The sequence below is a fragment of the Gilliamella sp. ESL0232 genome (assembly GCF_013346885.1).
Classification (GTDB): Bacteria; Pseudomonadota; Gammaproteobacteria; order Enterobacterales; family Orbaceae; genus Gilliamella; species Gilliamella bombi.
The window spans coordinates 57,672-115,342 of record NZ_JAAEDW010000008.1; the positions used below are offsets into that span (position 1 = coordinate 57,672).

Here is a 57,671-nt window from a genome sequence, read left to right on the forward strand (position 1 = left end):
AAGTTGTTTATCCATTTTCGTTCTTCCGGTAAAAATGAACATTTTCCTGTACGAAGCCATCGTTTACGGCTATCTTCGGAAATGCCTATATCTAAATCGGTTGGGCAAATATTCATATCGCCCATGACTAAAGTTAGTTGATTATTTAATTGACGATCTTGTAAATACTGTATTAAATCATTATAAAATTTACGTTTAGCAGGGTATTTAATTTCATGATGTAAACTTTCACCTTGAGGAAAATAACCATTAATTATTGTTAAATTACCTTGACTAGTAGGTAACTCAATTATGATCAAACGACATTGAGCATCATCACTATCGTTTGGAAAGCCACATTGCACAGACAAAGGTTGTTGCTTGGTTAACAACGCTACTCCATAATGCCCCTTTTGTCCGTGATAATGTAAGTGATAACCAAACTGTGCTAATTCATCAATGGGAAACTGATCGTTATGAACTTTAGTTTCTTGTAAACCAATAATATCTGGTTGGTGTGTCTCAATAATTGCTGATAATTGATGAATTCGAGCGCGAAGGCTATTAATATTAAACGAGATAACTTTCATAATAAATTTATTATATTTAATTCCATGTTATAAACTAAATACGCATCGTAACAAAAATACGTTATACTGTTAAGCTATTACAATAAAAACCACCATTTGTGATAAAGGGAATCACTAAATATGTCTACGGAATTACTTGCCTTGCGCGATAAAATCGATGAAGTTGATAAATCCATTTTATCTTTAATTACAAAGCGATTAGCATTAGTTGCCGAAGTTGGCGAAGTAAAAAGCAAACATGGCATTCCGATTTATGATCCCAATCGTGAAGCGGATATGTTAGCTAAAAGGCGACATGAAGCTGAAAAAGTAGGTATATCCCCCAATTTAATAGAAGATATTTTACGTCGTTTAATGCGTGAGTCTTATATTAGCGAAAATGATAAAGGTTTTAAAAAAGTCTATAGTGGTCAAGGATCAATAGTGATTGTTGGTGGTAATGGGCAAATGGGACGATTGTTTGCTCGTTTATTTACCCTATCTGGCTATCAGGTTAAAACATTAGGCTCCAAAACTATGCATCAAGCAGCCGAAGTGGTTACTGATGCAGTGGCTGTTATCGTGACAGTACCTATTAACAAAACCTGTGAAGTCATTAAACAACTACCACCATTACCCAAAGATTGTATTTTAACGGATTTTACATCCATAAAAGCCAAGCCTCTCCAGGCAATGCTTGATAAACATCAAGGGCCTGTAGTCGGTTTACACCCAATGTTTGGTCCAGATGTACCAAATTTAGCCAAACAAATTATTGTTTATTGTGAAGGGCGATATCCAGATAAATACCAATGGCTAATTGAACAAATGCGTATTTGGGGTGCCAATTTATGTGCGATTAATGCCAAGGAGCATGACAAATGCATGTCATTCATCCAAGCATTACGCCATTTCACTTCGTTCTCATATGGTGTCAATTTGCAACGAGAACAGGCCGATTTAGAGCAATTGATCGCACTTTCTTCACCAATTTATCGCCTTGAATTGATGATGGTTGGGCGATTATTTGCTCAAGATCCTGAGCTTTATGCCGATATCATCATGGCGTCAGATGATAATATTGAATTAATCAAACGCTACTATGAACGCTTTGGGCAAATGGTCAAACTTATTGAACTACGTGACAAAACTAAATTTATTAAAAGTTTTAACGAAGTAACTCAATGGTTTGGTAGTTATGCCGAACGTTTTATTAAAGAGAGCCAAGGATTATTAAAATTTGCCAATGATAATCGAGAGTAGTTTTATATTAAAAAGTATACTTTCCTGAAAGTTTTTCACAAATTAAAATATACTTTTTATCAAAAGATAGTTGTTAGAAATAATAAATGTTAGTGTGAGGGAATATCATGTCTAATCGAAAATATTTTGGTACAGATGGGATTCGCGGTAAAGTTGGCCAGTATCCTATTACACCAGATTTTGCGCTTAAATTAGGCTGGGCTGCTGGGCGAGTGCTAGCCAAAGATGGCGTTAAAAAAGTATTAATCGGTAAAGATACCCGCATTTCAGGCTACATGCTTGAATCAGCACTAGAAGCGGGATTTGCTTCTGCTGGTGTTGCCGCTGCGTTTACAGGACCAATGCCAACCCCGGCAATTGCCTATTTAACCCGCACTTTTCGTGCTGATGCCGGCGTTGTCATTTCTGCCTCGCACAATCCTTTTTATGACAATGGTATTAAATTCTTTTCAACCGAAGGGAAAAAGCTTGATGATACAATCGAACTAGAAATTGAAGCCGAACTTGAAAAAGAGATCGATTGCGTTGAATCCAAACAACTTGGTCGAGCTAGCCGTATTACCGACGCTGCAGGGCGTTATATTGAATTTTGTAAAAGCACATTTGACCATGATTTAAGTTTGTCTGGATTAAAAATTGTTGTCGATTGCGCTAATGGTGCCACCTATCACATAGCACCAAAAGTATTACGAGAACTAGGAGCACAAGTAATAAAAATTGGTTGTGAGCCAGATGGTGTTAACATCAATGAAAACTGTGGCGCAACTGACATAAAAGCGCTTGCTAAACGAGTTATTGATGAAAAAGCCAATTTAGGTTTTGCCTTAGATGGCGATGGTGACCGCATTATCATGGTTGATCACGAAGGTCGAAAAATTGACGGCGATTTAATTATCTATATCATTGCCCGTGAAGCATTAAGACAAGGTCAACTAAAAGGTGGCGTTGTCGGTACATTAATGAGCAATATGGGGCTTGAAATTGCCCTTAAAAATCTCGGTATCCCATTTGCTCGTGCTAAAGTTGGTGATCGTTATGTACTTGAAAAACTAATCGAAAAAAATTGGCGCTTAGGTGCCGAAAATTCGGGACATGTTTTATTGTTAGATAAAACCACCACTGGTGATGGTATTATTGCAGGTTTACAAGTATTAGCCGCAATGATTCGTAATGATATGTCATTAGCTGACTTGTGCAGTGGTATGACAATGTTACCACAAGTATTAATTAATGTTCGGTTTTCAGGTGAAAACGACCCCTTAAATAGTGATGAAGTAAAAGCGGCAATTAAACATGCAGAAAAACAGCTTGGTCATAATGGTCGAGTTTTGATCCGTAAATCAGGAACCGAACCGCTAATTCGTGTTATGGTAGAAGGAAGCAATGAAAACGAAGTGCAAAAGTTGGCAGAAACTATCGCTACAGCAGTTAAAGCCTAAAAATACCCCCAATTATGCCCATTAATTAAGCCATTAATTGAGCTATATTGAAGTTAGAATAGTAAAAGAAGTTGCGAGCATTTACGTAAAATTAGTAAAAAGTGTCTAAAATTTTAATTTTGTTAATCAAAGGTTGACTTGTTATAGGCAATTAGGTTTAAAATAGTAACTTCAGATTATTACAGCAATTGCTTATATCTTTCAACTGAAAACATGAGCAATATTTTTTATTTTTTAAAAATAGGTTAAGAGGGTTATATGTCGGTTTCCTCTCCAGCTTCACCACAAGCTTATATCAAGCATCATCTTGAGAACTTGCAAGTAGGTTCTGGTTTTTGGACCTTAAATCTTGACTCATTGTTCTTTTCGATCTTACTTGGTGTTATTTTTTTGTGGATATTCCATCGTGTAGCAAGAAAAGCCACCAGTGGTGTCCCAAGTAAACTGCAATGTGCAATAGAAATGATCTTCGAATTTGTCAATAATACTGTTAAGGACATGTTTACTGGTCAAAATAAACTCATTGCGCCGTTAGCATTAACTGTGTTTATTTGGGTTTTCTTGATGAATTTAATGGATCTTATCCCTGTTGATTTTCTACCTTATGCAGGTCAGTACCTAGGTCTGTCACACTTGAGAGTTGTACCAACCGCAGATGTAAGCATTACTATGTCGATGTCCTTAGGTGTGTTTGCACTTATCATCATTTACTCGATCAAGTACAAAGGGATTTCAGGATTTGTTAAAGAATATACCTTGCATCCATTTAATCACTGGGCGTTTGCACCTATTAATTTAGTACTTGAATTAGTTAGCCTATTAGCAAAACCTGTTTCTTTAGGGCTTCGACTTTTCGGAAATATGTATGCAGGTGAACTTATCTTCATCCTAATTGCTGCATTATTACCTTGGTGGTCACAGTGGGTATTATCGTTACCATGGGCCATTTTTCATATTTTAATAATTACGTTACAAGCTTTTATTTTTATGGTGTTGACGATCGTCTATTTAGCTATGGCGTCGGCAACAGAAGATCATTAATTTTAATATTTTTTTGTTAATAAACTGGAGTATATAATGGAAATGTTATTTGTAGCCGCAGGCATTATGATGGGATTAGCTGCAATTGGTGGTGCAGTTGGTATAGGTTTATTAGGCGGTAAATTTTTAGAAGGTGCTGCTCGTCAACCAGAATTAATGCCTATGTTACGTACTCAATTCTTTATCGTTATGGGTCTAGTTGATGCAATCCCAATGATCTGTGTAGGTATTGCGCTTTACGTTATTTTTGCTGTTGCAGGTTAATAAAAATTTAAGAGGAATCGTGTCATGAATATGAACGCAACTCTCCTCGGCCAAGCAATTACATTTGTATTGTTTGTTTGGTTCTGTATGAAGTTTGTTTGGCCCCCTGTTATTGGCGCGATTGAAAAGCGTCAAAAAGAGATAGCCGAAGGACTTGCTTCAGCAGAAACAGCAAAAAAAGATTTGGAATTAGCCAAAGCAAATACATCTGACATAATGCAACAGGCTAAGGTTGAGGCTAATGCAATTATTGAGCAAGCGAATAAACGCAAAGCAATCATTCTTGAAGAAGCAAAGCAAGAAGCTTCTCGCGAAAAAGAACGAATTGTTGCTCAAGGACTTGCCGAAGTAGAAGCTGAACGCAAACGAGCAAGAGAAGAGCTTAAACAACAAGTCGCTACACTCGCTATTGCTGGTGCAGAAAAAATTATTGAACGTTCTGTTAATGAAGCCGCAAATAGCGACATCATTGATAAACTCGTAGCTGAACTATAAGGAGAATAGAGCAATGGCTGACTTAATTACGATTGCTCGCCCTTATGCTAAAGCCGCTTTCGAATTTGCGATAGAAAATAACAGCATCGAATCATGGCATAAAATGTTAGTGCTAACATCTGAAGTGAGTAAAGATACTCAAATAAGAAGTGTATTAACATCTGATATGAAAACTGATTCGGTGGCTAATTTACTCATCAACATTTGTAAAGATGTGTTAGATGAGTTTGGTACTAATTTTATTAAGATTATGGCTGAAAACAAACGATTATCACTTCTTCCTGAAGTGTTAACCTTGTTTGAACAATATTGTTTAGATAGAGAATTGCAAGCAGATGTTGATGTAATTTCTGCTAGTGAACTAACTAATGAGCAACTTAATAAAATTTCTGTCGCTGTCGAAAAACGTTTATCACGAAAAGTAAAACTAAAATGTCATATAGATAAATCGCTCATTTCTGGTTTTATTATTCGTACGGGCGATATGGTTATTGATAGTAGTATCAGAGGGCGTTTAAATCGTTTAAATAACGCTCTACAGTCTTAAGGGGACTGACAATGCAGCTAAATTCAACTGAAATAAGTGAACTAATTAAAGAGCGGATAGCTCAGTTCAATATTGTGAGTGATGCTCACAATGAAGGAACTATCATATCTGTAAGTGATGGTATCCTTCGAATCCACGGATTAACTGATGTAATGCAAGGCGAAATGATTGCATTACCAGGCGGCCGATATGCAATGGCATTAAACCTTGAAAGAGACTCCGTTGGTGCGGTAGTCATGGGACCATACGAAGACTTGTCTGAAGGTATGAAAGTACAATGTACTGGACGTATTTTACAAGTACCAGTTGGTGAAGGTTTATTAGGTCGCGTTATTAACACACTAGGTGAACCAATTGATGGTAAAGGCTCACTTCAACATGACGGTTTTTCACCAGTAGAAGTAGTTGCACCTGGTGTTATCGATCGTAAATCCGTTGACCAAGCATTACAAACTGGTTATAAAGCCGTTGACTCAATGATTCCAATTGGACGTGGTCAACGTGAACTTATCATCGGTGACCGTCAAACAGGTAAAACAGCACTTGCTGTCGATGCAATCATCAACCAACGCGACTCAGGTGTAAAATGTATTTATGTTGCCATTGGTCAAAAACAATCAACTATTGCCAATGTTGTACGTAAACTTGAAGAGCATGGTGCACTTAAAAACACAATTGTGGTTGTGGCATCAGCGTCTGAATCAGCTGCGTTACAATACTTAGCGCCATATGCTGGTTGTGCAATGGGAGAATACTTCCGCGATCGTGGGCAAGATGCATTAATTGTTTATGATGATTTATCTAAACAAGCTGTTGCTTATCGTCAAATTTCGTTATTACTTCGTCGTCCGCCTGGACGTGAAGCTTATCCTGGTGATGTATTTTATCTTCATTCTCGCTTACTTGAACGCGCAGCGCGAGTCAACGAAGCCTATGTTGAAGAGTACACCAAAGGCGAAGTAAAAGGAAAAACAGGCTCATTAACAGCATTACCAATTATTGAAACTCAGGCTGGTGACGTTTCAGCATTCGTACCAACTAACGTAATTTCGATTACTGATGGTCAGATTTTCCTTGAAACTAGCCTATTTAACTCAGGTATCCGCCCTGCGGTTAACCCTGGTATTTCGGTTTCACGTGTGGGTGGTGCCGCACAAACTAAGATAATGAAAAAATTATCAGGTGGTATTCGTACTGCGCTTGCACAGTATCGTGAATTAGCTGCGTTCTCTCAATTTGCATCAGACTTAGATGAAGCAACAAGAAACCAATTAAGTCACGGTGAAAAAGTAACAGAATTGTTAAAACAAAAGCAATACTCGCCAATGACTGTTGCTGAACAATCAATAGTACTTTACGCCGCTGAACGTGGTTATCTTGAAGATGTAGAATTAGCTAAAGTATTACCATTTGAAACAGCACTACTTGCTTATGCCCATAGTCAATATGCCGATTTTGTTAAATCAATTGATGAAACAGGTAATTACAATGATGAGATTGAAACTAAGCTAAAAGAATTACTTGAAAGCTTTAAATCAACTCAAACATGGTAAGGGTGAGGTAAAAAATGGCTAATGCAAAAGAGATTAGAACAAAAATTGCCAGTATCCAAAGTACGCAAAAAATCACTAAAGCGATGGAAATGGTTGCCAATTCTAAAATGCGTAAAACGCAAGATAGAATGGCTGCTAGTCGACCATATGCCGAAATGATTCGTGAAGTAATTGGACATTTAGCGTTAGCTCAGATAGGCGCCAAACATCCTTATTTAGAAGAAAGAGATGTAAAGCGAGTTGGCTATCTTATCATTTCAACCGATCGTGGTTTATGTGGTGGTTTAAATATCAATCTTTTTAAAACTGTCATTGCTGATATGTCAGCATGGCAGGAAAAAGGTGTTGAAGCTGATGTTGCTTTAATTGGTTCGCGTGGTGTTTCGTTTTTCTCGTCAGTGAAAGCGAACATCTTAACTCAAGCTACTAATTTGGGCGATGAACCAAATTTATCCGATTTAATTGGGCCGGTAAAAACAATGCTTGAGGCATATGACAACGGTAAAATTGATAGATTATATATTGTCACAAACAAATTTATTAATACGATGTCACAAAAGCCGACAATTCAGCAATTATTACCTTTACCACCATCAGAAGATAAAAAACTCAAAGCTTCATCATGGGATTATATTTATGAGCCTGATGCTAAATCACTATTAGACGTGATTTTACGTCGCTATATTGAATCACAAGTCTATCAAGCAGTGGTTGATAATTTAGCGAGTGAACAAGCAGCAAGAATGGTGGCCATGAAAGCGGCAACGGATAACGGTGCAAACCTAATTAATGAGTTACAAATTGTGTATAACAAGGCACGTCAAGGTGCTATTACTAATGAATTAATTGATATTGTATCCGGTGCAGCCGCTGTTTCAGGTTAGTGCTAAATATTGGCTTATAGTTAAGAAAAAGACGTAGAGGATTAAAAATGGCTACTGGAAAGATTGTCCAGATCATCGGTGCGGTGGTTGATGTCGAATTCCCAGAAGATGCAGTACCAAAGGTATATGATGCATTAGAAGTGGAAACAGGCACTGAAAAATTAGTTCTGGAAGTTCAGCAACAATTAGGTGGTGGCGTTGTATGTTGTATCGCAATGGGTTCATCTGATGGTTTAAGACGTGGACTTGACGTAGTAAACACTGGTCACGGCATTGAAGTACCTGTTGGTACAAAAACACTAGGTCGTATTATGAACGTACTTGGTGATCCTGTTGATAAAGCAGGTCCTATTGGAGAAGAAGAACGTTGGGCGATTCACCGTGCAGCCCCAACCTATGAAGAACTTGCAAACTCAACCGAACTACTTGAAACAGGTATTAAAGTTATCGACTTAATTTGTCCATTTGCTAAAGGTGGTAAAGTTGGTCTGTTTGGTGGTGCTGGTGTAGGTAAAACCGTTAACATGATGGAGTTGATCCGTAATATCGCTATTGAACACTCAGGATACTCAGTGTTTACTGGTGTGGGAGAACGTACTCGTGAAGGTAATGACTTTTACCACGAAATGAAAGAATCAAACGTACTTGATAAAGTATCATTAGTTTACGGTCAAATGAATGAGCCACCAGGAAACCGTTTACGTGTTGCGTTAACTGGTTTAACTATGGCTGAAAAATTCCGTGACGAAGGTAAAGATGTTTTATTATTCATCGATAATATTTATCGCTATACATTAGCTGGTACTGAAGTATCTGCGTTATTAGGTCGTATGCCATCGGCAGTAGGTTATCAACCAACATTAGCTGAAGAAATGGGGTTACTACAAGAACGTATTACTTCAACTAAGACCGGTTCGATTACTTCAATCCAAGCGGTGTATGTGCCAGCAGATGACTTGACTGACCCATCACCAGCAACAACCTTTGCTCACTTAGATGCGACAATCGTATTAAGTCGACAAATTGCTTCTTTAGGTATCTATCCGGCAGTGGATCCATTAGATTCAACTAGTCGTCAATTAGATCCTTTAGTTGTTGGTCAAGAGCACTATGATTGTGCCCGTGGTGTTCAGTCAATTCTACAACGTTATCAAGAATTAAAAGATATTATTGCTATTCTTGGTATGGATGAGTTATCTGAAGATGATAAATTGATCGTTGCTCGTGCACGTAAAATTCAGCGCTTCTTATCTCAACCATTCTTTGTTGCAGAAGTATTTACTGGTTCACCAGGAAAATATGTACCTTTAAAAGATACGATCAGTGCATTTAAAGGAATCATGAATGGTGATTATGACCATATTCCTGAACAAGCATTCTATATGGTTGGTTCAATTGATGAAGCGATTGAGAAGGCAAAATCTCTCTAAGAGATTCATTGAACGAAGATCGTATTAATGGAGATCGTATTATGGCACTAACTTCCTATCAATTAGAAGTTGTTAGTGCTGAATCTCACCTGTTTTCGGGTGATGTTCAGCGAATCAGAGTCACAGGTAAGGAAGGTGAACTTGGGATTTATCCTGGCCATACCCCTTTACTCACAACCATAAAACCAGGCATGGTCGGCATTGTGAAAGCGGATGGTGAAGAAGAGTTTATTTATCTATCTGGTGGCATCTTAGAAGTACAACCTAACATCGTAACTATCTTGGCAGATACTGCAATTCGTGGTGAAGATTTAGATGAAGCAAGAGCACAAGAAGCAGTAAGACAAGCACAAGAACATATCAATCACCCAAGTGATGATATGTCATTTGCACAAGCATCTGCTGAATTATCAAAAGCTTTGGCAAAAATTCGCGTTATCGAATTGACTCGCCGTATGGGGCAATAATTTGCTTTTGATTTTTTATCAAACACAAAAGGCTATTTGGTATTACAAGTAGCCTTTTTTAACTTTCCGATAAGTTGATTGCTAAAGGACTTTCCTACATTTAACTTGTGAGTTGTACCCATTCTATATCCAAATTAAAGCTAAAAAAGATTAGTTAATCAATCGAATTATTTACTATCTACACTTAAATTATTTTTCGATACAAAATAAACGTCGCTCAATCCTGCTGAACAAAATTCAGTAATATCATTTTCGTTAATTTCTACCGCATCACCTTTTGTTATAACTTGATAGCTATTGCCACTATCATCATAAAAAACGAAGCGATAAATTTGAGTATATACATATTTTTTCTTTATCATATTATTTGTATTTTTCTTTTTTTCTGATGCCAATAATGTTACTGTTGTTTTTGATGGATCTAAATCAGCCATCTCAACGATTCCTCCATCATATTGCATCCACCAAGCCGCATTATTCATGAAAGCATTTGCACAATTAGGTGTTTTAGCAAAAGAGATTATAGGCCACATTATTAGCCCAATAATTAAGAAATTTTTTTTCATTTTACAACCTTTAATTTTTTGTCTTGCCGTATTCATTTAGCTAAATAATTGATAAAGCAATAATATAGTTTGGTTAAACACGTCTGAAATCTTTAGTAATTTCACTAATTAATCAAAATAATCAACCTGGCGTTTTGCTACTAAATAACTATCAACGTTACCTATTGAGCATTCTTTATCAGAATCTTCATTTTTTGTGATGACTTCGTAAGATTTATTTTGATTATCATACAAAACAAAGTGGTAAATTTGTGTATATAAACCCTTACTTTTCTGTTCAGATGCTAAAAGTGTTATTCTCAATTTTGATTGATTCAAGTTTTCAATCTCCACTATATTACTACTTTGCAACCACTCTTTAGCCTTATTCAGAGCGTGATTATGGCAATCTGGCCCTTTAGCAAAGGATAGAATTGGACATAATATTAACAATATTAATAAAGAAAGCTTTTTCATATAATTACCTTAAATTATTCTTTTTTACCTATATCGTTGACTAAAAATAGTCTAAAATACCGAGTTTACTTACCTATTATTAGATAACCTATTGATGAACTTGGCTTTTGGATATTAGATATTTATTCACATCACTCATTGAACATTCTTCGTATGATGCTTGGCTTTTTGTAATAACTTCGTAACTATTACCATTCTTATCATAAAAAATAAAGTGATAAATTTGCGTATATAAATCTTTTTTTATTTTCTCTGAGGCCAATTGCATTATTTTGGTTTTTGATTCATCCAAGTCTTGGATATCTACTATCTTTTCATTTTTCATCCAAACCATGGTCATGTTCATAGGCCAAGTATAACAATTAGGTCCTTTGGCTAAAGATACTAGTGGCCATGACATTAACAATATCAGTATAGTTATTTTTTTCATATTATTACCTAAATTGATTTCTTGTAGATGACGCCACAAAGTGTACCATGTAAAAATTAAGTTGTAATTATAGACTGCTGATCTTTTGTGTTTATATATTAATCAACAATACATTGGTAGCCACAAAAGTATAAATACCAGCGATAACATGCTGGCATAATTCCTATTTGTTCTAAATGTTGAGTTATTGCACCTGAGCTATGTTGATGTGCTTGCACAATAGACCATCGAGGAAAATCCATTCGAAATCAGCTATACTTAATAATTATTTGATAATATACATTAATATACTTTTTTCTAAACCATAAATTAAAACATCTATAAACTGTATTTCATTCACTAAATGTAGTCGGCAAATCTCGCCAAGAAATACCTGTTCTTATTTGGAACAGTATTTCCTCAAATGTCACCCTATATTCTGTTTTATTATAAACTCGATTCGTACTTTTCATTATTTTCAGTCGCGTTTCCTTCCCACTGCTTATCTGTTAACATTGTTAACGGTATAATGAACTAAGTTATGGTTATTTTTGGCAAAATTATTATAACGTTCACTATGTCATTTAAAAACTGCCATCAAAGATAAATACATCCTAGATAAATTGTGATTTTTTAATCGTGTGATAACGTAATTTTTTATTTTACCACGTGAAACCCAACTAGTTAGTGGTGTATAAATTACTTTATTAGCCGTTTCAAAAATATATGGCTTACCATTTGTATTAAAAATAATTACCATATGAATGTATGGAGAGTTTGTTGCTTGTTCAACAGCCAGACTTTGTTGATTGTGTGGATGGAAAAATAAAATCACTATCTTGAGGTTTATAACTAGCAATACTAAAAAGCTAACTAGAGACAGACAGCATAAATAATATAATAAAACGTATTAAATTCCCCTTACCTGTAAATAATGTTATAAATTATAAAATAGCTACTTATAAAATAGTATTTGTAAGTAGCTATCTAAATGGGAAACTAGTCTTGATGAGTAAAAATAGAAGCAAATTTATTTTTATACATCTCTTTACTAGCCTTAACAAATCGAATTGTTTTGAAAATACCTAATAAGCTTGCTTGATGCATACGGTATAACAAACGATGAATAGTTAAAGCAAAAAAACCTTTAACATTCATTTCGCGTTTACCAGCAATTTTAACTACACCTTGTGCTGTATCATGGAGAGAAATAATCGTTCCATTATCAACATAATTAAATGATTTCATGGGTTTATTATTTAACATGTTAATGATATTTTCATAACATATTTTTGCCATTTGATGTGCGGCTTGTGCAGTAGCTGGTGAGGCTCGCCCGCTGTTTTGCATAGCATAAGCACAATCACCAATAACAAAAATATTATCATCGCGCGTTGTTTGTAATGTTGGTTTAACCACCAGTTGATTCGAACGGCTTGATTCTAAACCAGCAATATCTTTTAAATAGTCTGGTGCTTTTACACCTGCAGTCCAAATCATAATATCTGCGCTAATAATATCGCCTTCCTTTGGATAAAAGCCGTCACTTTCCGCCTTGGTTATCATGGTTTTTGTTAATACATGAATACCACGTTTTTGAAGGGTATCGGTAATATTTAATGCCGTTTTTTCAGGTAAAGCAGGTAAAATACGGTCAGTTGCTTCAATAATAGATACATCAAGCAAATCAGAACACATTTTATTACGACCACAGTTGCCAAATGTTTCAACCATATGAGGTAACTCAGAAGCTAATTCAACACCTGTTGCGCCACCACCAACAATAGCAATACGAATTTTATCTTCAGTCGTCGTTTCATGTTCATCAATAATTGAACAAAAACTAGCAAATTTTGTAATAAGTGTTTCACGTAGACGAATTGCAGCGTTTTGGTCATCTAAAAAGATACAATGTTCTTTAACTCCAGGTGTGCCAAAATCGTTTGAAGTACTTCCTATTGCCACAACTAATGTATCATATGGTACAGAAATAGATTCACTATTTGAATTCTCAATAATAACATGCTTTTCTTCACGATTAAGATTAGTAAACGTGCCTTGAATAAATTGAAAATGGTGTTGTTGTCCTTGTTCAGCATAATCAATTTTATCAGCTTGCTCATTTAGAATACCAGTAGCAACTTCATGTAATAAAGGTTTCCAAATATGATAAGTATTTTTATCTATTAGTGTAACCTCGGCTTGATTACTTTTCCCTAATTTATCGCCGAGATCAGTTGCTAATTCTAATCCTCCTGCGCCACCACCAATAATAATTATTTTAACCATATTAAATACCTTAAATTTTTATTTTTTAATAGTTTACTAAATAAGTAGGTTTTTATCTATTTTATTTGACTAATATCACTTATAAATAAAACCTATTAAAGTATCATTTTATAATTAATAAAATTTATTTTAAGTAGATATAAAAAATCAGTTACCACTATAATAACTTAGTATTGATATTAATTCATTTTTAAATTAAATTGATATGCTTTGTGTAAATAAAGCAATTTTCGTATAATGGGAGAGAGTAAATTTTGCATATGCTTATTTTACAAAGTATATAATAATTTTAATTCTCTATTTCTTATCTCTTTAATACCACTCTATACAAAATTTTATGAACAAAAAAGTTTTTACTATTATTGCGTTAATCGTTATTTTAATATCAATGACGATTTTAATTCGCTCACACAATAGTCAGTTTATCCTACAAGGAGAAGTTGATGCACCGAATGTTAGCGTTGCTTCTAAAGCCAAAGGTAGAGTGCAATTTATTCATGTTCATCGAGGTGATGACGTTAAACCTGGTGATATTCTTATTACTCTCGATAGCCCTGAGCTTTTAGCTCAAGTCAAAGCGGCTGAAGCAGCGCGAGACCAAGCAAAAGCTCAATTAGCACTTTCGGAGCATGGAACTCGTGAAGAAAGCATTCGTTATTATGAAGCAATTCTTGAGCAAGCAAAGGTAACATATGATAATGCTTCCAAAGAATATGAGCGTAACAAAGCTATTTCGGCCAAAGGTTATGTTTCTCAATCTATCTTAGATAATGCTTTAAAAACACGTGACTCAGCTTTTCAACAAGTTCAATCAGCACAAGCTAATTTAGACCAAGCTAAAAATGGAGATCGCATTGAGCAACGTGAAATTTATGCTGCCAAATTGGAAGAAGCCGGAGAGCAACTTAAACAGCTACAAATACAATATGATGATTTACAAGTTAAAGCGCAAGTAGCAGGTGAAATTGGTTCTATTCCTGCTGAAGTTGGCGAATTGTTTAATGCTAACAGCCCATTGTTAACAGTGATTCAATTACCTCAAGCTTATTTCGTATTTAACTTGCGTGAAGATATTATGTCTAATATTCGCAAAGGTGATCATATTATACTTGAAGTACCTGCACTCAATCACAAAGAAATTGAAGCCGAAATTCGTTATATAGCACCAATGGGCGATTATGCAACTAAACGTGCAACAAGAGCAACAGGAGATTTTGATTTAAAAACCTTTGAAGTAAGACTCTATCCTATTGCACCTGTTGAAGGTTTACGTGCAGGTATGAGCACATTATGGAAGCTAGACAAATAATGTTAGATTTCTGGCATCGTTTTAAAGAGGCGTTTAACGCCGAAATACCACAAATTTTTAGGCGGTTTACCTTTCACTGGCTAATGTGGATTATGCCACTAATTATCTTTGTGTTAATTAGTAGTATTTTTTATCGAGGTGTATTATATGATTTACCAGTAGGTTATATTGATCAAGATAAGAGTACTTTATCACGCGAACTCGTGCGTAATCTTAATGCTGCAGCACATGCAGATCTTATCAATTATGATAGCCAACTTTTTGATGCTGAGCGTGATCTGCAAAAAGCAAAAATTTATGCGCTACTTTATATTCCACCTAATTTTGAAGCGGATGTATTATCAGGTCGCCAACCTACACCAATGCTTTATTATAATGCGTTATATTATAGTGCTGGATTATATTCGATCATGGATTATTCTGGGTTGATAGCAACAATCAATACCCAATATCGAACCACCATGGCTACTAGCATTGGCATGCCAGTTCCCCCATTGGCAAAAGTTAACTTTAATTATGATGGTTTATTTAATGCTAGTGGTAACTCAATGTACTTCCAACAATTTTCCGCAGTAGTGCATTTATTGCAGCTATTTGTTGTAACCACAACAATTCACATTTTAGCACAGTTGCCAAAGCGAACTCGTCCTAGCTACCCTTTTGTTTTAGGGAAATTAGCACCTTATACAATTTGGTTTACTATGCTGCTTATTTTTGAAATTGCCATGCTCGTTTTGTTTTCTAATGCGCGTGTATCAGGTTCTCCGTTTGCCATGATGATAGTGGTATTTTTCTATGTTATTGCAGCACAAAGCATTGGTATTTTGCTATACACTTTTACTAAAACTCCTATTGATGCCTATACTTATATAGGTATTTTAGTTGGACTTGCATTAACTTATTCTGGTGTTGTTGTACCTGAACTATCCATGCCATGGATTGCTAGATTTATCTCTTCGCTTGAACCATTAACTTATGCACTAAATAAACTGTTCGATCTGTTTTTGCGTCACTCTAGTTATTTGTCGGTGTTAAAAACATGCGGAATTTTAATGATCTATCCAATTATTATTACCGTGTTAGTCAGAAAGCGTCTAGTAAGACGTTTACATTCACAGTAAGAGGATAAATTTAGATGATTAAAATATTTTGGTCTTCATTTATAAGAATATTCTTTTATCTGTTAGGACGACCAATGTGGTTATTGTTACTATTGTCAGTATCATTAATGAGCCTTGTTTATATTAATGGAACTATCACTAATTTACCGATAGCAATTGTTGATCAAGATCATACTCCAACAAGCCGTGGTTTAATTCGCTCATTAGAAACAAGTTCAAAAATTGATACGATTATTTATGAAAGCTCTCTTCAAGCTTATGATGATATCAATAATCGTAAACTTTTTGCTGTGATCACAATTCCAAGAGATTTTGAAAAGCGTCTAATAAATGGTGAAGAAGTTACAATTCCTGCATATGGTGATGCTTCAAGTCGTTTAGCTAATGGTTTAATACAAGTTGATATAAAAGGGATATATCAGCAGATATTGACTGAATATAATACTAAAATAATGCGTAATAACGGATTTTCAGATAAACAGATCAATATTATTTTATCACCTATAAAAGGTCAAACCGAACCACTTTATAATGCAGGCATCAGTTTTGCCGCCATTACCTTTCCAGGTTTGTTAGTCATGTTGCTACAACACTCTTTTTTAATTGCTTCAACTCGTACTAATATCACTTTAAATTCGCTACCTCAAGGCAAACCGCCTAAAATTGTTGTCTTTGGCAGTTTATGTGGGTTATTACCTATCTGGTTATTTTTATCTATTGTATTATTTGGTTTATGGCCTTGGATACTTGGTTATCGGCAATTAGCTAGCATTCCCGAAATATTAATCATGACATTTCCATTATTGCTTGGGGCGCTAGGTTTGAGCAAATTACTAACAGAATGTTTACGCCGTACTGAGATGATATATCTTACATTAGCATTTTTAACCACACCTGTTTTCTATCTTTCAGGAACCATTTGGCCTATTGATGCAATGCCATTATGGGTGCAATGTGTTTCTTATTCTCTACCTTCAACTTGGGCAACCAATATGATTGCAGGAGTGAATCAAATGGGGTTAAGCTTATCAGATAACTGGCTAAATATATTTATGATACTTTTACTAGGAGTAATATATAGCTCGTTAGGTATTTTCATATCAGCCTTACGAGAAGGAAAAGTTAGAAGTATATTTAGAAAAATGAAAACGTTTCGATATTCAAAAATGCGTAGCTAAATGATAAATATGGGTAAAGTGCATATACGGAAAATAATCTGAGTTTTACTGAAGGAGCTTTTTATTACTAACACAGTGAATTAATTCAGTATTCCTGTTATTATGATTTATAGTTTTCACTAAAAATAATACAGTTATTGAATGTACAATAAATTTTACCCATGGATTATTAGTTTACGATTAAAAACCATACCTCTTTCTCTTTCTGCGATATTAGTAGGCAATGCACTAGCTTATTGGCAACATCAATTTAGTTTTTGGATACTACTGTTTTCATTAATTACAGCATCATTGTTACAAATTCTTTCTAATCTAGCCAATGATTACGGAGATGAAATTAAAGGTAGCGATCAAAACAATCTTACTGCCCATAATCGAGGTATACAATTAGGCTTAATTACACTTAAGCAGCTAAAAATAGCGCTATGGATTAATATTTTTTTATGTATTTTATTTGGGCTGATTTTGCTTATATTTGCTTGTAATAATATTTATGAATTATTTATTTTTATATTATTAGGATTATTATCTATTGTTGCCGCAATAACTTATACCATGGGTAAAAAACCTTACGGCTATATTGGATTTGGCGATCTATCAGTACTTACTTTTTTTGGTTTGATTGGTGTCATGGGTAGTTTCTACTTGCAAACTAAGGTATTCTCTTTATCCATTATTTTACCTTCTTTAGGCTGTGGTTTGTTATCCGTTGCTGTGCTTAATATCAATAACCTTCGTGATATAGAACTAGATCGAAAAAGTAATAAGCGTACTTTAGTGGTAATGATTGGTAAATGTATGGGGCGATATTATCATTTATTGCTATTACTCATAGCATTTTGTTCGCTAAGTTTATTTGCATACAATAAATTACAAACAATCTGGAGCGGTTTGTTTATATTAACATTACCGTTATTTATTAAGCATATTTATATGGTTTTTCAATTTAATACGCACAAAGAAGGGGTACCTTTATTATTACAGATGGTCAAACTTGCTTTATTGACTAATTTACTTTATTGTTTGGGGATTATTTTGAGCTAGTTCACGTTTATTTAATTTTAATATCATTTTACTTGGCATTAGCGTTATACTAAATAAACTTATATATCACAGCAAAAGGAGACTTGATAATGGAGTTTGATACTTCAATTCTTTGCGATTATTACCCAGAAGATGTTAACGTAGTTGAACCAATATTTAGTAATTTTGGTGGCGTAGCATCGTTTTCAGGTCAAGCTGTAACAGTTAAATGTTTTGAAGATAACGGCTTACTATACGAAATTTTGCAATCAGACGGCTCAGGAAAAATCCTTGTTATTGATGGGGGTGGCTCTGTTCGTCGAGCGCTAATTGATGCAGAGTTAGTAGATATTGCTGTTCAAAATCAATGGGAAGGAATAATTGTTTATGGTGCTGTTCGCCAAGTTGATTATCTAGCTGAAGCCGACATTGGCATTCAAGCTCTAGCAGCTATTCCTGTTGGTGCTGAAGATCAAGGCATTGGTGAAATTGATATTCGTGTTAATTTTGGTGGAGTGACTTTTTTCTCAGGTGATTTTGTCTATGCTGATAACACAGGTATCATCTTATCTGAAATTGCTCTTGAAATTGAAGATAAATAAAAAATAGTGTGAACCGCCGGTACATATCGGTGGTTTTTATACTTAAACGTATACTTACCTGAAACTTTTTAACAAAAAAAATCTTTAATTTTAAATCACTCGATTACGAATATAACCACCTGTTACCGTCTTTATTAAACCTTCTAGTTCCATATCTAATAATTTGACGCTCACTTCTGAAATCGACATATTTACTTGTTGAGCAATAATATCAACAGGGATAGGTTGATGATGAATCACAGCAAAAATTTCAGGATACAAAATAGAATTATTCTGTTCTTCTTTAAGCTGATTACACGAGCTATTTACTACTGATAAATAACTATAATAATGCTCTAAAATATCAACTGGTTTAGAAACTAAATAAGCGCCTTGTTTAATTAAATAGTGAGTTCCACTACAGTTTTCATTGTTAATATCACCTGGTAAGGCAAATACATCTCGATTTTGTTCAAGTGCATAGCGCGCAGTAATTAACGAGCCGCTTTTTTCTGAAGCTTCAACCACGAAAGTTCCTAAACTTAACCCGCTAATAATTCGGTTCCGACGAGGAAAATAGACGGATCTGGCTTTTTCAAATGGAAAAAATTCGGACACAATAGCCCCACCTTGCTCCAAAATATCATTGGCTAAGTTTAAATTTGATCTCGGTGCAATTTTTGCTAAACCGCTGCCTAACACTGCGATGGTATGACCCGATACTTCAAGTGCGCCACGATGGCAAATAGCATCTAATCCAAGCGCTAAACCGCTGGTAATTGTTAAACCATTAATAGCTAATTCACTAGCAAAATATCTTCCCCACTGTGCTCCATATTCACTAAATTCACGACTTCCAACCATGGCTAATTGAGGTGAATGTAATAACTGCCGATTACCTAAAACAAACAACAATAAAGGCGGAGAACAAATTTGTTTAAGTAATAAAGGATAATCGTTATCACAATAAGCAATAAGATGTTTTTGTGGGTGGGGTGATTCTAACCATTGAAGTATTGGTTCTAAATGAAGATATGATGTTTCATAAAAACGCACTATTTGAACATCCGACAATCCTAGTTTATTTAACAAACAAGACACATTTTGTATGCTACTTGGTAAACCGTTATCAAAAAGCTGTCCAATTTTTTCAAAAATATTTTGTTTTCCATATCCAACCATTGAAATTCTTAATAAGAATTCATATTTACTCATCATAATTTTTCCGCACTCGTTTTAAATGATTTAGATATCTTGAATTGATAAGATAAATACTACCAATAGCCAACAAGGGCTATTCATCAGTATGATAAATGTTTACAATGAGCAATAGTTTGAATAAACCCGAAATTTGAGGAGTAGATCGAAGAATTTATGGCTATTTTACCGGTATTACGTTTTCCTGATGAGCGACTTCGCAAAGTTGCTAAGCCTGTTACCAAGTTCACCCCTGAGCTACAAACGATCATTGATAACATGATCGAAACCATGTATGACGAAAATGGTATTGGGCTTGCAGCAACCCAAGTTGATGTACATGAACAAATTATTGTTATTGATGTATCAGAAGATAAAAGCCAAGTTTATGTGATCATCAATCCTGAAGTGATAAGCCAAGAAGGTGAAACGGGTATTGAGGAAGGGTGCTTATCGGTTCCTAATTGTCGTGGATTTGTGCCAAGAGCAGAAAAAATCAAAATTAAAGCTCTAGATCGCCATGGCAATCCTTACGAAATTGATGCCGATGAGTTACTTGCTATCTGTATCCAACACGAAATGGATCATTTAAAAGGTAAACTTTTTGTTGATTACCTTTCACCATTAAAACGTCAACGAATTGAACAAAAAATGAAGAAACTTGCTCGTGAGGAGCAACGGAATCAATAAAATTAACCGCCACAGTGATTGGCGGTTAACCTATCTAAAGATAACTATTTAGCAACAATTACCATCGCAGGACGAATTAACCGGCCATTTAAGGTATAGCCTTTTTGGATGGTATTTACTATTTGACCTGATTGATGTTCTGGTGATTCAACCATACTAATTGCTTGGTGCACATCAGGATTTAGTTGTGAATCTTCAGTATTAATCACTTCAATACCAAATTTTTTGACAGTATCTAGGAATGATTTTAATGTCAGTTCTAGCCCTTCAACAGTAGCTTTATGCTCAGGGTTGGTTTTATCTGTAGATTCTAAAGCTCGTTCTAAATTATCAATAACGGGTAATAATTCATTAGAGAATTTTTCTAGTGCAAATTTACGAGCTTTATCAACATCTTGTTCAACACGTTTACGAACATTATCAATTTCAGCTCGCGCACGAATCATGGCTTCGCTTTCATTTTTTTTAGCCAACTGTAATGCTTGTTCTAGCTCTGCAATACGTGCATCTTTTGCGTTTAATTGCTCTTCTAGACTTGGTTGCGCTGGAGCTTCTTGCTCTGTTGTTTCTTCAGCTGGTGTGTCAATGTTAGTTTCATTTTCTGACATATTTTTATCTTGCTCTGTCATAAGGTACTCCAAATAATGTAGTCGAAAACTTAGTGAATTACGGTTATTATGGGGACAATTTTTATGATTACAAGCTTATCAGTAAATTGATATGTAATTTTTTGACCTGTGACGAAAAAATACATATTGTTTATATAAAAGAATAACAAGGATATTTTATGAATACACCTTTTAAATGCATTGGTCTCATTGGGCTTCCTCGTAAATTAGAGGCAATCGAAACTCATCAAGTGCTTTATGATTGGCTTGTTAGTCTTGGTATTCATGTGCTAGTTGAAGATCGCTTAGCGGATCATATTCAATTTCCAGTTAGCCATTACGCTTCGTTAGAAGCAATTGGTGAACAAGCTGACCTAGCCATTGTTGTGGGGGGGGATGGAAATATGCTACGTTCGGCTAGGTACTTGTCACACTATAAAATCAAAGTGATTGGTGTTAATCGAGGTAATCTCGGTTTCTTAACGGATATCTCGCATGAACAAGTAATTGAACAATTAAGTCCTGTTATTGCCGGTGAATATGAGGATGATCCTCGTTTTTTATTAGAAGTTTCCATTTATGATAATGGTAATTTGATTAATTCGAGTTTCGCCGTAAACGAAATTGTCGTCACTCCTAACACTGTAGCGCATATGATTGACTATGATGTTTACATTAATGAACGTAATGCGTTTTCACAGCGAGCTGATGGGTTAATTATTGCAACGCCAACAGGCTCTACCGCTTACTCGTTATCGGCTGGAGGTCCTATTTTAGCGCCTCATTTAGATGCATTAATTATTACGCCAATGTTTCCTCATTCGTTAGCAGTTAGACCTTTGGTTATCAAAGGCAATAACCCAATTCATCTTAAATTTCCAACTACTGCGCTTGATTTAAATATTGCCTGTGATAGCCAAATTATTTTACCGGTCAAACCAACGCAAGATGTGATTATTCGTCGATCTTTATATGAATTTAATTTAATTCATACCAAAGATTATGATTATTTTAATAATCTTTCGACTAAGTTAGGATGGTCGCAAAAGATGTTTTAATCTATTTTTGTAAAAAACTTTCAGGAAAGTATGTATTTTAGTATAAGATTACATTTTAAATAACCAATGTCATGATATAAACGGTGAATGATGAAAAGATAGCTGCAATCACATCATCCACCATAATACCAAAACCGCCAGGTATACGTTTATCAAACCAACGAATTGGCCACGGTTTTGCCATGTCAAAAATCCTAAATGCTACAAAGGCTATCGCAATCCACATAACAGAAAGTTGTGGAATAAAAAATAGGGTGATCCACATGCCAACAAATTCATCCCATACTATATGCCCTGAATCGTGCGTATGGGTATCATCCGATGTTTTTTGGCAAATAAAACAACCAAAAATAAAAGTCACTAAAATAAATACCCAGTATAAAGCTGGTTGTAAACCATAAAATAATAACCAAAGTGGAATCGCCATTAACGATCCCATTGTTCCGGGCATAATTGGAGATAAACCACTACCTAGTCCTACAGCTAAAAAATGAATGGGATTGGTTAACTTGAGGAATTTTTTAAAATCTTTATTTCGTTCTTGTTTTGTCATAATCCAATATTCTTTTAAATAAAATTTGCCGACATTAAGCCGGCAAAAAGAAAGTGCCTAATTTTTTAGCTAAGCATTTAAGTATTGATTATGACAATATTATTCATCTTTGGCTAATGTTGCAACCATTACCGCTTTAATGGTATGTAGCCTGTTTTCGGCTTCATCAAAAACAATACTATGTTCAGATTCAAACACATCATTAGTCACTTCAAGTCCATTGGTTAAACCATATTGAGCTGCCATCTGTTTACCGACGGTAGTGTTCATATCATGAAAAGCTGGTAAACAGTGCATGAATTTGACATTTGGATTATTGGTAAGTTTAATAACATTTTCATTCACTTGATAAGGTGTTAATAATTTAACACGCTCATCCCAAACTTCCTTAGGCTCACCCATTGATACCCATACATCAGTATATAAAAAGTCGACGTCTTTAACTCCTTTGGCAACATCTTCGGTTAAGATAATTTTTGCACCCGTATTTTTTGCTATATCTTGGCACTTTTGTACGAGTTCGGCTTCGGGATGACAGGCCTTTGGTGCAACTAAACGAATTTCCATTCCCATTAAAGCCGCACCTTCCATTAACGAATTTCCCATGTTATTACGGGCATCGCCTAAATAGGCAAATTTAATGCTACTTAATGGGCGATTGCCTATATGCTCTTTCATTGTCATAAAATCGGCTAAAATTTGGGTTGGATGTGCTTCGGTCGTTAAGCCATTCCATACTGGTACACCAGCATATTGGGCTAATGTTTCAACGATCTCTTGACCATAACCACGATACTCAATACCGTCATACATTCGACCCAGCACGCGTGCGGTATCCGCAATTGATTCTTTATGACCGATTTGACTACCACTTGGCCCTAAATAAGTGACATTTGCACCTTGATCAAATGCACCAACCTCAAAAGCACAACGCGTACGGGTGGAGTCTTTCTCAAAAATTAATGCAATATTTTTACCAATCAAATGTTGTTGTTCTTGCCCTTGTTGTTTGGCTTGTTTTAATTCGATAGCAAGATTAATTAATTGATTGATTTCGGTAGGGGTAAAATCAAGTAATCGTAAAAAATGACGCTGATAAAAACCGTGCATGATATAGCTCCTAATAACCGTAATGATGTAAATGATTCTATTTGAATAATTATGCAAATTCAAGTTAAACATCATAATAACCCTAACATTTTACCTTTATGTTGAGATAAGTCTCAAAAATTAGACTTAATTATTAAAATAATTTTTATAATATTGCTTTTTTTGTACAAAAAAGTGTAATAAAATGACCAAATATTGTATCTTTGTAGCTAGGTAAAATTGAATTTTTATTCAAAATTCATGATAATTCATTCAAAGGATCTTTTAGTCATGCAAACTTATGCCCTCCTTATGTTACAAGATGGTTCGCAATTTATCGGGAAATCAATTGGTGCTGATGGTCAAACAGTTGGGGAAGTGGTATTTAACACCTCAATGACAGGTTACCAAGAAATTCTTACCGATCCGTCTTACTGTGAGCAATTGGTTACATTAACCTACCCGCACATTGGTAATGTAGGAACGAATGATACCGACGCCGAATCGAACCAAGTTTATGCAAAAGGCTTGATTATTCGTGATTTGCCATTATTAGCTAGCAACTATCGAAGCGAACTCAGCCTTTCTAGCTATTTAAAAAAACATAATGTTATTGCCATTGCGGATATTGATACGCGGCGCTTAACCCGTATTTTGCGTGAAAAAGGTGCACAGCATGGCGTCATCATAACAGCAACGGACAAAACGACCTTACTTGAAAAAGCCGAAATAGCTAAACAGCAGGCAATCGATTTTAAAGGATTAAGTGGGCTTGATTTAGCCAAAGAAGTGACTTGTTTGACAAGTTATATTTGGTCACAAGGCATATGGACAAGGCAACAGCAACAGCCGACTCCAAAACCAGAAAGCCAATTACCATATCATGTTGTTGCTTACGACTTTGGTGTAAAACATAATATTTTGCGAATGTTAGTTGAGCGTGGTTGTAAATTAACTGTTGTACCAGCCAAAACGACAGCAAAACAAGTCCTTGCTTTAAAGCCCGATGGGATCTTTTTATCTAATGGTCCAGGAGATCCTGCACCTTGCAGTTATGCGATTGATGCCATTAAACAGTTTTTAAACACAGATATTCCTATTTTTGGCATTTGTTTAGGTCATCAACTTCTTGCGCTTGCTTGTGGTGCTAAAACTATCAAAATGAAGTTTGGTCATCATGGTGGTAATCATCCTGTTAAAGATCTAGAAAATAATAAGGTAATGATCACTGCACAAAATCACGGCTTCGCTGTAGATGAAGCAAGCTTACCAGCTCATTTACGAGCGACGCATAAATCACTGTTCGATGGTTCATTACAAGGTATTCATCACAATCAAAAACCGGCTTTTAGTTTTCAAGGTCATCCCGAAGCCAGTCCTGGGCCTCATGATGCAGCATCACTTTTTGATCACTTTATTGAGTTAATTAAAATTTATAAGCAGGAGCAATAATCATGGCTAAGCGAACAGATATAAAAAGTATATTAATTATTGGTGCTGGCCCAATTGTTATTGGCCAAGCATGTGAATTTGATTATTCTGGTGCTCAAGCCTGTAAAGCGCTGCGTGAAGAAGGTTATCGTGTTATTTTAGTTAACTCTAATCCAGCCACTATCATGACAGATCCTGAAATGGCTGATGCCACTTATATTGAACCCATTCATTGGACAAGCGTTCGTAAGATTATTGAACAAGAAAGGCCAGACGCCATTTTACCAACCATGGGCGGTCAAACAGCATTAAACTGTGCATTAGAGCTTGAAAAACAAGGTGTATTGAAAGAATTTAATGTTGAAATGATAGGTGCAACAGCCGATGCTATCGATAAAGCCGAAGATCGAAAACGCTTTGATGAGGCGATGAAAAAAATTGGTCTTGATACCGCTCGCTCAGGGATTGCTCATTCGCTTAAAGAAGCTTACGCCGTTCTTGATCAAGTTGGTTTTCCTTGCATTATTCGTCCATCATTTACCATGGGGGGCACGGGTGGCGGTATTGCTTATAATACCGAAGAGTTTGACGAAATTTGTACTCGAGGACTTGATCTTTCGCCAACCAATGAACTACTTATTGATGAATCATTAATTGGTTGGAAAGAATATGAAATGGAAGTAGTTCGAGACAAAAATGATAACTGCATTATTGTTTGTTCAATTGAAAACTTTGATCCAATGGGTATTCATACAGGTGATTCAATTACGGTGGCTCCAGCACAAACCTTGACTGATAAAGAATACCAAATCATGCGTAACGCTTCGATCGCGGTACTGCGTGAAATTGGTGTTGAAACTGGTGGCTCCAATGTACAATTTTCGGTTGATCCAAAGACAGGGCGATTAATTGTTATTGAGATGAATCCACGGGTGTCGCGATCATCTGCCTTAGCTTCGAAAGCAACGGGCTTTCCTATCGCGAAAATCGCCGCTAAACTGGCTGTCGGTTATACGCTTGATGAATTATCTAATGATATAACAGGCGGAAAAACCCCCGCTTCATTTGAACCGTCAATTGATTATGTTGTCACCAAAATTCCACGCTTTAATTTTGAAAAATTTGCTGGTTGTAATGATCGTTTAACCACACAAATGAAATCAGTTGGTGAAGTGATGGCCATTGGGCGTACCTTCCAAGAATCAATACAAAAAGCGTTGCGAGGGCTTGAAGTTGGCGCTTCAGGATTTGATCCTAAAATTGATAATTATGCTGATGAAAAAAATATCACCAAAATTCGTTATGAGCTCCAAGAAGCGGGCGCTGATCGGATTTGGTATATTGCTGATGCTTTTAGAGCAGGATTCAGCTTAGAAGATATCTTTTTACTAACCAATATTGATCGTTGGTTTTTAGTACAAATTGAAGAGTTGGTTAACCTTGAAAACAAGCTAAAGGAACAATCACTTGCACAGCTTGATCAAGAAACATTGTGGCAATTAAAACGTAAAGGTTTTTCAGATTTACGCATCGCCAAATTGCTTAATACCACAGAACAAGCTGTTCGCGATTTACGTCATCAATATCAAATTCACCCTGTTTATAAACGTGTTGATACCTGTGCGGCTGAATTTGCAACAGATACCGCTTATCTTTATTCAACCTATGAGCAAGAGTGTGAAGCTAATCCTCAATTTAGCCGTAAAAAAATTATGATCCTTGGTGGTGGTCCTAATCGGATCGGACAAGGTATTGAGTTTGATTATTGCTGTGTACATGCGGCATTGGCACTGCGTGAGGATGGTTATGAGACCATTATGGTTAACTGTAATCCCGAAACGGTTTCAACCGATTACGATACTTCCGACCGCCTCTATTTTGAATCTGTCACGCTTGAAGATGTGCTTGAAATTGCACATGTTGAAAAGCCAAATGGTGTTATTGTGCAATACGGTGGGCAAACACCGCTAAAACTTGCTCGTGCGCTTGAAGCAGCAGGGCTACCAATTATTGGTACCTCACCTGATGCTATAGATAAAGCCGAAGATCGTAAACGCTTTCAAGAAGTCGTCGATAAACTGAAATTAAAACAACCTGTCAACGCCACAGTGACCGATATTAATGAGGCTGTCATTGAAGCAGAAAAAATAGGTTATCCATTAGTGGTTAGACCTTCTTATGTATTAGGAGGTCGAGCAATGGAAATTGTCTATAATGAACAAGATTTAAGGCGTTATTTTAAAACAGCGGTAAGCGAATCAAATAATGCACCAGTCTTACTTGATCACTTTTTAGATGATGCAATTGAAGTTGATATTGATGTAATTGCTGATGGTGAGCAAATCCTGATTGGTGGCATTATGGAACATATTGAACAAGCAGGCATTCACTCTGGTGATTCTGCTTGCTCACTGCCAACCCACACCTTAACTGCAGATATTTTAGACAAACTACGACAACAAGCCAAACAATTAGCACTTGAACTCAATGTAAAAGGTTTAATGAATGGGCAATTTGCGGTGAAAGATAATCAAATTTATTTGATCGAAATCAATCCTCGTGCAGCTCGCACTGTACCTTTTGTCTCAAAAGCAACAGGTTTACCATTGGCGAAAATAGCGGCTCGCGTGATGACGGGGCAATCACTTGCCAAGCAAAATGTGACTAAAGAGGTGATTCCTCCGTATTATTCGGTAAAAGAAGTGGTATTACCGTTTAATAAATTCAGTGGCGTCGACCCAATCTTAGGTCCTGAAATGCGCTCAACAGGTGAAGTAATGGGAATCGGTAAAACCTTTGCTGAAGCCTTTGCTAAAGCCCAGCTAGGTAGTTTATCCAATATGAAAAAATCAGGGAAAGCATTATTATCGGTTCGCGATCAGGATAAAACAAGGCTGTTAGAGGTAGCTAAACGGTTAATTTCTCATGGGTTTAGTATTGATGCAACTATTGGCACGGCAAAGGTATTACAACAAGCAAATATACCATGCCAAGTCGTAAAAAAAGAAAACGAAGGGCGACCAAATATCCATGACCATATAAAAAATGGCGAATATAGCTATATTCTTAATACCACCTCTGGGCGAGCAGCTATTGAAGCCTCAAAAGTATTACGTCGAAGTGCCATTCAATATAAGGTACATTACGATACCACGATGAATGCTGCTTATGCTACAACTGCAGCGCTAGATTACGATCCGGCACAAACTGTAACGCCATTACAGCAACTTTATTGCTAATCACAAAGATAAAGACGAGTATCACTCGTCTTTAAAAATTCCGTCCACAATATAATAACTTAGGGATCACGCAATTGTTGTTAATAAACAATAAAATGCTCGTTTTGATACAGAATAATGTTAATTTATTTGCTATATTTCAATCAATTTAATTAGTTATTATCATGGATATGATTCATTCTTCTGATCTAAAAACGATCATGCATTCCAAGCGTGCCAATATTTATTATTTAGAGCATTGCCGTGTTTTGGTTAATGGCGGGCGAGTTGAGTATGTGACTGAGCAAGGTCAACAATCGTTATATTGGAATATCCCAATAGCTAATACTACCTGTATTTTATTAGGCACGGGAACATCATTAACGCAAGCGGCAGTGCGAGAGCTTTCACGGGCAGGTGTCATGATTGGCTTTTGTGGTGGAGGCGGAACGCCTCTATTTTCATCAACCGAATCTGAATTCGCTTGTCAATTTTTTTCGCCACAAAGTGAATATCGCCCGACAGAATATCTACAAAGCTGGTGTCAATTTTGGTTTGATGATGAACGTCGATTACAAGCAGCTAAATTATTGCAACAAACAAGGCTTAATATTATTAGTGAGTGTTGGCCGCAATTTGATTGGGATGTTGATAAAACGCAGTTAACGCATATTCTTACTGATGCAACACAACAATTTACCGATGTTGATAATAGCCAAGCACTTTTAGCCGCAGAAGGGCGAATTAGCAAACGTCTTTATAGCATGGCAAATCAATTAACTTTACAAGATGACAAATTTAAACGGGAACAAGGCACTCGAGGCAAGAGTCATGATCCTGCTAATCAATTTTTAGATCATGGTAACTATTTAGCCTATGGACTTGGCGCAACGGCTTGTTGGGTGTTAGGTCTCCCTCATGGACTTGCTATTTTACACGGAAAAACTCGCCGAGGTGGATTAGTTTTTGATGCGGCAGATATTATTAAAGATGGCATTGTATTACCTCAGGCCTTTTTATCAGCCAAACAAGGCGATAGTGAAAAAGAATTTCGTATGGCATGTATTGCGCAATTTGCTCAATTAGGTGCACTTGATAGGATTATTGATACTTTAAAACAGATAGCAGATCAAATATGAATATTTTACTTGTTAGTCAATGCAAAAAAAATGCCTTAACCGAAACAAGGCGGATTATCGATCAGTTCGCTGAGCGCTGCGGTGAACGAACATGGCAAAGCCCAATGACCGAAGCAGGGTTACAAACGCTCTATAAATTATTACGCAAAACTGCACGAAAAAATACTGCTGTTGCATGTTACTGGACACATGGTAAAAATTTAACTGATCTTTTGTGGATTGTGGGCGATCACAGTCAGTTTAATCAAGAGGGACGAGTCCCAACTAATCGTACTAAACGTAATATTTTACGCAGTGACAGCGAAAATTGTTGGCAATATGCAACCAGTATCCAATTAATTACAACCATAGCGGCACTACTTCATGATTTAGGTAAAGCAACGATTGGTTTTCAATCTAAATTACGAGCAGAAACGGCTGTGGCGGCTGATCCTTACCGACATGAGTGGATTTCGTTACAATTATTTTTATTAATGATTCAAGACTGCACTACGAACGAAGCCTTATTTGATCGATTAGCGCATTTTGATCAATATCGACAACAGAATCCTAATTGGTACCAGCAACTTACCAAAGTTGACAAAAATGATCTCACGCAGTTACCGTTATTGGCGCAATGGATTGCGTGGCTCATTGTGTCGCATCATCGAATGCCGTTTTTAACGACTTCATTAGATGGTGATAAAAAAAAGAAACAAGAAAAAGATTCATATCTCTCAGGCTTAAAAATAACTACCTTTTATAAAATATTGAATGCAGTTGATGGGTGGGTTAAAAATAGTCATAGTCAGCATACTTCGCCCGATGATTTTTGGCAGCTTAAGAGCGATATTACCTTAAGCCAGCTTTGGCTGAAAAAACTAAGCCGTTATGCAACCAAAGCCCTAAATCATGTTCCCTTAATGCAATTGTCTAATATTGACGCGTTTTTATTGCATATTTCACGTTTAAGCTTAATGGTGGCTGATCATAACTACTCAAGTTTATCTTTATCAAATGACGAGGCAAAAAAAAATAGGGCAATACTGATTGCCAACACAAATTACCAAAAAGAAGCCAAACAGTGTTTGGATGATCATTTGGTTGGTGTTGCTAATTTTTCAGCCCGTTTTGCTCGTTTATTACCTAAAATAACCACGGAATTACCCGCAATCAATCAACATAAACCTTTTACCAAACGAACAACTATAAAACGATTCCAATGGCAAAATCATGCTTTTGATTTAGCAAAAAGTTATCAACAACTATCTGATGAATGTGGCTTTTTTGGTGTTAATATGGCATCTACTGGCTGTGGTAAAACCTTAGCCAATGGGCGGATTATGTATGCGCTTTCAAATCCAAAACGGGGCGTGCGTTTTACCATTGCATTGGGATTACGTGTTTTAACGTTGCAAACAGGTAAAGCATTAAGAGAAAGATTACACTTAAGTGATGAACATCTGGCGATTTTAGTGGGTGGGCGAGCCACAAAAACCTTGTTTGAACTGAGTAGTGAAGAAATTCAACAAAACGATTCTCAAAAAAAATCGGAAAACCAAGGTAGTGAATCTATCGAATCGTTGCTTGATGAATATATTGATGTAGCAGAAAGTGGTATTGCTGATTGTGAATTAGGTACTATTATCGAAGACAGTAAAGCACGGCAATTACTTTATGCGCCTATTGTGACATGTACAATTGACCATATTATTCAAGCTAGCGAATGTAGCCGAGGCGGTAAATATATTGCACCAACGTTAAGATTGTTAACCTCAGATTTGATTTTAGATGAGCCAGATGATTTTGATCAACACGACTTGCCAGCGCTGGCGCGTTTAGTCCATTTAGCTGGATTGTTTGGTAGCAAAGTACTACTGTCATCGGCGACCTTAACGCCAGATTTAATTGCCGGATTATTTGATGCTTACCAAGCAGGACGAAAAATTTGGAATCAAAATAACCAATATGCCAATAATGCCATTGTATGTGGTTGGTTTGATGAATATGAACAGTCGATATCACAAATTGCTGATACTAAAACGTTTCGAGATCACCATCAACAATTTGTAGCAATGCGCATTCATCAATTAGCACAAAGTGCAATCCGCCGTAAAGGGCATATTTTAGATCTACTAAATTACCAAGAAAATAAAACAGAAAACCAAAAAATTAATTATGGTGTGCTAGCTAAACAACTATTAGATCAAGCTTATCAATTTCACCAAGATCATCATCAAATTGATAAAAAATCACAAAAAAAGGTAAGTATCGGTTTAATGCGTTTTGCCCATACAGAAGATGTTATTTCACTTACCGAACAAATTTACGAACAAAAGAAGTTACCTAGTGATACTGCTTTTCATATCGTGGTTTATCATGCTCGACAACTGCTGTTATTGCGTAGTCAATTAGAAGAAAAGCTCGATAGAATTTTAAATCGCAGTGATGAACAGGCACTATTTAGCCAACCGGAAATTCTCCAAGCGATAAAAAGTAGCAATAAAGAAAACCATATTTTTATTGTAATAGGTACGCCAGTCACCGAAGTTGGGCGCGATCACGATTATGATTGGGCAATTGTCGAACCATCATCCATGCGCTCTATTATTCAGTTAGTAGGGCGAGTATGGCGTCACCGACCACAAAAAATGGCACAAAAGGCCAATGTGGCGATATTAGGATCGAATTTAAAAGCAATTGAATCTAAGTATCGTACGGATAAGGCCTGTTTTACTAAACCAGGATTTGAAGAAGAGTCATTATTTTTGCTGAAAACCCATAAAACAAATGAACTAATTCCAGCTTATCAGTTAGTTAATATAGATGCGGTTCCACGTATTCAGTCTTGCCCTGAAGATGGGCTAACGCTAGCTGAATTAGAGCATAAGGTCATGGCAGATCTTTTTGCAATTAATGCCCGTAAAAGTAATTATGTGACCAGCTATTGGCAACAAGGCTTAGCTCATCACCATTGTGTGCATTTACAGGCGATTTCGCCATTTAGAGGAAATGATAAGACACAAGATGAATATATTTGCCAACTTGACGACGATGGCGATTATCAATTTAGCTATGCAGATGTAGCATGGCAGACTCCAGATGAATCTTGTCCAAGCAAACAAAATAGCCAAATTGAATACAAACGTTGGTTATTTGAAAATCCGCAAGTTAAACCGTGGTTAGAAAATAGTGTCGAGCAAGCCATAGCAAAAATAACCGAATATTTCCCAAATAAAACGCCATATCGATTAGCGAATGAATTTTGTAGCGTAAGCTTATATCGTAATAGCAGTTGGTATTTTCATCCTTATTTAGGATTTTATGAAAAGAAAGGATAAAAGAATATCAGTTTTTATACTGAAACACATAGTTACCTGAAACTTTTTGACAAAATATCGTCAGGTGCATAATGGTTGCTAGTAAAAGTGAGGTAATTCTTTTATACTCTGAACGGACAGCCGTATAGGTTGCTGAGAAATTTTAAGTATTCTCTTTCCTTTGAAGAATATTTCACCGCTGAATAAGTGGTTTATAAAAGGATTAAGCTCCACCCTCCAAATTAGTTGGCTCGTTGAGCTTAATATTATATTATTCCCTTTTAAGTTTTATTCTTTACTTTGTTTCTTTCTTTTTTTTGTTTGTTATTTTTGATTATTTTTTGATTTTTTGCTTAAATTTTAGTAAGATTTATTTTATTCTCATTTTATTAAAATTTAAGATAAATAAGGAGGGTCAATGAATAACATATCTTGGCAAGATATAAGAAAAGTAATTTTAGATTTTCTGCAACAACGGCTTGCCAATAATAGTAATTATAAAAGTGAAACCGCTAAGCTGGAAAAAGCAAAAGAGTTAGGCGATCAGGTCGCAGTTAATGAAGCTCAGCAAAAGTTAGCTGAACTTGCTAAACGGTTTGATTTTGAAACGTGGATGGAAGACGCGGCAATTAGAAGAATTTCATGGCTTCTTATTGCTACCCATATAGCTAAAGGAGTTCACCCGAGCTCGAAGGCTTGTAACGCAAATTACAATACACAGATAAAGCCTAATAACCTGAATAATTTAGTATCATCTGCTACAGTGAACTCTTTGCCTTTCGATGCCAGTGGCGCTGCTGCTTTAGATATATTTGGGCTTTTAAACCAAGTCGTTAAAAATGATATAACAATTTTACAGCTTATTATTAATAATCACCCTGCTGTTCAAGAAGCTTTATCTGATGATAAAAATAAGTCTGCTCTTTATTTGGAAAATTTTAAGCAGTTACTTAAAGATAATTGGAGTGATGCGCAGGCTTCAGAACTTAATAAGCAATTTTTCTGGCCGAATAGTGAAGAAACTTATTTGTCACAGCATGAAAATAATTACCGCTTACTGATTCCACTACATCCTAGTGCTTTATGCCATTTAGTTTATCAAAAGATACAAAGCAGATTTTCGGATGAAAATAAAAATGCACGAGAATTGCGTAGAAAAAAAGATGTTGAGTATCAACCTTATTTTTCTTTTCATGATTTAGCCGTTGTTAAACTAGGTGGCAGTAATGCTCAAAATGCAAGCCAACTTATTGGTAGTCAAATGGGGCGCAATTTTTTATTACCCTCTATGCCTCCTATATTTCAAAAATCTCAATTCCCATCGATTTCTAAACAACAAGAAACAATTTTCAATAATGCACTGCAATATTTTTGTCGATTTGGTTTTAAATTACTGTTTGATATGGTTGAAGCGCCAAAAAATATTGTAGAAGAACGAGATGATCGTAAAGATGCGTTTGCGGTGATTTTATCTTTACTACTTAAGTTTGCTCGCTATATTCAAACTACTCAACCAGCTGGTTGGAGCCGTGATTATTCACTCAGTTTTAATGAAAAACTTTGGCTTGATCCACAGCGTGCACAATTAGAGAATGAAGAGGATTTTGAAAAACAGTATGAACAAGGTGATTGGCAACAAAGTCTAGAAAAGCTTTTTGCAACTTGGGTTCAAAATGCTTTAAAAGAAAAATTTAAAAATTTTAAACAACAATTTGCTGATCCTGAATTTAGCGAATGGCGCCGTGAATTTAGTACTGCGGTAAAAGTAAGTCAACGTAAAAGGGAGGGGATCTTTTAATGGCATTACCAGATTATTATTTATTATTTGATCATGTCAAAATCCATAATGCCAATGCGATTTCTAGCCCATTAACGTATGGATTCCCAGCTATTTCGGGGTTTCTAGGCGCTATTCATGCTTTAAGTCGTAAAATTGAATCAGAAAATCCTATTTACTTAGATGGTGTGTTAATTGCATGTCATGAATGTGATGTACAAGTTTATCGACCAAACAACTATGCGGATTATATTTTTCGATTAACACGTAATCCACTAGCTAAAAATGGTAGTACTCGTTCAATTATTGAAGAAGGGCGAGTTCATCTGGATGTTTCATTAGTTGTAGAAGTAAAAGTGCGGTCTCGGTCTTGTTTGAATAAATCTGAAGATAAAGAAGAATTTATTACACAGATGAAGAATAAGTTATACCAGCAACGTATAGCTGGTGGATATGTAGAATCTATTGAATCGGTAGAATTATTCCCTGCCTTTAAATCTCATGATGATTTAATTAAAGCTTTGTTACCAGCATTTGTTTTAGTTGAAGCACCACAAGATTTGCAAGATATTACTGCTGAATTACAGCATCAAGATCCTAATGCTACAGCGCTTGATGCCCTAATTGAAACAGCGATGTTGCATCATCATCCACAAGAAAAAGATCACTGGCAAACCACATCGGTTAAACAAGGTCGTGGTTGGCTTGTCCCTTTACATTTGGGCTATCAAGCTATTTCACCGTTATTTTCAGCAGGTAAGGTTGAACATGCGCGCAGTAATGAGCATGCCACGCAATTTGTGGAGTGTATTTATGGGCTTGGTAAATGGGTCTTTCCTTTACGCTTGAAAGAGAGTTTATCACAGGCTTTTTGGCGTTATAAATGCAGTGAATTGCAATCTAATGATGCAGAAATTTATATTATCAATCAAGAAACTAATTAAGTAAATTTAGAAAATTATAGACTAAGGAATACATTATGAGTAAAGATAAAATGACAACGGCAAGCGTACTTGCTTTTGAACGTAGTTTTGATATTTCAGATGCAATTTTTGCACAGCAAAGTAGTACGGATACCAATAAATTATCCCCTGTTGTAGTTACTGAAAAATCAGTTCGAGGCACTATTTCAAATCGTCTTAAAAATGCAGTGGCAAACGATCCAACCAAATTAGATGCTGAAATACAAAAACCAAATTTACAAACGGTAGATGTCGCTTCGTTAGATGCCGATAAAGATACTTTGGTAGTTACATGGAGCTGTAAAGTGTTGCCATTTTTAGGTAAACCATCAGTATGTAATGATATCGAATATCAAAAAGAACTAGAAAAAACAACGCAGGGTTATATTCAAACGCAAGGATTGACAGCACTAGCTAAGCGTTATGCTATTAATATCTTAAGTGGCCGTTGGTTATGGCGTAACCGTATGGCAGCAGAGCAAATTAGCCTTTCGATTACTCGAAAAGATGAAAAAAAACCAATGATTGAAGTCAGTGATGTTAAACAATATCAACTAAACTCATTTGATTATGATGATAAATCGGTGAATGATCTTGCTACACTGATTGAAGCAGGATTATGTGGTAAAGAGTTTGTGATTTTTAACGTTGAAGCCAAACTGAAAATGGGCTTAGGTCAAGAAGTCTACCCGTCACAAGAATTAATTCTAGATACTGGCAAAACTAAAAGTAAAGTATTGTATGAGAAGAACAAACAAGCCGCCATGCATTCACAAAAAATCAGCAATGCAATTCGAACTATCGATACTTGGTATGACGATAATGCTCAATTCCCAATAGCAATAGAACCGTATGGCTCGGTGACATCAATGGGGCATGCTTTCCGACAACCAAAACAGAAATTAGACTTTTATACCTTATTTGATAATTGGGTATTAAAAGGTGAAAAACCATTGCTTGAGCAACAACATTATGTGATTGCGGTATTAATTCGTGGTGGTGTCTTTGGTGCTAGTGGCAAGGAGTAAATTATATGCACTCACACTATTTAGAGCTGCGAGCTATTTCGCAAATTGAGATAACCGAGGTGGACGTGATTAATCAAATCATGCAGTCACTGCACCAAATCTTGGTTAATCAACAAGGAAATATCGCAATTAGTTTTCCTTGTTACAATGTGCACCGAACATTAGGCGGAGTGATTCGCCTATTTGGTACCGAGCAGGAATTGCAAAAACTTAAAGCAGATATACAGCAAAAATCATCGATAAGTGATTATGCTTTATTGATGCCTATCACAACAGTACCGGCAACGATAAAAGGCTATTTGCATTTGAGTCGTGTTAATCCTAAAGGTCAGAGTGCGTTAAGACGTGCCGAAAAAAGATTAACAGCACAAGGTAAATGGACACCTGAAGTGAAAAATAAAATGGTTGAAAAGTGGGGAAGCGTTCATTTGCAATACCCACATCTTCATTTGAATAGTAAAAGTACAGGTCAAAGATTTATTTTGTGGTTAAAACAAGAAAAATGCCCAGAGCCAGTGCAAGGCACATTTAATAGCTATGGATTAAGCCAAACAGCCACTGTTCCTGATTTTTAAATCATTAACCCTTTTTTTGGGGATAATTTTAACATATTGATTATTATTGATATTAAAATAGACTCAAAAAAAGGGTAAAAATTGGGAAAAGTGCAGTATGCTCTTTTACAATAAGGCACTATTGAGATAAAATTCTACTTCAATGCCGTATAGGCAGTTTAGAAAACTTGGCAATATTCGGAAACATTTCTAACCATCTTCAATGCCGTATAGGCAGTTTAGAAAAACCCCAAAAGAGATAACCGATGCAATTCATCCTTCAATGCCGTATAGGCAGTTTAGAAAAACTTTTGTTCTGCTCGGTACCAATTTTTGTACTTCAATGCCGTATAGGCAGTTTAGAAAATCATAATAATTTATTTTTGTGTCAACATATACTTCAATGCCGTATAGGTGGTCTTTTGTATAAAAGTAGAAATTTCTGTATAACTGGTTGATTTTAATTAAAATAAAAAATTAAATAAAATCAATACCCTACCTGAGAGATTTTATGGGCGTAATACATCTTATAACATGGTAAGGATTATATGTTCATTGGTTGTTAGGTAATTCACTAATTCCTTGGTTTAGAAATTATCACCAATATTCATTATTTCCACAAAAGTTAAGACTTACAAAACCTAACACCGTATTCTAATTAAAAAATTGCATAAAAAACTAGCCAAGTTTTTTTAAAATGGCTATACTTTAACACCTTAAAGGAATAGTTTATTAAACAATCAAATAAACATAAAAATTAAAATAAATCATTAATTTACTTGACAGGTGAACCGTAATGCATTATCATTTTAAACACCAAACACCAAACACCAAACCTGGCAAAACTATGTCTTAAATTTATCAGATAAACACACTAGTTGGATTTTTAACCCCGCCACGTTTATATCTTCAAAGTTATTTTTCAAATTATTATCAAAATTATTCCGAAAAGTTCCGTTAGTATTGATATTGTTATTATTGTCTTCTTTATGGAATGTACAGGCGAATGGCAAAAAGGTTCGAACGGGTAATCGTAGTGATGCAATAATAATATCGTCGGCAGTTATCCATTATGCAAGGCCGAATCTATATTATAGCGAAGGTAGATACGCAGGTCCTGCTGACATATGGAATCCTGATAAGGGCTTCTTAGTTCAATCAATCAATCCTGAATCATACAACCTCAATTTCCCAACTACAGGAGCGAATTATTTATTTTTTGATTTAGTCATATCGGAAGGTTTCGCTGAATTGACATGGGAACCAGTTACGCATGAGGGAATTACCGCAACAATGAGAGTTGTGCGAGGTATTCACAGTTGGATTCATGATTCTAGTCTTGTACTTCGTGTTGTGCTAACAGGTCCTGAGGCCAGAAATCAATGGGACAATCCTCATCCTAATCCAATTGCTAAGCCAAAGTTACCGCAGACGTTTGAGTTAGTGGGTAGAGATAGATATGGCATTGAGGTAGTAAAATATGGATTTGTGTTGAAGCAGTGGTTCGTCGTGCGGGATGGTCATCTTCCTGTTCGAACGAGAACCTATAGTGACCATTTAGCATGGTGTAATAATATAGGCTACCAGATGCCAAGGGTCAGGGATTTAACCAATGCGGTTACAAAATTTGGTCCATCAGTAGGTGCTAATCCATCTTCACCAGGTAATCATTACATGCGTCATATTGATGCAGGTCTTTCTTCCGAGTGGGGCCACTTGTTCCTTTACACCCCTGGTGGTGTTGGTGATACTGGCTTTCTTCCCATCGATTATTGGACGAGCGATGTGACGGGGCACGAGCAGTTCACTGTGAGCTTGAATGATGGCGGCATCGGTAGCTACCACCCGAAAACCGAAGGACGTGTTGTTTGCGTCTCAAACCTTAAACCTTAGTTCTTATTTCTTAGTCATTAGGTCGCCGAGGCCAATATTTAGAAACACCTATTTTGATACTTTAACTATCATAAAATTGTTTACCGCCGTATAGGCGGTTTAGAAATGAGTGTTTCTAGTTTTTATTAACTGAAACACTTCATTATTAGTATTATAAAGTAACTATTCTGCGCCAATTTGCGTGCTCATTTTTATCTCTCGATTATCGGTGATTTCTAAATTTGACAATACCACTAATTGAGGAAAGTTAGGCCTTAAAAATTGTGAAAGCATAGGTCTTAATGCATGGTTCACTAATAACACTGGTGGTGCACCGATAGCTTCTTGTTGGTGAATGGCTTGTTTAATTTGCTCGACAATGTGTTCGGCTAGCCCTGGTTCAACATTGCTAGTATTTTGGAGCGCTTGTAATAACAAACGTTCTAAATTGATATTTAATCCTATTACATTGATTGGCTCAGATCCAGGAAACCATTGTTGTGTGATGACTCTTCCTAAAGCAATTCTTACCATACTTAGTAGCTGATAAGCATCATTTTGGGTTGGTGCGTACTCACAGATGGTTTCAATAATGGTACGCATATCACGGATTGACACTTTTTCAGCGATCAAGTTTTGCAATATTTTATGAAATGTGGTTAGTGTAACAACACCAGGAATAAAGTCCTCCACTAATTTCGGCATATCTTGTTTTATTCTGTCGAGCAGTTCTTGAGTTTCTAAACGTCCTAATAAGTCGCTAGCAAATTGCTGTAATAAATGATTAAAATGAGTAGCAATCATGGTGCTTGTATCAACAACGGTATACCCCAATATTTGTGCATTTTCTTTATTACTTTCATCTATCCATATCGCTGGTAATCCAAAGGCAGGTTCGGTTGTTGGAATGCCCTCAATGGTTTCAGTTACATTACCGGGATTGATCGCTAACCATTTATTATTAACAATTTCACCTTTGCCAATTTCACCACCTTTTATAAATATCTTATATTGATAAGGTGCTAATGAAAGATTATCTCTTATATGAACTTGAGGTGGTAAAAAACCCAGTGTTTGAGCAAATTTTTTGCGTAAACTACGAATTCGCCCTAACAACTCACCATTTTGTGTTTGATCTACCATGGGAATTAACCCATAACCAACTTCCATTGCCAATATATCTTCAATATTAACATCTGACCATGTTGCTTCTATATTAGCTGGCGTGGTTGCTTGTACATTAGCTTGTTTGGGTGCCACTTTTTGTTCTGTCTTTTTCTGTTTAGTTAGCCACCAAGATATGATTAATAAAATAACAGTAAAGAGTAGAAAAACTAAATTTGGCATACCCGGAATTAGTCCAAGTAAACCAATGACGACAGCTGTTAAAATCAATACTTGTGGATTATTAAAAAGCTGTGTAATCATTTGATCACTGATGTTATCTTGTGATGTGACTCGAGTAACAATAACGCCTGCTGCGGTTGAAATAATGAGTGATGGTATTTGTGCTACCAAACCATCGCCAATAGTTAGTAAAACATAGGTTTCGCTAGCATCAGAAAAAGCCATACCGTGTTGAACAACTCCAACTAATAACCCCCCAATAATGGTTATGCCCATTATTAATAATCCCGCAATCGCATCACCACGTACAAATTTACTGGCACCATCCATTGACCCATAAAAATCGGCTTCTTGAGAAACTTCGGCTCGACGGGCTTTAGCTTCATCTTCACCAATTAAACCCGCATTCAGATCGGCATCAATAGCCATTTGTTTTCCGGGCATGCCATCTAACGCAAAGCGTGCACCCACTTCAGCTATTCTACCTGCTCCTTTGGTGATGACCATAAAGTTGATAATGACTAAAATAATAAATACCACAATACCAATAGCAAAATTACCACCAACCAAAAAGTGTCCAAAAGCCTCAATAACCCGCCCAGCAGCAGCACTACCTGTGTGACCTTTTAATAAAACGACCCGCGTAGAAGCAACGTTTAACGATAATCTTAATAAAGTTGCAAATAATAAAACGGTCGGGAATGCTGCAAAATCAAGCACTCTTTTAGTAAACAATGCTACTATCAAGATGATAATTGATAATGTAATATTAAAAGTAAAAAACAGATCCAAAATAAATGCAGGTAGTGGTAATACCATCATCGAAAGAATCAATAAAATTAGCAATGGTCCAGCTAAGACTTGATAATGCCCATTTTTTAATGTATTGGTTGATAATAAATTAAGTAGTTTAGATTTAATCATAAGACTAGTTATTACCTTTATTTATTTACGGATAATGACTCAGGTATGGGTAAATTATTTGGCGCTATTGGTTTATCGCCACCATATTTATACCAATGTTTCAATTGATAAACCCACGCTAGAATTTGGGCAACCGCGGTATATAATTCGGTTGGTATTGTTTCGCCTATTTCACCATGACGGTATAAAGCACGGGCAAGCGGTGGAGCTTCTAACTGGGGGATATTATGTTCATTAGCAATTTCTTTGATGCGTAACGCAATTTTATTTGTTCCTTTCGCTAATAATTTTGGAGCAATCATTGTTTTTTCATCATATTGCAGAGCGACGGCATAATGCGTTGGGTTAGTAATAATCACATTGGCTTTAGGTACATCTTTCATCATACGGCGTCTAGCAATAGTCTGTTGCATTTGACGAATACGCCCTTTGATTTGTGGGTTTCCCTCTTGTTCTTTAAATTCATCTTTAATTTCTTGTTTTGACATTTTCAGTTTCTTTAAATTACTCCATATTTGATAGAAAATATCAAAACCAACCATGGGTATTAAAGATATAACACTAAAAATTCCACAAAGAATCACTAGCTGTATTGCTTTAGTTAATGCGCTATTTAAATGCATATTGGGTAACGAAAGCATGTAAGGGAAATGGTGCATTACAAACAATGTTGAAGCTATAGAAATAAAAATAACTTTAAGTATGCTTTTTAGTAATTCAGAAAAAACTCTAATACTAAATATTCTACCAAATCCAGATATCGGATTTAGTTTTTGAAAATTAGGCTTAATTGATTGCAGGCTAAATAGTAAACCGCCAACACAAAGTGGTGCAAATATAGCAACGATAACTAGACCAAAAAAAATGGGTACAATTGCCCAAAAACCATCGGTTAATAAGTTAACTAAATTGAAGACGATTAACTTATCATCCTCTATTTTATACGAAAACTTCATTGCTGTTTTAATGATCGTAGTTAACTGGTTAACTAAGTGTGATCCCATTAATCCAAATAAAATAATACCTATTAACAAAATTAATAACGAAGTTAATTCACGAGAACGAGGGATCTGCCCTTTTTCTCTAGCTTTTTTTATTTTGCTATCGGTGGGGTGTTCGCTTTTATCTAGATCACTATCGTCAGCCATGATGAAGTTAAATAAAACGCTATAGTTTAATAAAGATTTACAATACTAACAGTATGAACTAATTGCTACTGGGTTGTTGGCTTAATAAGAGGGCATTTTAGGGGGTATTTATGGCGTTTACCGTCAATAAATATTAATTTTTTAAACTTTGGCTCGCTTTGACGAAATAATTTCAGTTTGTTGATAGCCACTATTAGTATAAACAGCAGGACTTTTAATACTTTTAAGATAGTTGATTGATTGCTGGGTTAGATTCATGCGGTTTTGAATAATTAGCCCATTATCACGATTTATATCTGCTAATAATTTTGTTGTATCAGTAATTGATAGCCAAAGAGCTTCGATAGTAGGATTTTCTTTATAGGGTGGTTGAATATTAAATTGTTCACTTAGTTTTATGCGTTCTTCATCCAGTAGCTTTAGTTGAATTAGTAATTGGCTTTTTTTGTTAATAGTTTCACTTAACTGGTTTGTTGAACTATTTTCAATTAATATTTTTTGCTCTGATTGTAGAATTTCTGAAATTGTTTGTAACATCTCAGCTATTTTATTTAGGATGCCATTAAGTGCTAACATTTTTTATCCTTATAATTCTGTCTTATTTTTAAAAATCTTCTAGTAATTGTTTAATTAATTTATCTGCAATTTTATGTGTATCAATAACCAATGTTCCGTTGGATATGGACTGTTTTATTTTTTCAATTTTTTCTACATCGATATCTTTGTTGGTTGAATGTAAAAGGTGTATTGAATTTTGATTTATACTCACGTTAGTACTTACATTAGTACTGTTTTTAGTTTGTACAGATGCATTGTGAGTATTTTGTTGTTCGTTAATTACATCGCGGCTTACTAGCCCTGTTATGGCTGTAACGGATTTAGTCGCATCTATAGTCATAAAATACCTTTAATCAAATTTAAGATTTAAGTGATTTGTATAATTTTATTATCGGCAATAATAAAAAAATCATTAATATTATTTATTGGAAATTATTACACCTTGGTGAGTTAACGTGCCTTCAACAATTTTATCAGAATTTAGTTTAACTTTTATTTTATCGTTTAATATAGCATTGTTAAGTGTTTTACCATTAGTTGTTATCTCATAACCTTCTCCATTTATTATTACTTTAATTATTTGTCCTGCTTTCACCTGCCAATTTTTTTGAAGCATTGTTGTTTTTATTGGTTCACCCAAATTGATATTTCGTAAAGCTATATGATTAATTGCGTCAACTCCATCCAAAATAACAGTCGAAGGTAGTTTATCCAACCAACCTGATTGTATCTGTATATAATCTTCGTTGATTAGCGTCCCTGCACTTATTGCTTGTTTAGCTACAATATAGTTCCCTTTGACAGCAACATTAATCTGGATAAATTTTTTTTTATTATTGCATTGGGCACTGATAGTCATGTTGCCCCACTGTTTTTTTTTATTTAATAAAGAGAGTGTTGGAGTCTTACAATTTAATTGCGGTTTAGCAGTAAGATAAGTAATTAAAATGTCGTCCGCTTTATGACCAAATTGCTGTGATATTAAATTGTTAATCTGTTTATCAAGCGAATTTGCTAAAACATTATTCCAACTAAATAGTATAAAAATAGCGAGTATCAATTTTGCGATTTTAATCATGCTTATTTATTCTAAATTATTCATAAGCTGATTTTACTTTATGATTGCAAGAAATGAATCTTGAAATAAGGGCAATTTTTATCGTTATTTGCGCAATAACTTTTTTTTTATTCGCTTAAAATTCTCATTATCAAAAAAAATGAGATGATTTTATGTTTGATAAATTAGATACATGGGTTAATTTTCATCAGCAAGCATTAAATATACGTGAAATACGACAAAATATATTAGCTGCAAATATTGCAAATAGCGATACGCCTAACTATCAGGCTCGAGATATTGATTTTAATGCTGAGCTAAGCAAAGCACTTAACAATCAGAATAAGATTAATAACGTTGGACTTAATATCACTTCAAATCATCATATTCAGATAAAAGCACCAATCATGACAAATCATGATGTACTTTATCGTATACCTTATCAGGCTGCGGCAGATGGTAATACGGTTGAGATGGATCAAGAACGTACAGCTTTTATTGATAATAGTATTCACTACCAAAGTAATTTAACGTTTTTAGGTGAAAAATTTAAAAATATTATGGCGGTATTACAGCAAGGATAATCATGATGAGTTTTTCTATTTTTGCAATTTCAGGCTCGGCATTATTGGCACAAACACAACGAATGAATGTAAGTGCTAGTAATTTAGCTAACGCAGACAGTATTACCAGTACTTCAGGCAAAGCTTATCGAGCTAAGCAGGTTATTTTTCAAGTGGATGATAATGGTGAACTTAACCCAATTGCTGGGGTTAAAGTGTCGCAAGTTATTGAAGATCCTTCACCGATGAATTTGGTTTATGAACCTAATCATCCATTGGCCGATGCTAAAGGATATATTCAAAAACCTAATGTTGATGTAGTTGCCGAAATGGTTAATACCATTTCAGCATCACGAAGTTATCAAGCAAATATAGAAGTAATTAATACCGCCAAAAATTTAATGTTAAAAACACTGGCATTAGGGCAATAAAAAGGAGTGGTTGATGGGTATAGCTAATGTTCTTGTTTCAGAATCATCGGGGATAACAAAACCTCAAACGACACAAAAAACGGCATCTGATGGTAACTCAAGTAAAGAATTACAAGATAATTTCTTAACGTTATTAATTGCACAAATGAAGAACCAAGATCCAACTAACCCAATGGATAATAGTCAGCTAACATCACAGCTGGCTCAAATCAATACTTTAGCAGGTATAGAACGTCTTAATACAACCTTAGGAATGGTTTCTGGTCAGATTGATGATAGTTTATCAGTCAATGCCAGTAATATGATTGGCAAGGGAGTGATGGTTCCTGGCAATAAAATTTTAGTTGCAACCTCAGAATCTGAAAGTTCAGACTCAAAAGAAGAAACCGTTACCACACCATTTGGTTTTGAGCTGGTACATGAAGCAGACTCAGTAATTATTACTATTCAAGATGAAAATGGCAATGTAGTTCGTGAAGTTGATTTAGGCGCAATTCCAGCAGGCGTTAGTTCTTTCACTTGGGATGGTGTGCTAAATGATGGGACGAATGCACTAGATGGTAGTTATACTTTTTCAGTTAACGCAAGTTATGACGGGAAAAAAGTATCATCAACATCATTATCTTATTCAGTAGTATATGGTGTTATCAATAGTAAAGTTAATAATAAAGTATTACTTGATTTAGGAATACTTGGTTCAATTAGTATTGACGAAGTACGTCAAATTCTTTAAAGGAGATAAAGTTCAGATGGGATTTTCTCAAGCAGTGAGTGGTATGAATGCTGCATCAAAGCAATTAGATGTTATTGGGAATAATATTGCCAATTCAGCAACAGTAGGATTTAAGAGTGCTAGTATCTCATTTGCTGATATCTATGCTGGCTCAAAAGTTGGTATGGGGGTTAAAGTGGCTGCGATTATGCAAAACTTTAATGATGGGATAGCTACAACAACCAACAATAGTTTAGATGTGGCTATTTCTGGCAATGGATTTTTCCGTTTAGTGGATAGTAATGGGCAAGCCTATTATACCCGCAATGGACAGTTTCAATTAGATTCCGAACGAAATATTATTTCTGCTGATGGTCTTTATCTGACTGGCTATCTTGCAACTGGAACACCACCTCAAGTGCAGCAAGGTGCAGCTCCAGATACATTAAAAATTTCGCAAGAAATGCTAAATGCATCAGCGACAACCAAGGCTTCTTTGCAAACAAACTTAAATTCCAATAGTAAAGTTCCGGCAAAACAACCTGTCAATGCTCTTGATGCTGATACATTTAATTATTCTACGACCATTACTACTTATGACTCGCTTGGTAATCAACGCAATATTCAGCTCTTTTACGTTAAAACCGCTGATAACCAATGGGATGTTCATTATCTTGATAGCAGTGATCCTAATGGAAGTTTGCAAAAAGCGGGAGAAATGGAATTTGATTCTTCTGGTAAATTGATTAGTGATCCCGAAATGACCATCAATATTAATGGGATAAATGGATCTGCTGATAATAGCTTTACTTTATCATTAGCCAAAAGTTCTCAACAAAATATGGGTAAAGAATTGGGTAGTATTAAAAACCCTGTTGTAAATGGATATGCTCCAGGAGATTTGGTTGGGTATAGCATTAATGATGATGGTTCTATTTATGGTGTCTATTCTAACCAACAAACAATGTTATTAGGTCAGATAGCAATGGCTGATTTTGCTAATGTTAATGGGCTAGAGCCTGCTGGAAACAATAACTGGCGATCAACCATTAATTCTGGAGGCGAGGTATTGGGCAGAGCAAATTCTGGTACATTTGGTTCGTTAGTGAGCGGTGCACTAGAGTCGTCAAATGTTGATATGAGTCAGGAATTAGTGAATATGATTGTTGCTCAGCGCAATTACCAGTCTAATTCACAAACAATTAAAACGCAGGATCAAATTCTAAATACATTAGTCAATTTGCGTTAATTTAAAGGTTATTTATGGATCGTGTTATTTATACAGCAATGTCAGCAGCTAGCCAGACATTAAATCGGCAATCAATTACTACTAATAACTTAGCTAATGTATCTACAGTGGGGTTTCGTGCACAATTAACGACGATGAAAGCAGTTCCTGTTGTGGGGAATGATACACCTACACGAACCATGGTAACAGCAACAACTCCTACTTTTGATTCAACGATGGGGGCATTTAATTACACTGGTCGAAACTTGGATGTTGCTTTAACTGAGGATCACTGGTTAGCAGTACAATTAGCCGATGGTAGCGAAGCTTATACGCGAAATGGTGCAATTCAAATTGACGAAAATGGTACTCTTAACATACAAGGTAATCCATTAATTGGTGATAACGGTGTTTTGACTGTGCCTCAACGATCTCAAATCAGTATTAGTAGTGATGGAACACTTTCCGCATTAGGTGCAGGTGATAAACCCACGACCATTGCTCAAGTAGGTAAAATAAAGAAAGTCCATCTTGAGCATAATGAAATTATACGTGGTGATGATGGTTTTTTTCGACTAACGGAAGAAACACGTAATGAACGTGGTGAGAATATGCCAGACAATCCAAAAGCTAAGCTTATGTCAGGTGTATTAGAAGGGAGTAATGTGAACCCTGTTACGGCTATGGTTGATTTAATTAGTCATGCTCGCCAGTTTGAAATGCAGATGAAAGAAATTATTACTGCTGATGAAAATGCACAAAAAGCAAACCAAATTTTATCTATAACTTAAATTTATCAATACATTAGACAGGAATAACAATGATTAAATCATTATGGATTGCCAAAACAGGCTTAACGGCACAACAAATGAATATGGATATTATTTCCAATAATTTAGCCAATGTTAGTACCAATGGTTTTAAAAAGCAAAGAGCGGTGTTTGAAGACTTATTATACCAAACTGTTCGCCAACCAGGAGCACAATCATCTGAGCAAACAACATTACCTTCTGGGCTACAGATTGGTACAGGAGTTCGTCCAGTTGCGACAGAACGAATTCATAGCCAGGGTAATTTAGAGGCAACCGATAACAGCAGTGATATTGCTATTAATGGGCAAGGTTTTTTCCAAGTTTTATTACCCGATGGTACACAAGCTTATACTCGTAGCGGTGCTTTTCAAGTCAATCAAAATGGTCAATTGGTGACTGCAGCAGGATACGAAATTCAACCAACAATTAGTATTCCATCCAATGCAATCAAAATGACGGTAGCGCGCGATGGTGTAGTAAATGTGACATTAGCTAATCAATCAACACAGGTCCAAGTTGGGCAACTAACTTTACATACTTTCATTAATGATGCTGGACTTGAAAGTATGGGGGAAAATCTTTACTTAGAAACCGAAAGTTCAGGTGCGCCAACGGAAAATACGCCAGGATTAAACGGCGCAGGGCTTTTATATCAAGGCTATACCGAAACGTCTAATGTTAATGTTGCTGAAGAACTAGTGAATATGATTCAAGTTCAACGTGCTTACGAAATTAATAGCAAAGCGATATCAACCTCTGATCAAATGCTACAACGTTTAAATCAACTGTAAAGTTAACAATATGCTAAAGGTAATGAGATATTTTTATATTTTAATAGCATTTTTTTTCAGTGGCTGTGCACAATTGCCTAAAAAGCCTTTAGTTGAAGGTGAAACAAGTGTTGTCCCCAAATTGCCAGACAATGTAAATACGACAGGTTCAATTTATCAAGCTGCTCAGCCTAGTAGCTATGGTTACCAACCAATGTTTGAAGATCGTCGCCCGCGTAATGTTGGCGATGTATTAACCATTGTTTTACAAGAAAATGTCAGTGCTAGTAAAAGTTCATCGATTAATGCAGGACGAAACGGTTCGGTGGATCTAGGGGTAAAAACAATACCTAAATTTCTTGATGGGTTAGTCGGTCGAGGTAAAGCTAATACTGAAATGTCTGGAAATAATGATTTTAAGGGATCAGGCGGGGCTAACGCTAAAAATACCTTTAGTGGCACAATCACCGTCACGGTTCAAGATGTCATGATCAATGGTAATCTAAAAGTGATTGGTGAAAAACAGATTGCGATTAATCAAGGTACCGAGTTTATCCGTTTTTTTGGGGTAGTTAATCCAAGAACAATTAGTGGAAATAACACTGTTATCTCAACGCAAGTTGCTGACGCTCGAATTGAGTATGTTGGTAATGGATACATTGATGAAGCCCAAACGATGGGTTGGTTACAGCGCCTATTTTTAAATCTTTCCCCTTTTTAACGAGTATCATTATGTTAAAAAAATTGCGTATTTTTGTTTATTTTGTCGTTATGATGGTATTAGTGATACCAGCGGGCCATGCTGAACGTATCCGCGATTTAGTCACCATTCAAGGTGTAAGAGAAAATGCCTTGGTTGGATATGGTATTGTTGTTGGTCTTGATGGTACAGGCGATCAAACATCACAAACACCTTTTACCATTCAAAGTATTACTAATATGTTATCTCAATTAGGTATTACCGTACCGTCTGGGAGCAATATGCAATTAAAAAATGTTGCAGCTGTTATGGTTACGGCTAAATTACCTTCTTATTCTCGAGTAGGACAACAAATTGATGTGGTGGTATCCTCGCTCGGTAATGCAAAAAGCTTGCGTGGAGGTACATTGATTATGACACCACTAAAAGGTGTCGATAATCAAGTATATGCTATTGCGCAAGGTAACCTTTTTGTAGGTGGAATGGGTGCAAGTAGTAAAGGTAGCAGTGTAAGTGTGAACCAAACTGCAGGGGCAACTATACCTAATGGTGCAACCATAGAACGAGAGCTTGCAACCCGTTTAGATGAACAAAATGTTATCCATTTACATCTTAATCAATTTGATTTTACTCGAGCCTTAAAAATATCTGATGCAATTAATAGGTTACAAAAAAATACTGCAGTAGCGTTAGATGGTACAACGATAGCATTACATATGCCAAAAGAAAGTAGTGCACGAGTACAACTGCTTTCACGAATACAAAATCTTGAAATTAGTGCTACGCCAGTTTCAGCAAAAGTCGTTATAAATACTAGAACCGGTGTTGTAGTTATGAACCAAAAGGTTAAATTAGATAATTGTGCGGTTGCACATGGTAATTTATCTGTTGTGGTAAATAACAAATTAAAGGTAAGTCAACCAAATACCCCATTAGCAGGCGGCACAACAACCGTTACACCAGATAATCAAGTTAGCGTTGCGCAAGAAGGAGGGGCTTTACACAATATATCCTCTAGCGCTGATTTAAATCATGTTATTAATTCGCTAAATGTATTAGGTGCTAATCCTACAGAATTAATGTCAATACTTGAAGCGCTAAAAACAGCTGGTTGTTTACATGCTTCCTTAGAAACTATCTAAAAAAAGACTTTATGAATAATAAAATTGGACAATCTTTGAATCGCTTCGCTTATGATTTTTCGGATATTAATCAATTAAAGCGAAATGTAGTTAATGGCTCTGCTGAAGGTATTAAGCAAGTTGCTCAGCAGTTTGAGTCATTATTTATTAATATGATGATGCAAAGTATGCGAAAAGCTGTACCTGAAAGTGGTTTATTTAGCCAGTCTGCTACACAACTATTTACTTCAATGTTTGACCAACAAATTACACAGCAAGCAGCGGGTAAAGGGTTTGGATTAGCAGATATGCTTATTAAACAGTTAACTAATAAAGTTTCACCATCAATTAATGTTAACCTACAATCTAATACAAACAATACTCAGCAAAATCTCCAATTAGCTCAATCCTTATTTAGTAATGCATCGCCTAATTTATCACCTGAAGCACTAGGGCAAATACTATATCGTAACTATAATGCTAACAAAGCAGCTGAAATTAAACATAACGAAGCAATATTAAAAACACAACTAGATAATGTAAACGAAGATTATGTCACAAAATTTGTTATGGAATGGCTAGAGCCAGCTAGGCAAGCTGCTAAAAAATCTGGTATTCCGTATGAGGTTATTATTGCCCAAGCAGCACTAGAGACTGGGTGGGGGCAAAAGCAAATTAAAACCGCTAATAATCAATCAAGCCACAATTACTTTGGTGTCAAAGCAACATCGTCATGGAATGGCAATTCAACTCGTTTAACCACACATGAATTTGTTAATAATAAAATGATGAAAATTGAAGATAATTTTAGAGTCTATAATAGTAAACATCATGCATTAACCGACTACCTCAATTTATTAACTAAAAGTCCCCGTTATCATGCAGTTATTAAAGCTCCTGATGCCAGAACAGCTGCTAAAGAATTACAAGCTGCACATTACGCAACTGATCCAAATTATAGTGATAAGCTTATTCAAATCATTGGTCGTATTGAAAAAATTGCAAAAAATAATCAGTTAACAACTGTATCAGGATTTAGGAAAATTGCATTTAATTAATAATAGAATTACTCGGTTTGAATACAATGCTCAATACTTTGTTAGTAAAAATATTATAAAATTAATTTTAAAAACAAATAATTATGAATTAAATAAGAAATCAATCAATAAAAAAACGCTTAGGTAGAGTATTGATTTTATTCAATTTTTTTTATAATTAAGCGTCACTCGCTTAAACTGATGGTTTATATTGCATAATGACATTGTTTTTGAAACTTTTTAGTTAAAATAAAAAAGGAGGTGGTAAACCTCCTTTGAGTGGGATGAATAGTTTGAGGCGATTCACAACTTAGGGTAAAAAACATTGCTTAAATAAAATTAGGTTACAAAACTTTATTTCATTTGAAACAGTGACATACTTTGCATAGTCATAAAGGTATATTGTGCAGCTTGTAAATTAGCTTGTAGCATTACATATTCTGAAATGGCTTCGTACCAATCGACGTCTTCAAGTTGGCTGATTTGAGTTTGAAATTCAATATCTAATGTTTTCCCCAATGTGGTTAATCTGTCAATTTCGGATAATACCGAGCCACCTTCTGCTCTAAGTGTCGAAATATTATTAAAAGAATTGTCTACTCCATGACGAGCTTTTGACAATCCAGATCTAAATTGTTCAAGGGTATCATCATTATCATAATCTAGATCTATTTTTAATGCCTCAATTGCATAATCAATACTTGCAAATATGTTACTTTCTGCTGGTGAACCATCAGATTCTTTAACATTTGAGCCAGTCATAAATACTTGAATACCTGTAAAACTTAGCGATACTTCTCGCGAGTCATCGATTAATACATTGATAGAAGTTGTACCGCCTACGTAACTCACTTCACCTGATTCATTCATTACAAAAGGAGGTGTATCGTTTTTCTTACCAGCAAAAAGGTAGTTACCATTAGTGTCTTTTGCATTAGCTAATGATAAAAGTTGATCTTTTAAACTTTGTAATTTATTAGCAAGATCGAGTCTATTTTCTTCATTTAAGGTTTCATTTGATGCATAGACCAATGTTTCCTGAATTGCTTGGATAACAGTATTGGCTTCCGATAAGATCGTATCTTGGCGACTAAGTGATTTATCGGCATTTTCGCGTGTTGCTTGGAACTGTTCATTTTGTGCTTGCGCTTGCTTTATTATTAATGATTGTGATGCTCCCATTGGATCATCAGAAGGAGTTAAAATCTTTTTACCTGTTGCCAAATGCAACCCCGATTTTTGCCATTTGCTGTTGGTGTTTAAAATACTGTTTAAGTTTTTTTGATAAATTGAGTTTGTGCTAAGGCGCATTTTTTATCCTTTAATCATTTAGTTAAACCTAAAATGGTATCAAATAGTGTTGTTGCCGCATCAATCACTTTGGCATTTGCTTGGTAATACTGCATATAAACCTGCATAGAGATATACTCTTCTTCAATATTAACCCCTGAAATCGATTGATTTTGTTCATAAATTTGCTGAGTTATATTTTTGCTTGATTGAGCAGAAATTTTTGCTGTTTGAGTTTCACTACCAATATAGTTAGTTAAGCGGGTATAAGCACTTTTTAATGTCGTTGTACCATTAACAAGTTTTTCATGTTGGATTTCTAATAATTTGGTTACATTGCGATTATCACCAGCACCATTTTCTTCATCGTTAATACCTGTTGCTAGTTTATTTACATCTTTCACTAGCAGTTGTAATGACGAAGCAATATCGGCAACTGGTTTTATGATAAACGAATCTCCATTAACCGCATTACCACTTATCTCAATGGTCAGTCCATCAAAAAACAATTTACCATCTTTGATTTCAGGAGTAATTAGCTGATGATCAGATAATCTTGTGACAATCCAGTTATTACCATCAAATTCTATTTTATAATCAGAAGCTTTTACTTCACTCAAAGCATTAAACTCAATTTTGGCTGAAGCATTACCTTGGTTTTTAGTATTTGTGACACAACTAGGATGATTGTAATCAAACAACTTTTCACCTTGATTACCATTAATATCAATACCCGACATATGCACTTCATTAAAACGTTCTGCTAAATTTAATGCAATTAAGCCTAGTTGATTGCGGGCTTCGGTTAATGGTCCATCACGAAAGGTTAATAAGCCGTGTAACGTACCTGATGTAATGTTTTGGCTTGTCAATTCTTGTGTTGCACCTGAAGGATGAGTATAAATAATAGTATTTAACGAAGGATCATCTGTTGAAGGTTGTACCGATAATAAGTTAATAGAAGAGCCTTGAACTAAATTTAAACCATTAGCAAGCGAAAGATTATATTGTCCATTTTGTTCAGTAACGGTAATGCCAATGATTTCGCTTAATTCATTGACTAACTGATCGCGTTGGTCAAGTAATGCATTAGGTTCGTTTCCACCGCCTACCGACTGTAGTTGTGATATTTTTTGGTTAAGTTCGGCAATTTGTTGAGTATAGGTATTAACTTTATCAACATTACTATTTAATTCAGTATTAACGTTGGCAATTTGGTTCTTTAAATTTGTTTCTGTTTTATTAAATTGGCTAGTTAAAGATGTCAGATCACTAATAACAGTTTGTTTTGTCGATGCATCACTAGCATTGGATGCAAGTTTATTTAAACTGGCAAAAAGATTATTAATTTGAGATGAAATACTATTGTCATTCTCTGCTAACAGATTATCTACTTTAGATAATTCATTATAATAAGCTTTGATAGAACCATTTTGTGATTGTGATTGCCGTAGTTGTCCTACAACAAAATTATTAAAAGCGCGATTAACAGATGATACACAAACACCGTTACCGACAAACCCAAAACTATGCTGAGTTCCATTTGCTTGGCGTAAAATTTGTTGTTGACGATTGTAACCAGTTGTATGAGCATTACTAATATTATTGCTTATTACATTCAGCATATTTTGTGCTGCATTTAACCCACTAATACCAGTATTCATTAATGAATTCGCCATAAAATCCTCTCAATATAGTTTGAGTTCATAATATCAATTAAAATAAGTCTTTTTTATATCGGGTTAAATTCACAAAACTTTAATAATTGTTGTGCGTGTTTTAAAAAAGTTTTCAAATAAATTCATTTTTTCAAAAATGAATTTATTCTGATTTGGTCTGTTGTGATTGTCTTAAAAAATCGGTTCCGGTCATGTTATTTTCTTCTTCAATATACTGTTGTGCTATTTTATTCAAAATTAAGATACTGATACGGCGATTAGCATCTTTACTGTAATTAGGATTGTTTAAATTCACTGTATCGGCAAGTGCAATAATTCGAATAATTTTATTTGAGTCTAATCCACCAGCTATAAGCTCTCTTCTTGATGAATTAGCTCTATCTGCCGATAGTTCCCAATTGCTATATCCTCTATCACCTGTTGTATATTGGCGTTCATCAGTATGGCCTGACAAGGTGATTTTATTTGGTAAGGAATTGATAATCGGCGCTAATGCATGCAAAATTTCTTGCATATTAGGATCAATGGTTGTACTACCAACATCAAACATGGGTTTATCATCTGAAGCTAAAATTTGAATCCGTAACCCCATTTCAGTTAATTCAATAATAAGATTAGGTGCTAATTTCTTTAGGCGTTCATCAATTTCAAAAATATCATAAATTTTACGTGCCGCTTCAATCATCTGTATTTTTTCAAGTTGCTGTTTCTCAACTTCATTTTGTGATTGGGTAAAATGATAGCTTTTTTCTTCACCAAGTTGTTTACTAACATCATCACCGCCACCAGGAATCGGACTTTCACTATCGCTAATATTTTTACCGCCATTGTAGCCAAGAATTAAAGGGGTTCTAAAGTATTCAGCAATACCTTTCAGTTCTTGAGGGGTAGATGTAGAAATTAACCACATGACTAAAAATAGTGCCATCATTGCGGTCATAAAGTCGGCATAGGCGATTTTCCACGAACCGCCATGATGTCCACCGCCATGTCCTGATTTTTTCTTTATAATTATTCTTACAGATTTATCTTTCATTATTCTTTATTTTCATTTTGATTAGATTTTTTGTCTTTAACTTCTTGTATGTATTTTTCTAATTCAAAGAATGATGGCCTTTCATGAGAAAATAACGTTTTTCGCCCAAATTCAATACAAATTTGTGGAGCATAATCATGCATACTGGCAATAAGTATTACTTTGGTACATTCTAGAACTTTCACTGTATCGGCGTTTCTTTGTTTTAATAAAGCAGCTAATGGCGAAACAAAACCATAAGCAAGCAAAATTCCTAAAAAAGTCCCAACCATAGCATGGGCGATAAGCTCACCGAGTTCACTTGCTGGTCTATCAGCTTGAGCAAGTGTATTAATTACGCCCATTACAGCAGCGACGATCCCAAATGCAGGTAGGCCATCACCAATTCCTGAAATGGCATCTACAGGTTTTTCAAGTTCGTGGACAAATGTTTCAATTTCTTCACTCATCAGTGTTTCTATTTCAAATACATCCATATTGCCACTAATCATAAGACGTAAGTAATCAGTGATAAAATCACAAATTCTTGGATTAGCTAAAATAAGTGGATATTGTTTAAATAATTCACTTTCATGCGGATTATCAATATCTGATTCAATTGATAGCCCTCCACTTTGGCGAATCTTCGTCAAAATGGTATACATAAAATTAATGAGTGTTAAATATAGATTCTTATTATATTTGGATGTTTTAAACAACTGACCTAAAGACTTAAGTGTGGCTTTTATTGTTTTTTGTTCATTACTAACAATAAAAGCGCCTATTGCAGCACCACCAATAATCAGCAATTCGAGTGGCTGAAATAGTACGGCTAAATAACCACCACTGAGTACATAGCCAAGTAGCGCCGAAGCGATCACTACGATATATCCTATAACTATTAGCATTGACTTTCTTCTTTCTCCATAAAATAACGGCTGAATTGCTTTAATATTTATTTAAGCAGTGATCTGTTTGGCAACTGATAAATTTAAATAACTTGGTTTCGATAACACTTTCATGCATTTTTCGTCGTTTTCTTTTTGTGTTTTATTATTCTTATCTGCCCTTGATGGCGGCTGACATAAACTGCAAGTAAAAGTATTTTGCGGATGATAAGCGTGTGTAATAAAACGTCCACGACATGTGTTACAACATGATTGTTGCATTATTTTCTTTTCGACAAATTTGACTAATATCCAAGCTCTGGTTAATCCTAAAACAGGTTTATCCTTATGTGATGAAAATTGGCATTGCTCTAAATAAAGTTGATAAGCTTTTAAGATAGTTTGAATGCCTGATTTTAGACCATTTTTAACTAAATAAGAGTATGCGTTATAAAAAATACTCGCATGGATATTAGGTTCCCATGTCATAAACCACGAGGTTGAAAACGGTAATAAACCTTTAGGTGGAGGACAGCCTTGAATCTCTTTATAAAGCTTGATAAGTTTATTTCGACTTAAGTTGGTTTCACTTTCCAGCATTTGAATTCTTCCACCTAGGGAAATCAATTTGATAGCGAGTTGAGTTTCCTCATATTTTTGAATAATACTTGTACTTGTCATCTTAGTTCCTTAGCTACTTATTGATTGAATCTAATAGCAAACTTGATAAAAGAATTCCTGTATGCATCTGTTTAATATCACCAATGCGAGATTCTTCAGTAAGTTTTTTCATCATTTCAGCATTTTCAAATCGCAACTGAAAAGTTAATTGATTTGTTTCTGATAGAATCAACATTTGAGATGTGTTTAAACGGCTAAGTATGTCAGCAGTTTCTTCGTCAATACCTAATCGATACATTGCCATAACTTTATCTTTTTCAATCATTTTCTGGCTTAATAGTAGTGTTGATAGATTCAAATGATGTATACATTTAAGAATATCGTCATCTAATAAATTTCCCAATTTAGTCACCAATTCATATTTGTTTTTGCT

At 35.4% G+C, this 57,671-nt stretch carries 55 protein-coding genes and 1 pseudogene (1 of these 56 only partly in view); 35 read left to right on the forward strand and 21 right to left on the reverse strand.

Annotated features, from left to right (window positions below; translation table 11 throughout):
- A protein-coding gene (gene xthA, locus GYW75_RS09305) for an exodeoxyribonuclease III (RefSeq protein WP_065590585.1) crosses the window boundary here: on the reverse strand, positions 1-569 show its 5' portion. 238 nt of this gene lie to the left of the window's left edge; 569 of the gene's 807 nt are visible here — the first part of the coding sequence; its start codon is at positions 567-569; its stop codon lies beyond the left edge, outside the window.
- Between the two features lie 120 nt (positions 570-689).
- On the opposite strand from xthA, the gene tyrA reads away from it, so the two are divergent.
- From tyrA to GYW75_RS09355, 10 genes are all read left to right on the forward strand, one after another.
- The gene (gene tyrA, locus GYW75_RS09310) at positions 690-1,811 is read left to right on the forward strand and encodes a bifunctional chorismate mutase/prephenate dehydrogenase (RefSeq protein ID WP_174799216.1); all 1,122 of its coding nucleotides are present in this window, start codon (positions 690-692) and stop codon (positions 1,809-1,811) included.
- A gap of 107 nt (positions 1,812-1,918) precedes the next feature.
- The gene (gene glmM, locus GYW75_RS09315) at positions 1,919-3,250 is read left to right on the forward strand and encodes a phosphoglucosamine mutase (RefSeq protein WP_174799217.1); all 1,332 of its coding nucleotides are present in this window, start codon (positions 1,919-1,921) and stop codon (positions 3,248-3,250) included.
- A gap of 258 nt (positions 3,251-3,508) precedes the next feature.
- Positions 3,509-4,291 (forward strand): F0F1 ATP synthase subunit A, encoded by a 783-nt coding sequence (gene atpB / locus GYW75_RS09320; protein WP_174799218.1) that lies wholly within the window; start codon positions 3,509-3,511, stop codon positions 4,289-4,291.
- Positions 4,292-4,327: 36 nt separating this feature from the next.
- Positions 4,328-4,555 (forward strand): F0F1 ATP synthase subunit C, encoded by a 228-nt coding sequence (gene atpE / locus GYW75_RS09325; RefSeq protein WP_411588181.1) that lies wholly within the window; start codon positions 4,328-4,330, stop codon positions 4,553-4,555.
- A 24-nt stretch (positions 4,556-4,579) separates the two neighbouring features.
- On the forward strand, positions 4,580-5,050 hold the full coding sequence (gene atpF, locus GYW75_RS09330) for a F0F1 ATP synthase subunit B (RefSeq protein WP_034911222.1): 471 nt from the start codon (positions 4,580-4,582) through the stop codon (positions 5,048-5,050).
- A gap of 13 nt (positions 5,051-5,063) precedes the next feature.
- Positions 5,064-5,597 (forward strand): F0F1 ATP synthase subunit delta, encoded by a 534-nt coding sequence (gene atpH / locus GYW75_RS09335; protein ID WP_065590588.1) that lies wholly within the window; start codon positions 5,064-5,066, stop codon positions 5,595-5,597.
- Positions 5,598-5,608: 11 nt separating this feature from the next.
- Positions 5,609-7,150, forward strand: coding sequence for a F0F1 ATP synthase subunit alpha (atpA, locus tag GYW75_RS09340; RefSeq protein WP_034911218.1), 1,542 nt, complete (start codon positions 5,609-5,611; stop codon positions 7,148-7,150).
- A 14-nt stretch (positions 7,151-7,164) separates the two neighbouring features.
- Entirely contained in the window at positions 7,165-8,034 is an 870-nt protein-coding gene (atpG, locus tag GYW75_RS09345; protein ID WP_065590589.1) for a F0F1 ATP synthase subunit gamma, read from the forward strand.
- Positions 8,035-8,081: 47 nt separating this feature from the next.
- The gene (atpD, locus tag GYW75_RS09350; RefSeq protein WP_034911215.1) at positions 8,082-9,464 is read left to right on the forward strand and encodes a F0F1 ATP synthase subunit beta; all 1,383 of its coding nucleotides are present in this window, start codon (positions 8,082-8,084) and stop codon (positions 9,462-9,464) included.
- 41 nt (positions 9,465-9,505) lie between these two features.
- Positions 9,506-9,931 carry a F0F1 ATP synthase subunit epsilon gene (locus tag GYW75_RS09355; protein WP_034911289.1) on the forward strand — a complete coding sequence of 142 codons (426 nt, stop codon included), beginning with the start codon at positions 9,506-9,508 and terminating at the stop codon, positions 9,929-9,931.
- A 167-nt stretch (positions 9,932-10,098) separates the two neighbouring features.
- On the opposite strand, the gene GYW75_RS09360 is transcribed toward GYW75_RS09355, so the two are convergent.
- The 5 genes and pseudogenes from GYW75_RS09360 to GYW75_RS09385 form a co-directional block, all read right to left on the reverse strand.
- Positions 10,099-10,497 carry a hypothetical protein gene (locus GYW75_RS09360; protein WP_174799219.1) on the reverse strand — a complete coding sequence of 133 codons (399 nt, stop codon included), beginning with the start codon at positions 10,495-10,497 and terminating at the stop codon, positions 10,099-10,101.
- 108 nt (positions 10,498-10,605) lie between these two features.
- Complete coding sequence (locus GYW75_RS09365; protein ID WP_174799220.1) at positions 10,606-10,953, reverse strand: hypothetical protein; 348 nt, start codon at positions 10,951-10,953, stop codon at positions 10,606-10,608.
- 88 nt (positions 10,954-11,041) lie between these two features.
- Positions 11,042-11,353, reverse strand: coding sequence for a hypothetical protein (locus GYW75_RS09370; protein ID WP_238786458.1), 312 nt, complete (start codon positions 11,351-11,353; stop codon positions 11,042-11,044).
- 191 nt (positions 11,354-11,544) lie between these two features.
- Positions 11,545-11,890 (reverse strand): annotated as a pseudogene (locus GYW75_RS12805) (transposase); the annotation flags it as partial.
- Between the two features lie 471 nt (positions 11,891-12,361).
- Positions 12,362-13,651, reverse strand: coding sequence for an NAD(P)/FAD-dependent oxidoreductase (locus GYW75_RS09385; RefSeq protein WP_085163688.1), 1,290 nt, complete (start codon positions 13,649-13,651; stop codon positions 12,362-12,364).
- A 337-nt stretch (positions 13,652-13,988) separates the two neighbouring features.
- On the opposite strand from GYW75_RS09385, the gene GYW75_RS09390 reads away from it, so the two are divergent.
- The 5 genes from GYW75_RS09390 to rraA all read left to right on the forward strand — a co-directional run bounded on the left by GYW75_RS09390 (position 13,989) and on the right by rraA (position 18,884).
- Entirely contained in the window at positions 13,989-14,960 is a 972-nt protein-coding gene (locus tag GYW75_RS09390; protein WP_065590594.1) for an HlyD family secretion protein, read from the forward strand.
- Positions 14,942-16,081, forward strand: a complete 1,140-nt coding sequence (locus GYW75_RS09395) for an ABC transporter permease (RefSeq protein ID WP_194240465.1) — start codon at positions 14,942-14,944, stop codon at positions 16,079-16,081. Before GYW75_RS09390 ends, GYW75_RS09395 begins: the two co-directional genes overlap by 19 nt.
- 17 nt (positions 16,082-16,098) lie before the next feature.
- Positions 16,099-17,259 carry an ABC transporter permease gene (locus GYW75_RS09400; protein WP_174799251.1) on the forward strand — a complete coding sequence of 387 codons (1,161 nt, stop codon included), beginning with the start codon at positions 16,099-16,101 and terminating at the stop codon, positions 17,257-17,259.
- 141 nt (positions 17,260-17,400) lie between these two features.
- Positions 17,401-18,303 carry a 1,4-dihydroxy-2-naphthoate polyprenyltransferase gene (locus GYW75_RS09405; RefSeq protein ID WP_034909388.1) on the forward strand — a complete coding sequence of 301 codons (903 nt, stop codon included), beginning with the start codon at positions 17,401-17,403 and terminating at the stop codon, positions 18,301-18,303.
- Positions 18,304-18,392: 89 nt separating this feature from the next.
- The gene (rraA, locus tag GYW75_RS09410) at positions 18,393-18,884 is read left to right on the forward strand and encodes a ribonuclease E activity regulator RraA (protein WP_034909391.1); all 492 of its coding nucleotides are present in this window, start codon (positions 18,393-18,395) and stop codon (positions 18,882-18,884) included.
- Between the two features lie 90 nt (positions 18,885-18,974).
- Here the strand turns inward: rraA and dprA are convergent, their stop codons facing one another.
- Positions 18,975-20,081: a DNA-processing protein DprA gene (gene dprA / locus GYW75_RS09415; protein ID WP_202983964.1), complete on the reverse strand. Its 1,107-nt coding sequence runs from the start codon at positions 20,079-20,081 to the stop codon at positions 18,975-18,977.
- A 156-nt stretch (positions 20,082-20,237) separates the two neighbouring features.
- Between dprA and def the strand changes: the two genes are divergently transcribed.
- On the forward strand, positions 20,238-20,750 hold the full coding sequence (gene def, locus GYW75_RS09420) for a peptide deformylase (RefSeq protein WP_174799224.1): 513 nt from the start codon (positions 20,238-20,240) through the stop codon (positions 20,748-20,750).
- 44 nt (positions 20,751-20,794) lie between these two features.
- Here def and grpE read toward each other — a convergent pair whose 3' ends face one another.
- On the reverse strand, positions 20,795-21,379 hold the full coding sequence (gene grpE / locus GYW75_RS09425) for a nucleotide exchange factor GrpE (RefSeq protein ID WP_034909401.1): 585 nt from the start codon (positions 21,377-21,379) through the stop codon (positions 20,795-20,797).
- Between the two features lie 158 nt (positions 21,380-21,537).
- Between grpE and nadK the strand changes: the two genes are divergently transcribed.
- Positions 21,538-22,416, forward strand: coding sequence for an NAD(+) kinase (gene nadK, locus GYW75_RS09430; RefSeq protein WP_065574520.1), 879 nt, complete (start codon positions 21,538-21,540; stop codon positions 22,414-22,416).
- A 55-nt stretch (positions 22,417-22,471) separates the two neighbouring features.
- Here nadK and GYW75_RS09435 read toward each other — a convergent pair whose 3' ends face one another.
- Together GYW75_RS09435 and argF are read right to left on the reverse strand one after the other, a co-directional pair.
- Entirely contained in the window at positions 22,472-22,969 is a 498-nt protein-coding gene (locus tag GYW75_RS09435; protein ID WP_034947327.1) for a phosphatidylglycerophosphatase A family protein, read from the reverse strand.
- A 99-nt stretch (positions 22,970-23,068) separates the two neighbouring features.
- On the reverse strand, positions 23,069-24,079 hold the full coding sequence (argF, locus tag GYW75_RS09440) for an ornithine carbamoyltransferase (protein ID WP_085163694.1): 1,011 nt from the start codon (positions 24,077-24,079) through the stop codon (positions 23,069-23,071).
- 270 nt (positions 24,080-24,349) lie between these two features.
- On the opposite strand from argF, the gene carA reads away from it, so the two are divergent.
- From carA to GYW75_RS09485, 9 genes are all read left to right on the forward strand, one after another.
- The gene (gene carA, locus GYW75_RS09445) at positions 24,350-25,510 is read left to right on the forward strand and encodes a glutamine-hydrolyzing carbamoyl-phosphate synthase small subunit (protein ID WP_174799225.1); all 1,161 of its coding nucleotides are present in this window, start codon (positions 24,350-24,352) and stop codon (positions 25,508-25,510) included.
- 2 nt (positions 25,511-25,512) lie between these two features.
- Positions 25,513-28,728: a carbamoyl-phosphate synthase large subunit gene (carB, locus tag GYW75_RS09450; RefSeq protein ID WP_174799226.1), complete on the forward strand. Its 3,216-nt coding sequence runs from the start codon at positions 25,513-25,515 to the stop codon at positions 28,726-28,728.
- Positions 28,729-28,892: 164 nt separating this feature from the next.
- Positions 28,893-29,846, forward strand: coding sequence for a type I-F CRISPR-associated endonuclease Cas1f (cas1f, locus tag GYW75_RS09455; RefSeq protein ID WP_174799227.1), 954 nt, complete (start codon positions 28,893-28,895; stop codon positions 29,844-29,846).
- Entirely contained in the window at positions 29,843-33,166 is a 3,324-nt protein-coding gene (cas3f, locus tag GYW75_RS09460; RefSeq protein ID WP_174799228.1) for a type I-F CRISPR-associated helicase Cas3f, read from the forward strand. The genes cas1f and cas3f overlap by 4 nt, the downstream gene beginning before the upstream one ends.
- 397 nt (positions 33,167-33,563) lie before the next feature.
- Entirely contained in the window at positions 33,564-34,943 is a 1,380-nt protein-coding gene (csy1, locus tag GYW75_RS09465; protein ID WP_174799229.1) for a type I-F CRISPR-associated protein Csy1, read from the forward strand.
- The gene (gene csy2, locus GYW75_RS09470; RefSeq protein ID WP_174799230.1) at positions 34,943-35,866 is read left to right on the forward strand and encodes a type I-F CRISPR-associated protein Csy2; all 924 of its coding nucleotides are present in this window, start codon (positions 34,943-34,945) and stop codon (positions 35,864-35,866) included. The genes csy1 and csy2 overlap by 1 nt, the downstream gene beginning before the upstream one ends.
- A gap of 35 nt (positions 35,867-35,901) precedes the next feature.
- Positions 35,902-36,912 (forward strand): type I-F CRISPR-associated protein Csy3, encoded by a 1,011-nt coding sequence (csy3, locus tag GYW75_RS09475; protein WP_065605842.1) that lies wholly within the window; start codon positions 35,902-35,904, stop codon positions 36,910-36,912.
- 5 nt (positions 36,913-36,917) lie between these two features.
- Complete coding sequence (gene cas6f / locus GYW75_RS09480) at positions 36,918-37,487, forward strand: type I-F CRISPR-associated endoribonuclease Cas6/Csy4 (RefSeq protein WP_065574527.1); 570 nt, start codon at positions 36,918-36,920, stop codon at positions 37,485-37,487.
- A gap of 948 nt (positions 37,488-38,435) precedes the next feature.
- Positions 38,436-39,359, forward strand: a complete 924-nt coding sequence (locus GYW75_RS09485) for a hypothetical protein (protein ID WP_238786460.1) — start codon at positions 38,436-38,438, stop codon at positions 39,357-39,359.
- Positions 39,360-39,521: 162 nt separating this feature from the next.
- On the opposite strand, the gene flhA is transcribed toward GYW75_RS09485, so the two are convergent.
- The 5 genes from flhA to flgA form a co-directional block, all read right to left on the reverse strand.
- The gene (gene flhA, locus GYW75_RS09490) at positions 39,522-41,609 is read right to left on the reverse strand and encodes a flagellar biosynthesis protein FlhA (RefSeq protein ID WP_051634094.1); all 2,088 of its coding nucleotides are present in this window, start codon (positions 41,607-41,609) and stop codon (positions 39,522-39,524) included.
- Positions 41,610-41,626: 17 nt separating this feature from the next.
- Positions 41,627-42,757 carry a flagellar biosynthesis protein FlhB gene (gene flhB / locus GYW75_RS09495; RefSeq protein WP_065609896.1) on the reverse strand — a complete coding sequence of 377 codons (1,131 nt, stop codon included), beginning with the start codon at positions 42,755-42,757 and terminating at the stop codon, positions 41,627-41,629.
- 141 nt (positions 42,758-42,898) lie between these two features.
- Positions 42,899-43,333, reverse strand: a complete 435-nt coding sequence (locus GYW75_RS09500) for a flagella synthesis protein FlgN (protein WP_174799232.1) — start codon at positions 43,331-43,333, stop codon at positions 42,899-42,901.
- A gap of 28 nt (positions 43,334-43,361) precedes the next feature.
- Positions 43,362-43,655, reverse strand: coding sequence for a flagellar biosynthesis anti-sigma factor FlgM (flgM, locus tag GYW75_RS09505; RefSeq protein WP_034909437.1), 294 nt, complete (start codon positions 43,653-43,655; stop codon positions 43,362-43,364).
- Between the two features lie 78 nt (positions 43,656-43,733).
- The gene (gene flgA / locus GYW75_RS09510; RefSeq protein ID WP_034909440.1) at positions 43,734-44,393 is read right to left on the reverse strand and encodes a flagellar basal body P-ring formation chaperone FlgA; all 660 of its coding nucleotides are present in this window, start codon (positions 44,391-44,393) and stop codon (positions 43,734-43,736) included.
- 152 nt (positions 44,394-44,545) lie between these two features.
- Between flgA and flgB the strand changes: the two genes are divergently transcribed.
- From flgB to flgJ, 9 genes are read left to right on the forward strand one after another with little or no spacing between them, the layout of a single operon-like run.
- On the forward strand, positions 44,546-44,956 hold the full coding sequence (gene flgB, locus GYW75_RS09515; RefSeq protein ID WP_034909444.1) for a flagellar basal body rod protein FlgB: 411 nt from the start codon (positions 44,546-44,548) through the stop codon (positions 44,954-44,956).
- Positions 44,957-44,958: 2 nt separating this feature from the next.
- Positions 44,959-45,366, forward strand: a complete 408-nt coding sequence (flgC, locus tag GYW75_RS09520) for a flagellar basal body rod protein FlgC (RefSeq protein WP_034909448.1) — start codon at positions 44,959-44,961, stop codon at positions 45,364-45,366.
- A 13-nt stretch (positions 45,367-45,379) separates the two neighbouring features.
- The gene (locus tag GYW75_RS09525; protein ID WP_034909450.1) at positions 45,380-46,099 is read left to right on the forward strand and encodes a flagellar hook assembly protein FlgD; all 720 of its coding nucleotides are present in this window, start codon (positions 45,380-45,382) and stop codon (positions 46,097-46,099) included.
- 16 nt (positions 46,100-46,115) lie between these two features.
- Positions 46,116-47,327, forward strand: coding sequence for a flagellar hook protein FlgE (gene flgE, locus GYW75_RS09530; protein WP_065609903.1), 1,212 nt, complete (start codon positions 46,116-46,118; stop codon positions 47,325-47,327).
- Positions 47,328-47,341: 14 nt separating this feature from the next.
- Positions 47,342-48,097, forward strand: coding sequence for a flagellar basal body rod protein FlgF (locus GYW75_RS09535; protein WP_065609905.1), 756 nt, complete (start codon positions 47,342-47,344; stop codon positions 48,095-48,097).
- Between the two features lie 29 nt (positions 48,098-48,126).
- Positions 48,127-48,909 carry a flagellar basal-body rod protein FlgG gene (gene flgG / locus GYW75_RS09540; protein WP_065590612.1) on the forward strand — a complete coding sequence of 261 codons (783 nt, stop codon included), beginning with the start codon at positions 48,127-48,129 and terminating at the stop codon, positions 48,907-48,909.
- Between the two features lie 22 nt (positions 48,910-48,931).
- Positions 48,932-49,609: a flagellar basal body L-ring protein FlgH gene (locus GYW75_RS09545; protein WP_238786461.1), complete on the forward strand. Its 678-nt coding sequence runs from the start codon at positions 48,932-48,934 to the stop codon at positions 49,607-49,609.
- A 50-nt stretch (positions 49,610-49,659) separates the two neighbouring features.
- Entirely contained in the window at positions 49,660-50,730 is a 1,071-nt protein-coding gene (locus GYW75_RS09550; protein WP_442902846.1) for a flagellar basal body P-ring protein FlgI, read from the forward strand.
- An 11-nt stretch (positions 50,731-50,741) separates the two neighbouring features.
- On the forward strand, positions 50,742-51,767 hold the full coding sequence (gene flgJ, locus GYW75_RS09555) for a flagellar assembly peptidoglycan hydrolase FlgJ (protein WP_174799234.1): 1,026 nt from the start codon (positions 50,742-50,744) through the stop codon (positions 51,765-51,767).
- Positions 51,768-52,100: 333 nt separating this feature from the next.
- On the opposite strand, the gene flgL is transcribed toward flgJ, so the two are convergent.
- The 6 genes from flgL to flhD form a co-directional block, all read right to left on the reverse strand.
- Positions 52,101-53,057 (reverse strand): flagellar hook-associated protein FlgL, encoded by a 957-nt coding sequence (gene flgL / locus GYW75_RS09560; RefSeq protein WP_065609910.1) that lies wholly within the window; start codon positions 53,055-53,057, stop codon positions 52,101-52,103.
- Positions 53,058-53,071: 14 nt separating this feature from the next.
- Positions 53,072-54,715, reverse strand: coding sequence for a flagellar hook-associated protein FlgK (flgK, locus tag GYW75_RS09565; protein ID WP_065609912.1), 1,644 nt, complete (start codon positions 54,713-54,715; stop codon positions 53,072-53,074).
- 142 nt (positions 54,716-54,857) lie between these two features.
- The gene (gene motB / locus GYW75_RS09570) at positions 54,858-55,751 is read right to left on the reverse strand and encodes a flagellar motor protein MotB (RefSeq protein WP_065609914.1); all 894 of its coding nucleotides are present in this window, start codon (positions 55,749-55,751) and stop codon (positions 54,858-54,860) included.
- Positions 55,751-56,638 (reverse strand): flagellar motor stator protein MotA, encoded by an 888-nt coding sequence (gene motA / locus GYW75_RS09575; protein ID WP_065609919.1) that lies wholly within the window; start codon positions 56,636-56,638, stop codon positions 55,751-55,753. The genes motB and motA overlap by 1 nt, the downstream gene beginning before the upstream one ends.
- Before the next feature lie 51 nt (positions 56,639-56,689).
- A complete protein-coding gene (gene flhC, locus GYW75_RS09580) occupies positions 56,690-57,298 on the reverse strand; it encodes a flagellar transcriptional regulator FlhC (RefSeq protein WP_065609920.1) in 609 nt (202 codons plus the stop codon).
- A gap of 13 nt (positions 57,299-57,311) precedes the next feature.
- On the reverse strand, positions 57,312-57,641 hold the full coding sequence (gene flhD / locus GYW75_RS09585) for a flagellar transcriptional regulator FlhD (protein WP_034909475.1): 330 nt from the start codon (positions 57,639-57,641) through the stop codon (positions 57,312-57,314).
- Positions 57,642-57,671 lie beyond the last annotated feature (30 nt).

Bases quoted from the DNA above. Each gene is read 5' to 3' on its own strand.
- flgJ (WP_174799234.1), top strand. From the start codon at position 50,742: ATGAATAATAAAATTGGACAATCTTTGAATCGCTTCGCTTATGATTTT.
- nadK (WP_065574520.1), top strand. From the start codon at position 21,538: ATGAATACACCTTTTAAATGCATTGGTCTCATTGGGCTTCCTCGTAAA.
- GYW75_RS09395 (WP_194240465.1), top strand. From the start codon at position 14,942: ATGGAAGCTAGACAAATAATGTTAGATTTCTGGCATCGTTTTAAAGAG.
- GYW75_RS09360 (WP_174799219.1), bottom strand. From the start codon at position 10,497: ATGAAAAAAAATTTCTTAATTATTGGGCTAATAATGTGGCCTATAATC.
- atpB (WP_174799218.1), top strand. From the start codon at position 3,509: ATGTCGGTTTCCTCTCCAGCTTCACCACAAGCTTATATCAAGCATCAT.
- flhB (WP_065609896.1), bottom strand. From the start codon at position 42,757: ATGGCTGACGATAGTGATCTAGATAAAAGCGAACACCCCACCGATAGC.
- flgA (WP_034909440.1), bottom strand. From the start codon at position 44,393: ATGATTAAAATCGCAAAATTGATACTCGCTATTTTTATACTATTTAGT.
- flgB (WP_034909444.1), top strand. From the start codon at position 44,546: ATGTTTGATAAATTAGATACATGGGTTAATTTTCATCAGCAAGCATTA.
- GYW75_RS09405 (WP_034909388.1), top strand. From the start codon at position 17,401: ATGTACAATAAATTTTACCCATGGATTATTAGTTTACGATTAAAAACC.
- csy3 (WP_065605842.1), top strand. From the start codon at position 35,902: ATGAGTAAAGATAAAATGACAACGGCAAGCGTACTTGCTTTTGAACGT.
- GYW75_RS09390 (WP_065590594.1), top strand. From the start codon at position 13,989: ATGAACAAAAAAGTTTTTACTATTATTGCGTTAATCGTTATTTTAATA.
- tyrA (WP_174799216.1), top strand. From the start codon at position 690: ATGTCTACGGAATTACTTGCCTTGCGCGATAAAATCGATGAAGTTGAT.
- glmM (WP_174799217.1), top strand. From the start codon at position 1,919: ATGTCTAATCGAAAATATTTTGGTACAGATGGGATTCGCGGTAAAGTT.
- argF (WP_085163694.1), bottom strand. From the start codon at position 24,079: ATGCACGGTTTTTATCAGCGTCATTTTTTACGATTACTTGATTTTACC.
- GYW75_RS09370 (WP_238786458.1), bottom strand. From the start codon at position 11,353: ATGTCATGGCCACTAGTATCTTTAGCCAAAGGACCTAATTGTTATACT.
- motB (WP_065609914.1), bottom strand. From the start codon at position 55,751: ATGAAAGATAAATCTGTAAGAATAATTATAAAGAAAAAATCAGGACAT.
- atpF (WP_034911222.1), top strand. From the start codon at position 4,580: ATGAATATGAACGCAACTCTCCTCGGCCAAGCAATTACATTTGTATTG.
- atpG (WP_065590589.1), top strand. From the start codon at position 7,165: ATGGCTAATGCAAAAGAGATTAGAACAAAAATTGCCAGTATCCAAAGT.
- motA (WP_065609919.1), bottom strand. From the start codon at position 56,638: ATGCTAATAGTTATAGGATATATCGTAGTGATCGCTTCGGCGCTACTT.
- flhA (WP_051634094.1), bottom strand. From the start codon at position 41,609: ATGATTAAATCTAAACTACTTAATTTATTATCAACCAATACATTAAAA.
- atpH (WP_065590588.1), top strand. From the start codon at position 5,064: ATGGCTGACTTAATTACGATTGCTCGCCCTTATGCTAAAGCCGCTTTC.
- atpA (WP_034911218.1), top strand. From the start codon at position 5,609: ATGCAGCTAAATTCAACTGAAATAAGTGAACTAATTAAAGAGCGGATA.
- flgM (WP_034909437.1), bottom strand. From the start codon at position 43,655: ATGACTATAGATGCGACTAAATCCGTTACAGCCATAACAGGGCTAGTA.
- atpE (WP_411588181.1), top strand. From the start codon at position 4,328: ATGGAAATGTTATTTGTAGCCGCAGGCATTATGATGGGATTAGCTGCA.
- flgK (WP_065609912.1), bottom strand. From the start codon at position 54,715: ATGGCGAATTCATTAATGAATACTGGTATTAGTGGGTTAAATGCAGCA.
- GYW75_RS09435 (WP_034947327.1), bottom strand. From the start codon at position 22,969: ATGACAAAACAAGAACGAAATAAAGATTTTAAAAAATTCCTCAAGTTA.
- flgE (WP_065609903.1), top strand. From the start codon at position 46,116: ATGGGATTTTCTCAAGCAGTGAGTGGTATGAATGCTGCATCAAAGCAA.
- GYW75_RS09545 (WP_238786461.1), top strand. From the start codon at position 48,932: ATGAGATATTTTTATATTTTAATAGCATTTTTTTTCAGTGGCTGTGCA.
- csy2 (WP_174799230.1), top strand. From the start codon at position 34,943: ATGGCATTACCAGATTATTATTTATTATTTGATCATGTCAAAATCCAT.
- GYW75_RS09550 (WP_442902846.1), top strand. From the start codon at position 49,660: ATGATGGTATTAGTGATACCAGCGGGCCATGCTGAACGTATCCGCGAT.
- dprA (WP_202983964.1), bottom strand. From the start codon at position 20,081: ATGATGAGTAAATATGAATTCTTATTAAGAATTTCAATGGTTGGATAT.
- flgC (WP_034909448.1), top strand. From the start codon at position 44,959: ATGATGAGTTTTTCTATTTTTGCAATTTCAGGCTCGGCATTATTGGCA.
- csy1 (WP_174799229.1), top strand. From the start codon at position 33,564: ATGAATAACATATCTTGGCAAGATATAAGAAAAGTAATTTTAGATTTT.
- flhC (WP_065609920.1), bottom strand. From the start codon at position 57,298: ATGACAAGTACAAGTATTATTCAAAAATATGAGGAAACTCAACTCGCT.
- grpE (WP_034909401.1), bottom strand. From the start codon at position 21,379: ATGACAGAGCAAGATAAAAATATGTCAGAAAATGAAACTAACATTGAC.
- cas3f (WP_174799228.1), top strand. From the start codon at position 29,843: ATGAATATTTTACTTGTTAGTCAATGCAAAAAAAATGCCTTAACCGAA.
- flgG (WP_065590612.1), top strand. From the start codon at position 48,127: ATGATTAAATCATTATGGATTGCCAAAACAGGCTTAACGGCACAACAA.
- atpD (WP_034911215.1), top strand. From the start codon at position 8,082: ATGGCTACTGGAAAGATTGTCCAGATCATCGGTGCGGTGGTTGATGTC.
- GYW75_RS09385 (WP_085163688.1), bottom strand. From the start codon at position 13,651: ATGGTTAAAATAATTATTATTGGTGGTGGCGCAGGAGGATTAGAATTA.
- GYW75_RS09535 (WP_065609905.1), top strand. From the start codon at position 47,342: ATGGATCGTGTTATTTATACAGCAATGTCAGCAGCTAGCCAGACATTA.
- GYW75_RS09355 (WP_034911289.1), top strand. From the start codon at position 9,506: ATGGCACTAACTTCCTATCAATTAGAAGTTGTTAGTGCTGAATCTCAC.
- flgL (WP_065609910.1), bottom strand. From the start codon at position 53,057: ATGCGCCTTAGCACAAACTCAATTTATCAAAAAAACTTAAACAGTATT.
- def (WP_174799224.1), top strand. From the start codon at position 20,238: ATGGCTATTTTACCGGTATTACGTTTTCCTGATGAGCGACTTCGCAAA.
- rraA (WP_034909391.1), top strand. From the start codon at position 18,393: ATGGAGTTTGATACTTCAATTCTTTGCGATTATTACCCAGAAGATGTT.
- GYW75_RS09365 (WP_174799220.1), bottom strand. From the start codon at position 10,953: ATGAAAAAGCTTTCTTTATTAATATTGTTAATATTATGTCCAATTCTA.
- carB (WP_174799226.1), top strand. From the start codon at position 25,513: ATGGCTAAGCGAACAGATATAAAAAGTATATTAATTATTGGTGCTGGC.
- carA (WP_174799225.1), top strand. From the start codon at position 24,350: ATGCAAACTTATGCCCTCCTTATGTTACAAGATGGTTCGCAATTTATC.
- cas1f (WP_174799227.1), top strand. From the start codon at position 28,893: ATGGATATGATTCATTCTTCTGATCTAAAAACGATCATGCATTCCAAG.
- GYW75_RS09500 (WP_174799232.1), bottom strand. From the start codon at position 43,333: ATGTTAGCACTTAATGGCATCCTAAATAAAATAGCTGAGATGTTACAA.
- cas6f (WP_065574527.1), top strand. From the start codon at position 36,918: ATGCACTCACACTATTTAGAGCTGCGAGCTATTTCGCAAATTGAGATA.
- GYW75_RS09525 (WP_034909450.1), top strand. From the start codon at position 45,380: ATGGGTATAGCTAATGTTCTTGTTTCAGAATCATCGGGGATAACAAAA.